The sequence below is a fragment of the Brevundimonas sp. ZS04 genome (assembly GCF_001956865.1).
Taxonomy (GTDB): Bacteria; Pseudomonadota; Alphaproteobacteria; order Caulobacterales; family Caulobacteraceae; genus Brevundimonas; species Brevundimonas diminuta.
Genome location: NZ_MTHE01000005.1, coordinates 56,080 through 112,475, shown reverse-complemented (window position 1 = coordinate 112,475; position 56,396 = coordinate 56,080). Strand labels below are relative to the sequence as shown.

Genomic DNA, 56,396 nt, shown 5'->3' with positions numbered 1-56,396 from the left:
GTAGACATGGCCCGGCTTCAGCGGCGCGCCGTCCTCGGCCTCGCTGACCGTGGCGGCCGAGACCTTGTTCAGGCGGGCGGCGAAGCTCCTGGTGAAGCTGGCGGGCATGTGCTGGGTGACGACCGTCGCCGGGCAGTCCGCCGGGAAGGCCGACAGAATGGTCAGCAAGGCCTCGACCCCGCCCGTGGACGAACCGATGGCCAGCACATGATTGGGGTCCGCGTGATAGACCCCCTCGTGCCCCCGGACCGCGCGATCCTCCAGCGGACGAACACGAGACCGCGCGGCGACCTTCACCTTCTCGGCCAGGTCGGCGAAGGCTTCGGCGGCGGGCACGCCCGGCGCGGGCTTGGCCACGGCGTCGACGGCGCCGACCTCCAGCGCAGCCAGGGTCACGTCGGTCCCCGCCTGGGTCAGGGTCGAGACCATGACCACCGGCATGGGCCGCAGCCGCATGATCTTCTCGAGGAACTCCAGCCCGTTCATATTGGGCATCTCGACGTCCAGGGTGATGACGTCGGGGTTCAGCTCCTTGATCTTCGTGCGCGCCTCCAGCGGATCGGCGGCCGTGCCGACCACGTTGATCTCCGGATCGCGGCGCAGGACGGCGCTGATCAGGCTGCGCATGGTGGCGCTGTCGTCCACCACCAGGACCGAGACCGCGCTCATGCCCCCGCGCCCTTGACGTAGGTGGTCAGGCCGGCCGGCTGCAGCTGTTGCGCCGCCGGGCCCGTCACCCGCTCGGAATGGCCGATATAGAGGACGCCGCCGGCGTTCAGGATCGGCGTAAACCGGCCCCAGACCCGCTCCTGGGTCGCGTCGTCGAAATAGATGACCACGTTGCGGCAGAAGATGACGTCGAAGCGGCCGCGCATCGGCCAGTCGCCGATCAGGTTCAGCTCCTTGAACGCCACCAGACGGCGCAGCGTCGCATCGGCGCTGAACCGGCCCGGCGCGCCCGCGACCGGCGTGAAATGCTTGCGCGACGCGGCCGGGACCGGGGCCAGCAGATCATCGGAATAGACCCCCGCCGCGCCCTCGGCGACCATGTTGGGGTCGATGTCGGTGGCCAGGATGCGCACGTCCAGTTCCGCCGCTTCCGGCAGGACGTCCAGCACCGTCATCGCCATCGAATAGGGCTCCTGCCCGTTCGAACAGGCGGCGGACCACAGGCGCACCCGCCCGCCCGCCCGCGCCTTGGCGGCCAGTTCCGGCATCACCTTGTCGCGCAGGTGATCGAAGTGGTGCGGCTCGCGGTAGAAGCGGGTGACGTTGGTGGTCAGGGCCGCCATCATCGCCTGGCGCTCGTCCACGCCCTCTACGCCGTCGATCAGGGCGCAATAGTCGCGGAAGCTGCGCAGCCCCAGCACGCGCAGCCGCTTGGCCAGGCGCGAATAGACTAGCGCTGCCTTGCCTTCGCTGAGGGCGATGCCTGCGTGAGCGTGCAGGGTCTGGGCGATGTGACGGAAATCCTCGGCCGTGAAGACGAACTCGCCTTCGACCAGGGCTTCGCGCCCGGCGACAGTCGTCATGCGGCTTCGGCCTCGCCTTCCGGCAGGACGTTGTTGAGGTCGATCAGGCTGATCATGCGGCCGCCCTCGACAGCGAAGATGCCCTTCACGAAGGACTTCACCTGTTCGCTGGCCACGTCCGGCGTCGGCTGGATGGCCGCGTCCGACAGCTGCACGATGTCCGACACCGCATCGACCAGCAGGCCGACCAGGCGCGAACCGACATGGGCCACCATGATGACGTGCCGCTCGGTCGGCTCGTTCGTGACCAGGCCGAAGCGCGCGCCCAGGTCGATGATCGGCAGCACCACGCCGCGCAGGTTGATGACGCCCTTCATATAGGCGGGCGAGCGCGGCAGGGGCGTGGCCGGGGTCCAGCCGCGGATCTCGCGCACGCTCATGATGTCGACGCAGAATTCCTGCTCGCCGATGCGGAAGGCGATCAGCTCGCGGTCGGTCCCGGCGACGTTCGGGGTCAGGGTCTGGTGTTCAGTCGGGGTCATGGTCTCAGCTCGCCATTTGCAGGTCGGAACGCGACGGGGTTCGGGAACGCTTGGCGGTCACAAGGGCGTCGATGTCGAGGATCAGGGCCACGCGGCCGTCGCCCAGAATGGTGGCGGCGGCTACGCCCTCGACGTGGCGGTAATGGGTTTCCAGGCTCTTGATGACGACCTGGCGCTGGCCGTGGATGGCGTCGACCAGCAGGGCCGCGCGCTGGCGGCTTTCGGTCTCGACGATCATCACCACCCCGCCCTTCAGCTCGGTCGGGGCGTCGCGGAAGCCCATGACCAGGCCGACGTCCACCAGCGGCACGAAGGCCTCGCGGAAGCGCAGCACGGGATCGACGCCGCCGACATAATGGATGTCGCCCTCGTTGGGGGTCAGGCTCTCGACGATGGCGGCCAGAGGCGCGACCAGGGTCTGATCGGCGGCGCCGACCACCATGCCGTCCAGCACCGCCAGCGTCAGCGGCAGGCTGAGGGTGAAGGTCGAGCCCTTGCCCGGATTGGAGGTGATGGAGATGCGCCCGCCCAGCGACTGGATCGAGCGGCGCACCACGTCCATGCCGACGCCCCGGCCCGACAGGTCCGACACCTCGGTCGCGGTCGAGAAGCCCGGCAGGAAGATCAGGTTGTCGATCTCGTCGTCCGACAGCACCGCATCCTCGGCGATCAGGCCGCGCTCGACGGCGATGCCCTTCACGCGCGGGCGATTGATGCCCTTGCCGTTGTCGGAGATCTCGATGACGATCCGGCCCGAGCGGTGCAGGGCCGCCAGACGCACCGTCCCCTCTTCCGGCTTGCCCGCCGCCAGACGGTCCGCCGGGCTTTCCAGCCCGTGGTCGATGGCGTTGCGCAGCATGTGGGTGATCGGCTCGGCCAGACGTTCGACCACGGTCTTGTCGACCTCGGTGTCCTCGCCGGACGTGACCAGCTTCACCTTCTTGCCCGTGGCCTCGGCCGCCTCGCGCACCAGGCGCGGCATCCGCTGGAACACCGACTTCACCGGCTGGGCGCGGATGGCCATGACGCTGTCCTGAATCTCGCGCGTCAGCAGTTCGAGGTCTTCCAGACCCAGACCGATGTCGGACGAGCGGGCCAGGCCGCTTTCGGTCACGCGCTGGGCCAGCATGGCCTGCTGGATGACCAGTTCTCCGACCGCATTGATCAGGCGATCCACCCGCTCCAGATCGACGCGGATGGTCACGGGCGCCGCAGCGGCGGGGGCCGTCGCTTGCACAGGCGCCGGAGCGGTCGGCGCGGGCGCAGGTTTGACCGGCGACGGCGCGACCGGCGCGGCGGGCGGAGGGGCCACGGGCGCGACGGCGACAGGCGCGGGCGCCTCCGTCGGCGCGGCGCCGACCGAGGCCAGCAGGGCGGCGATGTCCAGTTCCGGCGCAGCCGCGCGGGCCAGGGCCGAGGCGTCGCTGCCGTCCTCGTCGACCGCGGCGGCAGGCGCGGCATCGACCGGCGCCGCATCGCCCAGCGGCGTGACGCTCAGGTCGCAGTCCATCTCCACGAAGTCGAAGACCTCGCGCACCTCGGCCTCGCTGACGTCGGCGTTCAGTTCGATGGTCCAGATCAGATGGCTGTCGGTCGGCTCCAGCGCGTCCAGCAGCGGCAGGCCGCTGTCGTCCATCTGCACCCGCGTCGGGCCCAGACGGCCCAGTTCGCGCAGCAGCAGACCCGTCTCATTGGCGCTGGCGTAGAGGCGCGGGTGCGGACGGAAGACGACCCTCCACCCCTGCGATGCGCTCGGCGCCGACAGGTCGGGCGGCGGCGCCAGGGCGGCCAGGTCTGGCAAGGGCGGCAGGTCGGAAAGATCCGGCAGGCCCGCCGGAGCCTCGAACGCCCCAAGGTCCATGGCGACGGGCGTGAAGCCGAAATCGTCCTCTTCCGGCTCGGCCGCCGCGACCGGCGCGGCCCCGCCGTAGGTCAGGGCTTCCAGCTCGGCGACCAGACCGGCCGAGCGCACGGGATCGACGGGCGCGCCTGCGCCGCGCGCGGCGGCGACGTGGTCGGCCAGCACGTCCGCGGCGCGCAGCAGGGTCTTCACCGTCGGCTCGTCGCACGGTTTTCTGCCCGAGCGCAGCTCGTCCATCAGCGTCTCGAAGACGTGGGCGAAACGGACCAGGTCTTCCAGCCCGAAGGCCCCCGCCCCGCCCTTCACCGAATGGACGGCGCGGAAGACGGCGTTGATGACCTCGATATCCGTCGACCCGGACTCCAGCGTCAGCAGATTGCCTTCCAGATCGGCGAGCAGCTCCTCGCATTCCTGGAAAAAGGTCGCCTTGATCGCCTCGAACGGATCGTCGCTCATCGTCTTAGATCCTCAGGCCGCCACGCGGCGCACGGCGTCGACCAGACGCACGGGGTCGAACGGCTTGACGATCCAGCCGGTGGCCCCGGCCTCGCGGGCGCGCTGCTTCTTGGCGGCGTCGCTCTCGGTCGTCAGGACCAGCACGGGGACGGCGCTGAACGCCGGGTCGGCCCGCATCCCCTCGATGAAGCCGAAACCGTCCATACGCGGCATGTTGATGTCGGTGATGACGATGTCCGGGTTTTCGGCCTGAAGCACCTCCAGCCCGTGGACGCCGTCCTCGGCCTGGACCACGCGATAACCCGCGTCCTTGAGCGCCAGCATCAGCATGTCGCGCATAGTGCGTGAATCATCGACGGTCAGAACGGTCTTGGTCATTGGGGGGCGTCCTGTGCGGAGAGATCGGAGGGCGAAGCGCCGAAGGCGCTCCATTGGGTCGTCAGCGCCTCGGACGCATTGACGAAGGTCAAAGCCTGGCCGTCGGCGCGCCAGGTGCGGATCGCCGACAACAGCAGCTGAAGGCACAGCCCGCCCAGCCGCTCGACGGCCGAGCCGTCCAGCGTCAGGGCCTGACCGCGCGCCGCCAGCAGCTCGCCCTTCAGCGGCTCGGCTGCGCGCAGGTCCAGAACCGGGGGCAGAACGACCGTGGCCGTCATCAGAACTCCTCCCAGCCGTCTTCGATGGCTTCAGGCTTCAGGGCAGCGCCGCCGCGTCCCATGGTCTTCAGGGCGGCGACCGTCTCGGCCACCGGCTGCGGCTTGCGGGCAGGCGCGGGCTCGGCGGCGACCGAGGCGGGCTTGGCCTTCGGCGCCGAGACCGGAGCGCGAAGCTGAGCGACGGCCTGCGTCGTCTGCCTCACCTTGAAGTGCGCCACCGAGGCGGCCAGGACGTCGGCCTCCTGGGCCAGCGAGTGGCTGGCGGCGGTCGATTCCTCGACCATCGCAGCATTCTGCTGCGTCACCTGATCCATCTGGTTCACGGCGGTGTTGACCTGTTGCAGGCCCGTCGCCTGCTCCTGGGCCGAGGCCGAGATTTCAGAAACCAGACTATTGATCTCGGCCACTTCATCCACGATTCGGCTCAGCGCCTCGCCCGCCCGGCCCACCAGGTCGACGCCCTGTTCGACCTGACGGCTGGAGGCGGTGATCAGAGTCTTGATCTCCTTGGCGGCCCCGGCCGAACGCTGGGCCAGGGCGCGCACTTCGGAGGCCACCACGGCGAAGCCGCGGCCGGCGTCGCCCGCGCGCGCCGCCTCGACGCCCGCGTTCAGCGCCAGAAGGTTGGTCTGGAAGGCGATCTCGTCGATCACGCCGATGATGGCGCCGATCTGGTTCGACGACTGTTCGATGGCGGTCATGGCGGCGACCGCCTCGCCGACGACCAGGCCCGAAGCCTCGGCCTCGCCGCGCGTCTTCTGCACCACGTCGGCGGCCTGACGGGCGCCGTCGGCGGTGCGGTTCACCGTCGTCGTGATCTGGTCCAGGGCCGCAGCGGTTTCCTCGAGGCTGGCAGCCTGTTGTTCGGTGCGGCGCGACAGGTCGTCCGACGCCTGGCTGATCTCGCTCGAGCCCGAACGGATGGCCGCGACATTGGCCGCCACCGAGGCGACGGCCTTCTCCAGCTGCGCAATGGCGTCGTTGAAGTCGGCCCGCAACTGTTCGGCGTTCGGCGCGAACGTCACCTCGATGCGATGGGTCAGGTCGCCCGACGCCATGGCGTTCAGGCCCTGGCCCAGGGCGGTGATGGCGATGCGGTCCTCCTCGGCGGCCTTGGCCTTTTCGGCCTCGACGCGGGCGCGCTCCTCGGCCGCCGCCTGGCGCTGGGCCACGGCCTCGGCTTCCAGCCGCTCATTGGCGATGGCGGCGTCCTTGAACGCCAGGACGGCGGCGGCCATCTGGCCGACCTCATCCTTGCGGCCCATGGCGGGCACCTGGATCGACTTGTCGCCGCCGGCCAGGCGACGCATCGCGGCCGTCATGGCGGCGATCGGCTTGGCGATCGACTGGGCCAGAACCAGACCCGAAGCCACCGACAGGATCAGCGCGACCAGCACGCCGACGCCCAGGGCGATCTTGGTGGTCCGGAAGGCCGCATCCTGCGCCTTCAGGGCCGCCGCCTTGCGGGTCTCCTGCGCGTCGCTGATCTCCTTGAACGCAACATCGACCGGATCCATGAACTGGTTCGGCAGGGCGCTGGCCGCCAGGGCCAGGGCGTCGGAATGGGTCTCGGGACGGCCCGCCAGGGCGATCTCGGGATTGATGACCGAGGCCTCATAGGCGGCGACCGCCTTGTCCAACGCGTCCATGCGGCCCAGGGCGCCGGAGATGTGCGACACCATCTGGCGCATCTCGGCCGAACCCTGCTTGTAGCGGGCCTGATGCGACTTGACCCGTTCCAGATAGTCCGGCGACAGCGTCAGAAGATAGGCGCGGGCGTTGCTTTCCTGCTGGTCCACCGACCGCTTCAGCACATTGGTCTGGCCGATGACGGTCTCGGCCAGGGTGACCGTGGCCTTGGCCTTCTCCAACTGCCCCACTTCAAACAGCACCACCCCGCCCAGCGTCACGATGACGGCCAGGATCAGGGCGAAGGCGCCCGCAAGCTTGCGCGATATTCTGACGTTGTCCAACTGCACGAGAGTTTCCTGTTCGAAAACGCCGAGCCCCCCCGGCGGATAGCTAAGGTAGAGGAGAGAGGGTTCAGAAAGCGTAAGTGAGAGCGCCGACCAGACGCCCGTCATAGTTGTCGCCCAGCGCATGGCTGTCGGTGTCGTACCAGCGCACATCCACCGCAAACCGCTCGCTCAGGTTGTGCTTCACGCCCAGATTCCAGGCGTTGTAATCGGCCCCTCCGTCCGCCGAGCGCACGCCGTAGGCCGCCGACGCCTTGGTGCGCGGCCCCAGGGCCGTCGACGCCTGCGCCTCGATCCACCAGGCCTCCTTGGTCGCGGCGAAACCGTCGGGCGTGTAGTTGACCCGCAGCCGCCCCGAAACGCGCCCGAACTTGCGCGAGGCGTCAGCCTGATATTCCCAGAAGTTGGAGTCGATCCCGGCGCGCGTGCCCGGCAGGTCTCGGTTGGCGACCGAAAGATCAAAGGCGAAACCGGCCGCCTTGGGCCGCCAGCCCAGACTCGTGACGATCTCGGCGTCCGACCCCTGAGACAGTTTGGCGGTCGAGGCGAAAACGGCGCCGTAGAAATCGCCGTACGCGACTTCGAGCGAGCCGTTCAGGCTGGGATCGCCGGCGCTCTTGCCCAGACCCTTGCCGACGTATTCGCTGGCGACGCCAAACTGGCCTTCGACAGACTGGGCCCCCGCAGGGGCCGCTAGCGCCGCTGACAGAGCGATGATCAAGCCGCCCGCGAGCGGATTACGGAGCGCGCGAGCGCCTTTCTGGCGTCGAGCGATGATTTGGAAGGGCATTCAGACCTCTTTGAGACTGATCCCCTTCTGCGTGAGACAACGGTAGGCAATCGTAAATTCGGCCGTACGTAGAAATCCGCAATTCATGTTGTCGCTGCGCAGATTTCTCTCATCAGAACGCCGTTCTATTTATTAACACTCGAGTAACCATGACGACGAAGATCACACATACCCACGTTACGACAGAAATGGACATTTTTTCAGCTCACAAAGAACTGTGAGCGATAATTGCATGTTAGCCGAGACCTATTTAAGAGGCCCCTCTTACCTGCCTTATGACGACGACGACACGGAAGGGCTCGCCTCCTGATCTAGCGGGAAGCGAGGACAAGTTCGATTTACTCAGTATTGGACCGCCGCTCCCGTGACATCGCCCCATTCCCGCCTCCTTGGGCGGCGGCTGTCGCCTTGGCGTGCGCCCTGTTCGCCGTTGCGGCTCTGACCATGGGGCTGGCGGCGCCGTCCTTCCCGCGCGACCTCGCCCTGATCGCCTTGACGGCGGCGCTGGCGGCTTCGACCGCCTCAATCCTGGTCTGGCGGCAGGCCTCGCGTCTCGCAAAGGCCCTGGCGGCGCGCGACGCCATGCTCCAGGTCGCCTTCCTGTCGACGCCGACCCTGATGCTGACCCGCGAGGGCGTCATCTCGCGCCTCAACGACACGGCGCTCGCCATGTTCAGGATCACCAAGGAGCAGGCCCTGGGGCGCCCCTTCGCCGATATGGTTCCAGGCTTCACCATGGCCGCCGTCATCGCCTCTGGGATGCCATCCGGCCTGCTGAAAGCCGACGCCGACTATTGGGTCGGCCGACGAGCCGACGGCTCGACCTTTCCGGTCGGCGTGCAGTTCGGCCTGGCGCCGGGCGGGCCAGACCAGGATTTCGTGGCCCTGGGCCTGGCCGACCTGACGCTCCACTACGCCGCAGAGACGCAGGCGCGCGAACTGCACGCTCAGTTGAACACCGTCTGGCGGCTGAACTCCCTCGGCGAAATGGCCGCCACCCTGGCCCATGAACTGAACCAGCCGCTGAGCGCGGCCAGCGGCTACATGCACGCCAGCCGGGCCGACATGGAGAAGGCCGGATCCCTGGGCGACAGCGCCTGCCGCACCCTGGACCTGGCCCAGGCCCAGCTGTTGCGCGCGGGTCAGATCATTCGCCGCATCCGCGCCTTCCTGAGCCAGGAGACCGGCGGCATGGGCGACGAAAGCGTGGCGGCCATGATCGAGACCATGAAGCAGATTTTGACGCGAATGGGCCAGGACAAGGATGTCGCCGTCCGCATCGATCTGGACGCCGACGGCGACCGGGTGCGGGCCGACCGCATCCAGTTCCAGCAGGCGGTCGTCAACCTGGTCCGCAACGCCGTCGAGGCGGCTGCGGGCGGCGTCGGCGCCCAGGTGCGCATCCTGGGCCTCGCCGAGGCCGACGGCTATCGCATCAGCATCGAGGACAACGGCCCCGGCGTCGCCGACGATCAGCGCGACCGTCTGTTCCAGCCCATGACCAGCACCAAGCCCGGCGGCATGGGTCTGGGCCTGTCCGTCACGCGCACCATCGTCGAACGGCACGGCGGCGTCCTGAACGTCGGGCGCAGCCAGGCCCTGGGCGGCGCCGCCTTTTTCTTCACCCTGCCCAAGGAACAGGAGGCCAGGACCGCGTGAGCGATCATTCCGTCTTCGTCATCGACGACGATTCCGCCGTGCGCGACGCCCTCCTGCGGGTGTTGCGCGGGCGCGGCGTGCGCGCGCGCGGCTTCTCCAGCGGGACCGAGTTCTTCGCCGCCCTGCCAGAGGACGCCTCGGCCTGCGTCATCACCGACGTACAGATGCCGGGCATGGACGGAACCGAGATCGTACGCCGCCTGGCCGAACTGCGCGGCGAGACCTGGCCCGTCATCGTCATCACCGGCCACGCCGACGTCTCCATGGCGGTGCAGATGATGAAAAACGGCATCGTGGACTTCATCGAAAAACCCTTCGATCCCACCCGCCTGGTCGAGGTGGTGAAGGGTTGTCTGGCCAGGCTCGGAGAGCTGGACGCCCGCCAGCAAGCGCGCCAGCAGGCCCGCGTGCGCCTGGGCCGCCTGACCCCGCGCGAGCGGCAGGTCTTCGACGCCCTGGTCGCCGGCGCCTCCAACAAGGAGATGGCCCTGAACCTGAAGATCAGCCCGCGCACGGTCGAGGTCTTCCGCGCCAAGGTCATGACCAAGATGGAGGCCGACAGCCTGCCGGCCCTGGTCCGCATGGGGCTGATGCTCAGCTAGACGTTTCGTCTCCTTGCAGCCGCGCCCGCTCCGGCGCGTTATGTCGGCTCCCCGACCGCGACCAAGGAGCCGCCCCATGTCCGATCCCGCCCGCCTGCTCCGCCGTCAGGCCTATGTCGACGGCCGCTGGATCGACGCCGACGGCGGCGGGACCATTGAAGTGACCAACCCGGCCACCGGCGAGGTTCTGGCGACCGTCCCCGACATGGGCGCCCTTGAGACCCGCCGCGCCGTCGCCGCCGCCGAAGTCGCGATGAAGCCGTGGGCCGCCAAGACGGCGGGCGAACGCGCCCGCATCCTGCGCCGCTGGTTCGATCTGATGATGAGCGAGCAGGACGCCCTCGGCCGTCTGCTGACCCGCGAGCAAGGCAAGAGCCTGACCGAGGCCAAGGGCGAGATCGCCTACGCCGCCGGCTTCATCGAATGGTTCGCCGAAGAGGGGAAGCGCACCTACGGCGAGGTCATCCCGACCCACGACGCCTCAAAACGGCTGGTGACGCTGCGCCAGCCGGTCGGGGTGGTGGGGGCCATCACGCCGTGGAACTTCCCCGCCGCCATGATCACCCGCAAGGTCGGCCCGGCCCTGGCCGCCGGCTGCGCCGTGGTGCTGAAGCCCGCCAGCCAGACGCCGCTCTCGGCCCTGGCCCTGGCCGTTCTGGCGGAAGAGGCGGGCCTGCCGCCCGGCCTGTTCAACGTCGTCACCGGCTCAGCCTCGGCCATCGGCGGCGAGCTGACGTCCAATGAGACAGTCCGCAAGATCAGCTTCACCGGCTCGACCGAGATCGGCCGCCTGCTGATGAAACAGTCCGCCCAGACCATCAAGAAGATGAGCCTGGAGCTAGGCGGCAACGCCCCCTTCCTGGTCTTCGACGACGCCGACATCGACGCCGCCGTGGCGGGCGCCGTGGCCTCGAAATACCGCAACGCAGGCCAGACCTGCGTCTGCACCAACCGCTTCTATGTGCAGGCCGCCGTCCACGATGAATTCGTCGCCAAGCTGACCCAGGCCACGCAGGCCCTGAAGGTCGGAAACGGCCTCGACGACGGCGTGCAAATCGGCCCCCTGATCGACGAAAAGGCGGTGAAGAAGGTCGAGGAGCACATCGCCGACGCCCTGGCCAAGGGCGCAAGCCTGCTGACCGGCGGCGCCCGCCATGAGCTGGGCACGACCTTCTTCCAGCCGACCGTCCTGTCGGGCGTGACCCAGGACATGCAGATGTGCCGCGAAGAGACCTTCGGCCCCGTCTCCGGCGTCGTCCGCTTCGAGACGGAAGAAGAAGGGATCGCCCTGGCCAACGACACCATCTTCGGTCTGGCCGGCTACTTCTACGCCCGCGATCTGAGCCGCGTCTGGCGCGTGGCCGAAGCGCTGGAGACCGGCATGATCGGCGTCAACACCGGCCTGATCTCCACCGAAGTCGCCCCCTTCGGCGGGATCAAGCAATCCGGCCTCGGCCGCGAAGGCTCCAGCCACGGCATCGAGGACTACCTGGAGATCAAATACCTCTGCATGGGACTCTAGGCTCCGCTTCCCGCGAGCGATTATTCGACCAAGGTCGCTCTCCGCAAACCTGCGTTCCTGCTGTCACTCTCCCTTCCGACGCTCGGCGCAAAGCACGCCGGGCGCGAGGGAACGCGCCGCGCATCGCGGCCGCACAGGAAGGGAACTGCCCATGACCGACCGCACCATGGGTGCGGCGGACGGCGGCGAGCACACGGTCGACAAGAACGACCGGCTGGTGATTCTCGCCTCCTCCGTCGGCACCGTCATCGAATGGTACGACTTCTATCTTTACGGCTCGCTGGCCGCGATCATCTCCGCCCAGTTCTTCTCGGGCGTGAACGAGACCACCGGCTTCATCTTCGCCCTGATGGCCTTCGCCGCCGGTTTCGCCGTGCGTCCGTTCGGGGCCATCGTCTTCGGCCGCATGGGCGATCTGTGGGGGCGCAAGAACACCTTCCTGGTGACCATGCTGCTGATGGGCGTCTCGACCTTCGTGGTCGGCCTGTTGCCGCCCTATGCGGCCATCGGCATCGCCGCGCCGATCATCCTGGTGCTGATGCGTCTGATCCAGGGCCTGGCTCTGGGCGGCGAATACGGCGGCGCCGCCACCTATGTCGCCGAGCACGCCCCGCACGGCAAGCGCGGCTTCTACACCTCCTTCATCCAGATCACCGCCACCGTGGGCCTGCTGCTCAGCCTGATGGTGATCCTGGGCGTGCGCTTCGCCGTGGGCGAGGAAGCCTTCGTCGAGTGGGGCTGGCGCATTCCCTTCCTGGTCTCGATCCTGCTGCTGGGCGTGTCCCTGTGGATCCGTCTGAAGCTGTCGGAAAGCCCGGCGTTCAAGCGCATGAAGGCCGAAGGCAAGGGCTCGACCACGCCCCTGAAGGACAGCTTCATGAAGTGGCCGAACCTGAAGCTGGTGCTGATCGCCCTGTTCGGCCTGGCGGCCGGTCAAGCCGTGGTCTGGTACACGGGCCAGTTCTACGCCCTCTTCTTCCTCGAGAAAACGCTCAAGGTCGATCCGGCCCTGTCGAACATCCTGATCGCCGCCGCCCTGGCGCTGGCGACGCCCTTCTTCGTCTTCTTCGGCTGGCTGTCGGACAAGGTGGGGCGCAAACCGATCATCCTGATCGGCTGCCTGCTGGCCGCCCTGACCTACTTCCCGCTGTTCCACGCCCTGACCGGCGCCGCTAACCCGCGCCTGGCCGCCGCCGTGGCCGAGTCGCCGGTGACCGTCTACGCCGATCCGGCCGACTGCCACTTCCAGTTCGACCCGGTGGGCAAGACCGTCTTCAACAGCTCATGCGACATAGCCAAGACCCACCTGGCCAAGGCGGGCGTCACCTACGTCAACGAAGCCGCCCCGGCCGGAACCGTGGCCCAGGTCCGCATCGGCGATCAGGTGGTCGACAGCTTCAACGGCAAGGTCATGCCCAAGGCCGACTTCGAAGCCCAGAAGAAGACCTGGGACGCCGGCCTGACCGCCGCCCTGACCCAGGCCGGCTATCCGGCCAAGGCGGACAGCGCCCTGGTCAACAAGCCCATGGTGATCGGCATCCTGTTCCTGCTGGTGCTGTATGTGACCATGGTCTACGGGCCGATCGCCGCCGCCCTGGTCGAGATGTTCCCGACCAAGGTGCGCTACACCTCCATGTCGCTGCCCTATCACATCGGCAACGGCTGGTTCGGGGGCTTCCTGCCGACCACGGCCTTCGCCATGGTCGCCGCCACGGGCAATATCTACTACGGCCTGTGGTACCCCATCGCCATCGCCGTGCTGACCCTGATCGTCGGCGTCCTCTTCGTGAAGGAAGGCAAGGACGTGGATATCCACGACTGATCGAGCGGCTTCGCAACAACTGACTTTCGCCAACCTGCGGGCGGTCCGGCTTCGGCCTGGCCGCCCTCTTTTTTCGCTTGCCCGCGTGAGCGCGCCCGGCCCAGATGACGCCCATGTTCAGCCTCGCCACCCTGGCCCTGACGGCCTTCTACATGGCCGCCCTGTTCGGTATCGCCTGGTGGTACGAGCGGCCGCAGATCAAGGCGCGGCGCGGGATGCTGGGGCCGTCGCTCTACGCCCTGTCGCTGGCCATCTACTGCACGTCGTGGACCTATTACGGGGCGGTGGGCACGGCCGCGCGCGACGGGTGGGAGTATCTGCCCATCTACGTCGGGCCGATCCTGGGGCTGACCCTGCTGCTGCCGCTGTGGCGGCGCATCGCCTCGGCCGCCCGACGCGAGAACGTCGGCTCGATGGCCGATTTCATCTCGTCGCGCTACGGCAAGAGCCCGGCGCTGGGCGCGGCGGTGGCGGGCGTCGCCATCCTGGGCTCGGTCCCCTACATCGCCCTTCAGCTCAAGTCGCTGTCGATGGCGGGCGAGATGATCACGGCGGGCACCCCCGTCGCCGGGTCCGAGAGCCTGACCGTCCTGGTCATGGCGGCGGTGCTGGCCGGGTTCGCCATCCTGTTCGGCGCGCGACGGCCCGACCTGACCGAGCACAACCGCGGCCTGATCCAGGCCATCGGCATCGAGTCCATCGTCAAGCTGGCCGCCCTGCTGGCCGTCGCCGTCTTCGCCGTCGCCCTGCTGGCCGCCTCGCCCTCGCGTCAGGCCGCAGCCGACAGCCTGGGCCAGTTGGGAACGTGGCCGCACATCGACGCCCGCTTCATGGCCATCACCCTGGTGGCGACCCTGGCCATCTTCTGCCTGCCGCGTCAGTTCCACGTCGCCTTCGTCGAGGGCGGCGACCCGGCCCAGGTGCGCCGCGCGCGCTGGATCTTTCCGCTGTATCTGATCCTGACCACCCTGGCGGTCCTGCCGCTGGTGGCGGCGGGCGGCCTGTTCCGGCCCGAGACCAACCCCGACCTGCTGGTGTTGGCCCTGCCGTTCGGCGCGGGACAGAGCCTGCTGACCGCCGTGGTCTTCGTCGGCGGCTTCTCGGCCGCCACCGCCATGGTCATCGTCGAGGCCGTGGCCCTGTCGGCCATGGTGTCCAACAACCTGGTCCTGCCGCTGATGGGGGCGGGACGCCGGCGCGGCGCGGCCCAGCCGGACATGGCGCGAGCTCTGCTGAACATCCGCCGCCTGGCCATCGTCGCCCTGCTGCTGCTGGCCTGGCTCTATTATCTGGCGATGGACCGCTCCAGCGGCCTGGCGGCGATCGGCCTGGTGTCCTTCGCCGCCCTGGCCCAGTTGGCGCCGTCGCTGTTCGGGGCGGTGCTCTGGCGCGGCGGGCGGGCCAGCGGCGCCCTGGCGGGACTGGCGGCGGGGATGACGGTCTGGGCCGTCATGCTGGCCGCGCCGCAACTGGCGCCCGGCTTCGGCCTGAACGTCCCCGCCATGCTGGGGCTGGAAGACCCGTTCGCGGCGGGGGTCTTCCTCAGCCTCTCGCTGAACCTCGGCGTCTTCGTCCTGGTGTCGCGCGCGCGGCCGCCGCGCCTGATCGACCGGGTCCAGGCCCGCGCCTTCGTCGACCGGCTCGGCCCCGACTGGCTGGAGGGGCGCGGCGGCTCGGCCGGGGCCTCGGTCGGCGACCTGCGCGCCCTGGTCGCCCGCTTCATCGGCGACGAGCGGGCCGAGCGCGCCTTCGCCGCCTGGGCGCGCGAAACCGACGTCAGGCTGAAGGACGCCGACCCGGCCGACGCCGCCCTGGCCCGCGCGGCCGAGCGGATGCTGGCCGGGGCCGTCGGCGCCGCCGCCGCCCGCCGCGTTCTGGCTGCCGCCCTGGCTGCCGGAGGCCGCGCGCCCGAGGACGTGGTGCGGATGCTCGACGAGGCGTCTCAGGCCGTCCAGTTCAACCGCGACCTGCTGCAGACCACGCTGGACAACATCGATCAGGGCGTCAGCGTCGTCGACGAAGACCTGCGCCTGACCGCCTGGAACCGCCGCTATGTCGAGATGTTCGGCCTGCCCGCGGGCTTCGTCCACGTCGGCCTGCCGGTCGCCGCCGTCTATCGCCTGAACGCCGAGCGCGGCGAGGCGGGCGTGCCGGATCACGAGATCGACGCCTGGGTCGAGCGACGGCTGGAGGCCCTGGCCCGCCGCATCCCCCACGACCACGAGCGCGAACAGCCCGACGGCCGCATCCTGCGCTCCTCCGGCGCGCCCATTCCCGGCGGCGGCTACGCCACCAGCTACACCGACATCACCGCCTTGCGTCGCGCCGCGCGCGAGCTGGAAGAGGCCAACGAACGGCTGGAGGCCCGCGTCGCCGACCGCACCGAACGGCTGGAGGAGGCTCGCCGTCAGGCCGAGGACGCCACAGCCTCCAAGACCCGCTTCCTGGCCGCCGCCAGCCACGACCTGCTGCAGCCGCTGCACGCCGCGCGCCTGTTCATAGCGGCCCTGAGGGAAGACGCCGACCTGGCCGGATCGCCCGCGCGCGGCCTGGCGACCAATGCCGACCGCGCCATCGACAGCGCCCACCGCCTGCTGACCGCCCTGCTGAACCTGTCCAAGCTGGAGGCGGGCGGGGTCCAGCCCGCCGTGGCGCCGCTGGCCCTGGGCGGTCTGTTCGACGAACTGGCGCGCGAGTTCGCCCCCGTCGCCCGCGCCAAGGGGCTGACGCTGACGGTGGCGCCGTCCAGCCTGTGGATCGCCTCGGACCGCGACCTGCTGCGCTCCATGCTGCAGAACCTGATCGCCAACGCCATCCGCTACACCGACCGGGGGCGGGTGCTGATCGGCGCCCGGCGCGACGGCGAGCGGGTGCAGATCCTGGTCAGCGACACCGGGCGCGGCATCGCCGAGGCCGACCGGCAGGCGGTCTTCGGCGAATTCGTCCGCCTGCCCGGCGCCCCGGTGGACGAGCCGGGCGCGGGCCTGGGCCTGGCCATCGTGCAGAAGCTGTCGGACCTGCTGAGACACCCCCTGTCGCTGGCCTCGCGCGTCGGGCGCGGCACGACCTTCCGCGTCGCCGTCCCCCGCGCCGCCGCCCGGCCCGAGCCGGAGATCATGTCCGACGACCGCCGCCTGCCGCTGGCGGGCCTGCGGGTGCTGTGCGTGGACAACGAGCCCGCCATCCTCGACGCCCTGACGGCCCTGCTGGACCGCTGGGGCGCGCAGGCCGTAACGGCGCGCTCAGTCGCCGAAGCCCGCGCGGCCGACGGCCCGTTCGACGCGGCCCTGGTCGACCTGCATCTGGGCGACGACGAGCCGGACGGTCTGGCCGCCGTGGACGCCCTGCGCGCGCGGGGCGTCAGGCGCATCGCGCTGGTGACGGCCGACACCCGCGACGGCCTGAAGGAAAAGGCGGCGGCCGCGGGGGCGGTGCTGCTGCCCAAGCCGGTCAAACCGGCGGCGCTGAAGGCCTTCCTCCGCAGCTGACCCTTCTCCCCTTGCGGGAGAAGGGAGATGATGCGCTATCGTCTTCGGCTGCTGGAGCGCCCGCTAAATATCCAGCGACTGCGCCAGGATCACCGCCTGGGTCCGGTTCTGCACGCCAAGCTTGCGGAAGACGCTGGTCAGGTGCGCCTTGATGGTGGCCTCGGTGACGCCCAGGTCGAAGGCGATCTGCTTGTTCAGCCTCCCGACCTTCAGCCCCTCCAGAATCCGCAGCTGCGACGGCGTCAGGCTGGCGATGCGGGCCTGAAGGTCCGCTTCTTCCTCGCCCGCCGCCTCGACCTCGGGCGCCCAGCTGTCGCCTTCGAGGATGGCCCGGATGGCCTCGACCATGGTCGGCAGGGCCGCCGACTTGGGAATGAAGCCCGCCGCCCCCAGCGACAGGGCGCGGCGGATGGTCGGCGCCTCCTCGCTGGCCGAGACGACGGCGACCGGCACGGCCGGGTGATCGGCGCGGATCAGGGTCAAGCCCGTCATGCCGTCCACGTCCGACAGCTTCAGATCCAGCAGCAGCAGGTCCGTCGCCGCCGCGCCCAGGGCGGTCTGCGCCTCGGCCAGGCTGGCGCATTCGACGATCAGGGCGCCCTCGGACGCCTTTTCGACGGCCGACTTCAACGCCGCCCGAAACAGGGGATGGTCGTCGGCGACGACAATGCGGTCCATAGGCGTCCTTCCCACGCGCGGTTCTTGTTCGTTCGGCCGCGTCGCGACGACACCATGCCGCGCCTCGACTTTGGTCGAAACTAGACGAATGGCTAATGGCCGCAAACCCGGAGCGCGCGGAATGCTGCCGTCCTGAGGCCTGCGACAGACAGGTCCGGAACAACGGTCTGGGAGGACCACGCATGGGAAGCTGCCGTTTGTTCGGCGGCGTGGCTGCGGCCGCGCTGCTGCTCGCGCCCGGCGCCGCACTGGCTCAAGACGCCAGCGCGGCCCTGGAAGCCCGTATCGCCCAGCTCGAAGCCGAGCTTAACAGCCTGAAATCCGAAGTCGCCGCCGCCCGAACGCAGCAGGCCTCGCAGGCGCAGGACATCATCCGTCTGGAGACGCGGCCGGCGCCCGCGCCGACGCCGGTCTCCGCCCCGGCGGCGCCTTCGGACGGCTTCCGCATCGGCGACCACACGGTGAAGTTCGGCGGCTTCATCAAGACCGACTTCATGGCGTCGAAATATTCCGGCGGCGACCCGGCCAACGGCGATCCCTTGCGCGACTATCACCTGCCCGGCGCCATTCCGGTCGGCGGTACGGACGAAGACGTCGCCACCGACTTCAACGCCCGCCAGACCCGCTTCTGGCTGACCACCGACGGCGTGGTGGCCGGACACAAGATCGGCACGCGGCTGGAGATGGACTTCCAGACCCTGCCCGGCTCGGGCGATCAGCGCACGACCAGCGGCTCGAACCCCGCCCTGCGCCGCGCCTTCGTCACCATCGACAACTGGCTGATCGGCCAGGAGTGGACCAACTTCCAGAACACCGCCGTCCTGCCGGAATCGGCGGACTTCGTCGGCGCGGCCGAGGGCACGGTCTTCGCCCGTCAGGCCCAGGTCCGTTATACCCGCGGCCCCTTCTCCATCGCATTGGAGAACCCCGAGACCACCGTCACCCCCTTCGGCGGCGGCGCCCGCATCGTGGCCGACGACAACAGCCTGCCCGACCTGACCGCCCGCTACGCGCTGAGCCGCCCGTGGGGCGACGTTCAGCTGTCCGGCCTGGTGCGTCAGCTGAAGTATCAGAACCCGGCGACCAACATCGATTCCACCGCCACGGGCTGGGGCCTGTCGGCCTCGGCCAAGTTCAAGGTCGGGGCGCAGGACGACATCCGCCTGATGCTGACGGGCGGCGAAGGCATCGGCCGCTATGTCGGGCTGAACTTCTCCAACGACGCGGTGCTGGACGCCTCGGGCGATCTGGAGGCCATCGGCGTGGTCGCGGGCTTCGCCGCCTATCGCCACGTCTGGGCGCCGGGCTGGCGCTCCAGCCTGATCTGGTCGACGCAGAAGGTGGACAACGACACGGCCCTGACCGGGACCGGCGTCAACCGCTCGGCCCAGAGCCTTCACGCCAATCTGATCTGGTCGCCGGTCACGGCGTTTGATGTGGGCGCCGAGGTGATGTTCGCTGATCGCAAACTGGAGTCAGGGCTGGACGGCGACATGACCCGTCTGATCCTGTTCGCCAAATACGGCTTCTGAAGCCGCAAAAGAAAAAGACCCTGGAGGAAATCGCGTGTCTGATCCGGAAATCTATCCCGTCCCCGCCGAACTGGCCGCCCGCGCCCACATGGACCGCGCCGGCTATGAAGCGGCCCGGATGCAGGCGCGCGAGACCCCCGAGGCCTTCTGGGCCGAACAGGCCGAGCGCCTGGACTGGATGACCTTCCCGACCAAGATCAAGGACGTCTCCTTCAAGAAGGCCGACTTCCGCATCCGCTGGTTCGAGGACGGGGTGCTGAACGCCTCGGTCAACTGCATCGACCGCCACCTGCCCGCCCGCAAGGACGAGGTCGCCATCCTGTGGGAAGGCGACGAGCCGACCGACAGCGAAGCCGTCACCTTCGGCCAACTTCATGAGCGTGTGTGCCGCCTGGCCAATGTGCTGAAGGCCAACGGCGTCCAGAAGGGCGACCGCGTCACCATCTATCTGCCGATGATCCCCGAGGCGGCGTACGCCATGCTGGCCTGCGCCCGCATCGGCGCCGTGCATTCGGTCATCTTCGGCGGCTTCTCGCCCGACAGCATCGCCGGGCGCATCGAGGACTGCCAGTCGACCTTCGTCATCACCGCCGACGAAGGCTGCCGCGGCGGCAAGAAGGTTCCGCTGAAGGCCAATGTCGACAAGGCGCTGGAGAAGGTCGGGAGCGTGAAGACCGTCGTCGTCCTGCGCCATACCGGCGCCGACGTGCCCTTCGTCGAAGGCCGCGACCTGGACTGGGGCGTCGAGGCGGACAAGGCCTCGCCCGACTGCGCGCCCGAGCCGATGAACGCCGAAGACCCGCTGTTCATCCTCTACACCTCGGGCTCGACGGGCAAACCCAAGGGCGTGCTGCACACCACCGGCGGCTATCTGTTCTGGGCCAGCTATACGCATGAGCTGGTGTTCGACTATCGCCCCGGCGAGGTCTTCTGGTGCACCGCCGACGTGGGCTGGGTCACGGGCCACACCTATGTCGTCTACGGCGCCCTGGCCAATGCGGCGACGACCCTGATGTTCGAGGGCGTGCCCAACTATCCGACCGTCAGCCGCTTCTGGGAGGTGGTGGACAAGCATCAGGTCAACATCTTCTACACCGCCCCCACGGCCCTGCGCGCCCTGATGCGCGAGGGCGACGCCCCGGTGAAGACGTCCAGCCGCAAGTCGCTGCGCCTGCTAGGCACCGTCGGCGAACCGATCAACCCCGAGGCCTGGCGCTGGTATCATGAGGTCGTCGGCGAGAGCCGCCTGCCCATCGTCGACACCTGGTGGCAGACCGAGACGGGCGGCGCCCTGATCTCGCCCCTGCCCGGCGCGACGGACCTGAAGCCCGGCTCGGCGACCCTGCCCCTGCCCGGCGTCGAACTTGAAATCGTGGACGCGGAAGGGGGCGTGCTGAGCGGCGCGACCGAGGGCAATCTGTGCATCACCGACAGCTGGCCGGGCCAGATGCGGACGGTCTACGGCGACCACCAACGCTTCTTCGAGACCTATTTCTCGACCTATCCGGGCAAGTATTTCACCGGCGACGGCTGCCGCCGCGACGCGGACGGCTACTACTGGATCACCGGCCGGGTCGATGACGTCATCAACGTCTCGGGCCACCGCATGGGCACGGCCGAGGTCGAGAGCGCCCTGGTCCTGCACGACATCGTGGCCGAGGCCGCCGTGGTCGGCTTCCCCCACGACATCAAGGGCCAGGGCATCTACGCCTATGTCACCCTGGTGCGAGGCGTCGACGCCACCGAGGACCTGCGCAAGGAGCTGGTCGCTCACGTCCGCAAGGAGATCGGCCCCATCGCCGCCCCTGACGTGATCCAGTGGGCGCCGGCCCTGCCCAAGACCCGCTCGGGCAAGATCATGCGGCGGATTCTGAGAAAGATAGCCGAGAACGAACTGGGCGCCCTGGGCGACACCTCGACCCTGGCCGATCCGTCGGTGGTGGACGATCTGGTGAAGAACCGGGCGGCCTAGACCTTTCATCCGCTCATCCCGGCGTCCGCCGGGGTGGGCGGGTTCACTCTTCAGCTCCCCTCGAAGAGGCGGCCCCGGACGGCGCAAGCTGGACGGGGCCGCCCGCCTCGGCTTCAGTGGCGGGCATGAGCGGAACCCTCGACGGCCTGACCATCATCGAAATCGGCGGCATCGGCCCCGCCCCCTTCTGCGGCATGATGCTGGCCGATCACGGGGCGCAGGTGGTGCTGGTCCATCGTCCCGGCGCCGCGCCCGACCTGCGCGATCCCCTGAACCGCAGCCGCGCCCGTCTGGTCGAGGCCGACCTGAAGACGCCCGAGGGCGCCGCCCTGATCCGCGACCTCGCCGGCGCCGCCGACGGCCTGATCGAGGGCTTTCGTCCCGGCGTGATGGAGCGTCTCGGCCTCGGCCCCGACGCGCTGCTGGCCGACAATCCGCGCCTGGTCTACGGCCGCATGACCGGCTGGGGTCAGGACGGACCGCTGGCCCCGGCGCCGGGCCACGACATCGACTACATCGCCGTCTCGGGCGCGCTGCACGCCTTCGGCCGGGCGGACGAGAAGCCGACCCCGCCGATCAACATGGTTGGCGACTTCGGCGGCGGCGGGATGCTGCTGGCCTTCGGCATGGTCGCCGGTCTGCTGAAGGCCCAGCGCACCGGGCGCGGCGACGTCGTCGACTGCGCCATGACCGACGGCTCCGCCCTGCTGATGAGCATGATCTGGGGCTTCCGCCAGAACCTGCCCGCGCCCCTGCCGCCCAGCCTGGCCTGGCGCGACGAGCGCGGCGTCAACCTGCTCGACACCGGCGCGCCCTTCTACGAGGTCTATGAGACGAAGGACGGCAAATACGTCGCCGTCGGCGCCATCGAACCGGCCTTCTACATCGCCCTGATGCGGCTGACCGGGCTGGGCGGCGATCCCGACTTCGCCATGCCCTTCGACCCGGCCCAGTGGCCGAGGCTGAAGGACAAGCTGGCCGCCGTCTTCCGCACCCGCACCCGCGACGGCTGGTGCAGCGATCCCGACGCGCAAGGAGCCTGCGTCGCCCCCGTCCTGTCCATGACCGAGGCGCCCGACCACCCGCACAACCGCGCCCGCGAGGCCTTCGTCACCGCCCAGGGCGTGGTGCAGCCCGCGCCTGCGCCCCGGTTCCGGGACAGCCCGGCGCGGCGGCCGGAATAGAAGGCCGGTCACGAAATCACCGCTCGTCCCGGCGGACGCCGGGGCCCAGTGCTTTGGCCTCAAACGCGCGGCCTGAATAGGCAAGTCCTGTGCGCGCGCTCTCACTGGATCCCGGCCTCCGCCGGGACGAGCAGGGGTAAAGGTCAGCCCCCGTCCGTCCACACCGTCTTGTAGAGATCGAACCGGCGGTCGCGCAGGTTCCGCACCGTCCCCTGCGCCTTGGCCCAGGCCAGGTCGGACAGGTCCAGGTCCGCCACCGTCACCGTCTCGACGTTCTCGCTGGCCTCGGCCGCCACCCCGTCGCGCGCGAAGGGAAAGTCGCACGGCGTCAGGATGCAGGACTGCGCATACTGGATGTCCATGTTCTCGACGTTGGGCAGGTTGCCGACATTGCCCGACAGCACGACGTAGCACTGGTTCTCGATGGCCCGCGCCTGAGAGCAGTACCGCACGCGCAGATACCCCTGCCGGTTGTCGGTGCAGAAGGGGGTGAACAGGATGCGCGCCCCCTCGTCCGCCAGACGCCGCGCCAGTTCCGGGAACTCGGAATCGTAGCAGATCATCACCCCGATCGGCCCGCAGTCGGTGGGGATGGCGTGGACGCGGTCGCCGCCCTTGATGTTCCACCAGTGGCGTTCGTTCGGGGTCGGGTGGATCTTCTCCTGCTCATGCACCGAGCCGTCGCGCAGGAAGACGTAGGCGACATTCTGGATCTCGCCGTCCTCGGTCCGCGTCGGGTGCGAGCCGCCGATGATGTTGACGTTGTAGCCGACCGCCAGCTCGCGCATCGCCTCGACGAAGCGCGGCGTGTAGCGGGTCAGGGCCTCGATCGATTCCGCAGGCGTCAGCTTCTTCGTCTCCAGCGACAGCAGCTGAAGCGTGAACAGCTCGGGGAAGACCACGAAGTCGGCGCGATAGTCCGACACCACGTCGACGAAATATTCGACGTTGTCCATGAACTCGCGGAAGCTCTCGACCTTGCGCATCTGCAGCTGGACGGTGGCGACGCGCACCGTCTCCTTCACCGCAAAGGCCGCCCCCTTGCCCGTCGCCTCGACATAGTAGGGGTTGCGCCACACCCAGCGCGCCGCATGGCCCAGCGACGCCTTGTCCGACGGCAGATAGTTCAGCAGCACCCCCGCCGGCTCGAACCCCGAACGCTGGTGAAAGGCCATGATCGGATCCTTCACCTTGCGGTCGCGCACCGCCTCGACATAGGCGTTCGGATCGGGATAGGCGGCTCGGCGGCGCGAAAGACCCGGCATACGCCCGCCGAAGACGACGCCCTTCAGGTTCTGCGCCTCGCATAGGTCGCGGCGCGCGTCGTACAGGCGCTGGCCGATGCGCAGGCGGCGCCGGGCCGGGTCGACGCAGACCTCCATCCCGTACAGCCACGCGCCCGCCGGATCGTGTCGCGCCGCATAGCCGCCGCCGGTGATCTGGTCCCAGCTGTGCGGCCCCATGGCCGAGGCCTCGTCGATGCGGAAGCTGGCGGCGTAGCCGACGATCTCGCCCTCGAACTCGACCACGAACTGGCCGTCGGGATAGGTGGCGATCTGACCGCGCAGCATCCCCGGCGTATAGGGCGGCATGTCCTTGTAGACCCGCTCGACCAGGGCGTTGATCCCGGCGACGTCGCCCATGCGCGCGTTGCGGATGGTCAGGACGGCGGGCTTGGCCGGCTCGGCGGGCGGGACGGTTTGGGCGGTCTGAAGATCAGTCATCCCATCCTAACGCGCGAGCTTGGCCGTTGGATCATTTTCATCGTCTTGGACCCGCGCCGGGATGGGCGCACAATGGCGTCATGTCCGGCATGGCCCAGGAAATGGCGCAGGAAATCGAACTCAAGTTCCGGCTCGGCCCCGGCGCCGCCGCGCGCCTGGCCGCTCACCCGGCCCTGGCGGGCGAGGACAGCGTGCAGAGCCTGCGCTCCGTCTATTTCGACACGCCGGATCAGGCGCTGCGCCGCGCCGGCTGGGGCCTGCGCGTGCGCGCGACCGGCCGCGGCTTCGTCCAGACCCTGAAGGGCCAGACCGGCGGCGACGTCCTCAACCGCGCCGAATGGGAGACGCCCGTCCCCAGCGAGGCCCTGGACTGGCGGGCCGTCAAGACGACGCCCGCCGCCGCCCTGCTGAAGGGCCGCCGCCGCGACCTGTCGCCCCGCTTCGCAAGCACGGTGCGTCGCCGCGCCCGGCTGGTCGCCTTCGAGGGCGCCGTGATCGAGGCCGCCTATGACGAGGGCGAGCTGTCGGCGGGCGGCCGCGTCGAACCCTTGCGCGAACTCGAACTGGAGTTGAAGGACGGCCCGCCCCAGGCCCTGTTCGCCCTGGCCCGTCGCCTGTCGGCCGACATCGCCCTGGTCCCCCTGTTCGAGAGCAAGGCCGAGCGCGGCTGGCGCCTGGCCGAGGGGTCGGAGCGCGCGCCCCGTTTCGCCCGCGTCGATCCCCTGCCGCGCGCCCTGTCGGCCGAGGCCGCCCTGCGCCGCACGGCCCTGGCCGCCTTGGGCCAGGTCTCGGCCAACGCCGAACTGCTGCGCCGGGTGCGGCGGCCCGAGGCCCTGCATCAGCTGCGCGTGGGCCTGCGTCGCCTGCGCGCCGCCCTGTCCGTGTTCGCCCCCCTGCTGGGCGAGGACGCCGCTCCCGTCGTCGCCGAGCTGAAATGGCTGGCGCATGAGACCGACGCCGCGCGCGATCTGGACGTCTTCATCCGCGACGTCTTCCACCCCGCGGCGCTGGAGACGCCCGACCCCGACCTCGCTCCCCTGGGCCTGCGCCTGCTGGCGGCCCGCAGCGGGGCCTATCGCCGGGCGATGGCGGCGATCGATTCGCCGCGCTACGCCGCCCTGATGTTCGAGACCCTGGCCTGGATCGAGACCGGCGCCTGGCGGACCGATCCCGACCCCGTGCGCGCCTGGCGCCGACAGCGGCCCGTCGCCGCCTTCGCCGCCGAGGCTCTGGAGCGATTGAGCCGGCGCGTACAGCATGGCGGGCGACGCCTGGACCAGTTGGACGTCGCCGGTCGCCACCGTCTGCGCATCCGCGTCAAGCGTCTGCGCTATGCGGCCGAGTTCTTCGCCGGCCTGTTCGACCGCCCCGGCCGCGAGCGGCGTTTCCGCGCAGGTCTGGAGCAGGTCCAGGACGCGTTCGGCGCCCTCAACGACCTGGCCGTGGCGCGCGACCGCATCCCCGCCGAGGCCCGGCTGACCTCTCCCGAGATCGCCTTCACCGCCGGACGCCTGATCGGCCGCCGCGAACAGAGCGCCCCCGTCCTGCTGCTCGCCTCAAGCCGCGCCTTCGCCCGCCTGTCCCGCGCCCGGCGCTTCTGGCGGTAAGACTTACGACTAAATCGGTCGCATCGTGATAAATGTTCTCGTTCAGTTCACGAGAACATCTTGCGAACGGGAACAAACCGTGTCCATAGTCCGGCTCAACGAGGGAGCGGGTCCGTGGCGGGTCTCTCCCGAAGTCAGATGGGAATCATGGCAAGGGAGAGAAAACCAATGTCACAGGCGGCACTGAAGCTCGTGGGTAAAGAAGACGGCGACAAACAACGCGCTCTAGAGGCGGCGATCGCGCAGATCGATCGCGCCTTCGGCAAGGGCTCGGTCATGAAACTGGGCAAGGCCGGACAGGTGGCCGAGATCGAAAGCGTCTCGACCGGCTCTCTGGGTCTCGACATGGCGCTCGGCATCGGCGGCCTGCCGGTCGGCCGGGTGATCGAGGTGTTCGGCCCGGAATCCTCGGGCAAGACGACCCTGGCCCTGCACACCGTGGCCGAGGTCCAGAAGAAGGGCGGCGTGGCCGCCTTCGTCGACGCCGAACACGCGCTCGATCCCGTCTACGCTCAGAAATTGGGCGTGAACCTCGACGACCTGCTGGTGTCGCAGCCCGACGCGGGCGAGCAGGCGCTGGAGATCGTCGACACCCTGGTGCGCTCGGGTGCCGTGGACATCGTGGTGGTCGACTCCGTCGCCGCCCTGACGCCCCGCGCTGAGATCGAGGGCGAGATGGGCGACAGCCTGCCCGGCCTTCAGGCCCGCCTAATGTCGCAGGCCCTGCGTAAGCTGACGGCCTCCATCTCCAAGTCCAAGTGCATCGTCCTGTTCATCAACCAGATCCGTCACAAGATCGGCGTCATGTACGGTTCGCCGGAAACGACGACGGGCGGCAATGCGCTGAAGTTCTACGCCTCGGTGCGTCTGGACATCCGCCGCACCGGCGCGATCAAGAACCGCGACGAGGTGGTCGGCAACACCACCCGCGTCAAGGTGGTCAAGAACAAGGTCGCCCCGCCGTTCCGCGAGGTCATCTTCGACATCATGTACGGCGAAGGCATCTCCAAGATCGGCGAGATCATCGATCTGGGCGTCAAGGCCAACATCATCGAGAAGTCGGGTTCGTGGTTCTCCTACGACTCCACCCGCATCGGTCAGGGTCGCGAGAACGCCAAGGAGTTCCTGAAGAACAACCCCGACATGGCCCTCGCCATCGAGAAGGCGGTGCGCCAGTCGACGGCCAAGATCGCCGACGACATGCTGGGCGCGCCCGAGCCCGACGAAGGTCAGGATCTGGAGGGCTGACCCACCACCCCCAACGCCGTCATCCTCGGGCTTGACCCGAGGATCCAACCAGGCAGCGTGCTCTTCCTTTCCAGCCGTGATCGCGCTGACGATCCGATCCTCGGGTCAAGCCCGAGGATGACGGCCGGAGGCAAGGGCCCCCTGACGGCCAGAGCTTCTCCGTTCGCCGCCTCGCGACCCGCCTACCGACCCCGCGGGGCCGGTCGGACGGAGACCGGCCCGCCCGACCTGCGTCGGGCGGGCCTCTTTTTTGCCCGCTCAAGACGCCGCCCCGCCCTCTCTCCCGCTCATCCCGGCGGACGCCGGGATCCAGTGCTTTGGCTTCGGGGCGCGAGGGGCAATGGGTGGCGATGCGTGCGGCGCTCTCACTGGATCCCGGCGTCCGCCGGGATGAGCGGATGTTGAGATACGCCCATCAAACGCGTTTCTCAGTGCAACGGCCTTGTTTCCCTTCGGCGCCTACGGGCAGACTTCGCCTCGACCCAACGGAGCCTCCTCATGACCAGCCCCGCCACCGCCGACCTCTGCGACACCCACTCCGACGCGGTGAAGGTCTGCCAGACTCTCTTCAGCAGCTTCGGCCAGATCGCCGCCTTCCACGGCCCGATCCGCACCCTCAGCGTGCTGGATGACAACGCCCTGGTCCGCCAGACGCTGGAGCGCCCCGGCCAAGGCGCGGTCATGGTCGTCAACGGCGGCGGTTCGCTCAAACGCGCCCTGGTCGGCGACAATCTGGCCAAGCTGGCCATCGACAACGGCTGGGCCGGGATCGTCGTCCACGGCGCCGTGCGCGACGTGGCTGTCATCAACACCATGAACGTCGGCGTCAAAGCGCTTGGAACCGTTCCCCTGCGCGCGGACCGCGACGCCATCGGCGAGATCGACATCCCCACCGCCTTCGGCGGCGTCATCTTCACCCCCGGCGACTGGCTCTACGCTGACGAGGACGGCCTGATCGTCTCGCCGCATCGCCTGCACGACTAAGGCGCAAGGCTTTCTCCCGAACACGCCGTGCATAGACGGCCCAGCAACGCTTCGTCATGGTGAACGAATGAAGTCGCGCGCTCTCTCCATATCACTGGCGGTCATGCTGACGGCCCTGCCGCTTTCCGGATGCCTGACGCTCGCCGCCGTTCATCAGTTGCACGAGCAACATGAGTTCGAACGCCGCAACGCCTTCGACCCCAGCGCGCACGAGTGGGCCCTGGCTCCCGGCGCACCGATCGCGGGACGTCTGACCCTGACAGCCAGCTATCGCCAAGGTTACAGCGGAGTTGTCGAACCTATTCCGGACGAAACTCTGACTTGCGAACAACTGTTCATTCGACTGATCCCTGACACCCCGCACATGCGCTGGCTGCTAGAGCGACAGCACCGCCTTATCGTCACAGAGCGCGGCGATTGGCTTAACGGCTTCAGCGAACAACCTGAACGGTGGTCTTGGCCCGAAGCCGCATCGGCATCCTACATACGCGAAACGACTTGCGGGACGGGCGGCGCCTTCAGCTTCCCTTCCGTCCCTGCAGGGCCCTACCTGTTGCTTGCACAGCTGCATCCGACAGCCGAACGCGCGCCTCTCGTTCAGAACGACATCGTGTTGAAGTCCGTCATGGTAAAGGCAGGTGCTCCGCTCAACGTCCACATCCGCTCACGTAGCGCTCTGCACGGCCCGTTGACGCCGCGCTGAGACTGACCTCCGCCGGGTGATGCGTTCGGCGCAAAATCCCTATATGACGCCGGTTCCGATATTTCCTCCCGCGCGCCCGAGTTCCAGAGCGATACGCCCATGACCAGCCTGAAGCAGATCCGTTCCACCTTCCTCGACTACTTCGCCGCCGACGGCCACGAGAAGGTGCAGTCGGCTCCGCTCGTGCCGCAGAACGACCCGACCCTGTTGTTCGTCAACGCGGGCATGGTGCCGTTCAAGGACTACTTCACCGGCGCGGCCGTGCCGCCCTATAAGCGCGCCACCAGCTCGCAGAAATGCGTGCGCGCCGGCGGCAAGCACAACGACCTGGACAACGTCGGCTACACCGCGCGCCACCACACCTTCTTTGAAATGCTGGGCAATTTCTCGTTCGGCGACTACTTCAAGGACCACGCCATCGAGAGCGCCTGGGGCCTGCTGACCAAGGAGTTCGGCCTGGACCCCGCACGCCTGCTGGTCACCGTCTACCACACCGACGATCAGGCCTTCGACATCTGGAAGAAGGTGACGGGCTTCGCGGACCAGAAGATCATCCGCATCCCCACCAACGACAACTTCTGGGCCATGGGCGACAGCGGCCCCTGCGGCCCCTGCACCGAGATCTTCTACGACCACGGCGACCACATCTTCGGCGGCCCTCCCGGTTCGCCGGACGAGGACGGCGACCGCTTCGTCGAGATCTGGAACAACGTCTTCATGCAGTTCGAGAAGGAGAACGACGAGATCGTTCGCGAACTGCCCAAGAAGTCGGTCGACACCGGCATGGGCCTGGAGCGCATCGCCGCCGTCCTGCAGGGCGTCCACTCCAACTATGACGTCGACCTGTTCAAGAGCCTGATCAACGCCTCGGAAGAACTGACCTCGACCAAGGCCGAGGGCGAGCGCGCCCCGTCGCACCGGGTCATCGCCGACCACCTTCGTTCGACCGCCTTCCTGATCGCCGACGGCGTGACGCCCTCGAACGAGGGCCGGGGCTATGTCCTGCGCCGCATCATGCGCCGCGCCATGCGGCACGCCCACCTGCTGGGCGCCGCCGATCCGCTGATGCACCGCCTGGTGCCGACCCTGGTTCAGGAGATGGGCGAGGCCTATCCGGAACTGGGCCGCGCCCAGGCCTTCATCGAGGACACGTTGAAGCAGGAAGAAATCCGTTTCCGCACGACCCTGGGCCGCGGCATGAACCTGTTCGATCAGGCCACGACCGGCTTCAAGGCTGGCGACATGCTGGACGGCCAGACGGCCTTCACCCTGTACGACACCTACGGCTTCCCGCTGGACCTGACGCAGGACGAGGCCCGCCGTCGCGGCTTTAGCGTCAACGTCGACGGCTTCGAATCCGCCATGGCTGAGCAGCGCGATCGCTCGCGCGAGCACTGGAAGGGCTCGGGCCAGACGGCCTCGGCCGGGGCCTGGCTGGCCCTGCGCGACCAGCACGGCGGCACGGAATTCACCGGCTATGAGTCCGAGACCGGCGAAGGCAAGGTTCTGGCCATCGTCAAGGACGGCGCCGAAGCTGCGTCCGCCGCGACCGGCGAAACGGTCGAGGTGCTGCTGGACAAGACCCCCTTCTACGGCGAAGGCGGCGGTCAGGCGGGCGACAAGGGCGCCTTCGTCTGGAGCGGCGGCGAAGGCCGCGTTCTCGACACCAAGAAGCACGGCGGCGACCTGCACGTTCACACGCTGGAAGTGACCAAGGGCGCGCTGGCCGCCGGCGCCGTCGTGACCGCCACGGTCGAGGAAGGCTCGCGTCCGACCACCCGCGCCAACCACTCGGCGGCCCACCTGTTCCACGCCGCCGTCAAGAACGTGCTGGGCGCCCACGTCGCCCAGAAGGGCCAGATGGTCGACGCCGAGCGCATGCGCTTCGACTTCAGCCACAACGCCCCGATGACGGACGAGGAGATCGCCCGCGTCGAGGACGAGGTGAACGCCGTCATCCGCCAGAACGTCCCGGTCACGACCGAGCTGATGACGCCCGACGCCGCCATCGCGGCGGGCGCCGTGGCCCTGTTCGGCGAGAAATATGGCGACGAGGTCCGCGTCCTGACCATCGGCCGCGCCCTGTCGGGTCCAGGCGCCTATTCGGTTGAACTGTGCGGCGGCACCCACGTCTTCCGTACCGGCGACATCGCCTTGTTCAAGATCGTCTCGGAAGGCGGCGTGGCCGCCGGCGTGCGCCGCGTCGAGGCCCTGACCGGCGAGGCGGCCCGCCGCTTCCTGCTGGATCAGGCCAATGTCGCCCGTTCGCTGGCCCAGGGCTTCAAGATCCAGACCGCCGAGGTTCCGGCCCGCGTCGAGGGCCTGCAGGCCTCGGTCAAGACGCTGGAGAAACAGGTCGCCGACCTGAAGAAACAACTGGCGCTGGGCGGCGGCGCGGGCGCCAATGCGGCCCCCGAAGAGATCGGCGGGATCAAGCTGATGGCCCGCGTCCTGGACGGCGTGGACGGCAAGGGCCTGCGCGGCGTGGCCGAGGACTTCAAGAAACAGATCGGCTCGGGCGTCGTCGCCCTGGTCGGCGTCGTCGACGGCAAGGCGGCCATCACCGTCGCCGCGACCCCGGACATGGCAGGCAAGGTGAATGCGGCCGACCTGGCCCGCGACGCCGTCATCGCCATGGGCGGCAAGGGCGCAGGCGGCAAGCCCGACTTCGCCCAAGGCGGCGCCCCGGACGGATCGAAGGCCGAGGACGGCCTGAACGCCATCCGCGCCGCGCTGAAGGGCTGATCGCCCGCACAGACTGAAACGACAAAGGGCGGCGCATTCGATGCGCCGCCCTTTTTCTTTCCTCCCCATGCAATGGGGAGGGGGACCGCGAAGCGGTGGAGGGGCCAGGACAATGGAACCAAGCAGTCCCTCCGTCTCGTCGGCTGCGCCGCCGATCCACCTCCCCATTACATGGGGAGGAGAAGCTTACTCCGGCGCCCCCAGATCAATCGCCGCCAGCTTCCAGCCGAACAGGTTGCGGCGCTTCATCAGCAGCGACACCGCCTCGTCCGGCTGGTCGTCGCGGGTCAGGGTGACGGCGAAGGTGTCCAGGTCGCGATAGCCCCACGACTGCCGCACGCGGTCATGGCCGCTCTTCGCCTTCGGTTCCGTTTCGACCGAAAGCGCGGGTTTGGGCGTCCGTCCCTCCTGCACCATCATGGAGATCGCCTGCGGGGTGACGAAGGCGTCCACCGCCCCGCCGACGATGGCGGGCGCCAGCAGCATCCCCAGGCCCGACAGGCCGCTGTCGGCCATGCGCGGGTCATTGCGCATCTCGGCCATCATGCGGGCGTTCAGCTCGTCCTTCAGACTGGCGCGGAAGGCGGGAAAGTCCACCTGGCGCTCCAGCCCTTTTTCATCCCCCGCCTTCGCCGCCTGGATCAACGACCGCGCCGCCAGCAAGGGCGATGCGGCGTAGGCGACCACAAGGACTGCGGCCGCAGCCACCCCCAGACGAATGATCAGTTTGCGATTCATCGGCCCTCCCCTGCCTTACGAACGCGACCAGACGACGACGAAACGGCGTCAAAATCCCCAAGAGTATTAGGGACATGGTTCGTCGGCGGGTTCAATGCGTGTTTTCACGCGGCTCCGTCCCCCTGTCCCCACGCCGTCCTCCTCGAGGATGACGACGCGTTTGAGGGGAGCGAACGCGATACGCGCCCAACAAAAAAAGCCCGCCGGATCGCTCCGGCGGGCCTTGATGTCTTGGCGGCTCCGGGCCGCGGTCAGAAGGCGGAGCCTTCTGACCGCGGCCGACTAGAAAAGCCTCAGCCGATACCCGGCAGGGCCTTCTTCAGGTTCTCGGACACCTTGTCCAGGAAGCCTTCGGTCGTCAGCCAGGACTGCTGATCGCCGACCAGCAGGGCCAGATCCTTGGTCATGAAGCCCGACTCGACGGTCTCGACGACCACGCGCTCCAGCGTATCGGCGAACTCGGCCAGCTCGGCGTTGCCGTCCAGCTTGGCGCGGTGCTTGAAGCCGCGGGTCCAGGCGAAGATCGAGGCGATCGAGTTGGTCGAGGTGGCCTCGCCCTTCTGATGCTGGCGATAGTGACGGGTGACGGTGCCGTGGGCGGCCTCGGTCTCCATGACCTTGCCATCCGGCGTCATCAGCACCGAGGTCATCAGGCCCAGCGAGCCGAAGCCCTGCGCCACGATGTCCGACTGCACGTCGCCGTCGTAGTTCTTGCACGCCCAGACGAAGCCGCCCGACCACTTGATCGCGGCCGCGACCATGTCGTCGATCAGGCGGTGCTCATAGGTCAGGCCGCGCTTCTTGAATTCCTCGGCGTAGTCGGCGTCGAAGACTTCCTGGAAGATGTCCTTGAAGCGGCCGTCGTAGGCTTTCAGGATGGTGTTCTTGGTCGACAGATAGACCGGGTAGTTGCGCTGCAGGCCATAGGCGAACGAGGCGTGGGCGAACTCGCGGATCGAGGCGTCCAGGTTGTACATGCCCATGGCGACGCCGGCGCCCGGCGATTTGTAGACCTCGTGCTCGATGACCTGGCCGTCGTCGCCGACGAACTTGATGGTCAGAGTGCCCGGTCCCGGCATCAGGAAGTCGGTGGCCTTGTACTGGTCGCCGAAGGCGTGACGGCCGACGACGATCGGCTGGGTCCAGCCCGGCACCAGGCGCGGGACGTTCTTGCAGATGATCGGTTCGCGGAAGACCACGCCGCCCAGAATGTTGCGGATGGTGCCGTTCGGCGACTTCCACATCTTCTTCAGGCCGAATTCGGCGACGCGCGCCTCGTCCGGGGTGATGGTGGCGCACTTCACGCCGACGCCGTGCTTCTGGATGGCGTGGGCCGCGTCGATCGTGATCTGATCGTCGGTGGCGTCACGGCTTTCCATGCCGAGGTCGTAATAGTCGAGTTCGAGGTCCAGGTACGGGAAGACCAGCTTGTCCTTGATCATCTGCCAGATGATCCGGGTCATTTCGTCGCCGTCGATGTCCACGATGGGATTGGCGACCTTGATCTTGGCCATGCTTACGCCTCTGTCTCTCAGGGGAAGGAATTCGGTGCAGGGGATATAGCGACCCCGGCGCGCGGGCGCAAAGGGGACGAAAGCCGCACGGCCTGAACGGCGGGCCGGAACGAAACGACGGCTTGGCCGCTAGGCTTCTTCACGGCTACGCTTGGCGTCGCCGGTCGATCAAGAACCTATGGAACGCCTGATGACGCTTCGCCGCCTGCGGTTCGCCGCCTCCGTCGCTCTGCTTCCCCTAGCCCTGGCCGCCTGCAAGGGACGTGAGGCGGCCGCCACGCCCGAAACGCCTGCCGCGCCGCCCCCCGCAGACGCCGCCGCCGCGCCCGCCGTTCAGACCGCGGCCGCCAACCCGCCCAGCGTGACGCGCGAGTTCCGCGACTGGACCGCCACCTGCGACAACACCAACCACTGCGTCGCCTTCGGACCGGGCGAGAATGAGATGGGCTTCGTCCTCGTCTCGCTCGCCCCCGGCCCTGAGGCGCGGCCCGTCGTCCACATGGGCGGCTGGGGTCTGGAGGACGGCGAAGGCTCCGTCTACGCCGAGATCGACGGCCGCCGCCATGCGGGCCAGAACGCCAAGATGGACGAGGAAGGCGACGTCATCGCCTTCAACACGCCCTCGGCCCAACTGATGAACGGCCTGGGCAACGGCTCCTTCATGGCGCTGCGACGCGGGGACAAGCAGATCAAGGTCAGCCTGGGCGGGGCCGCCGCCGCCTTCCTGTGGATCGACGAGCGTCAAGGACGGCTGGGCACGACCACCGCCCTGATCCGTCGCGGCGACCGCCCGGCCTCCAGCGTCCCCGCCGCCCCGGCCGCGCCGCGCGTGACCGTGGCCGCCGCCGTGTCCCAGAACGGCCTGGCGCAGGACGACCTGTCGCCGGCGCTGCTGGCCCACCCCAAGGTCAAGGAATGCCTGGCCACGAGCCGCAAGGGCGAACGCTTCGAGCCGGACGTCGAGGTCGCACGCCTGGCCTCCGACAAGCTGCTGTGGAGCGTGCCGTGCGGCGAGGGCGCCTACAACTTCACCCAGGTCTATTTCATCACCCCGGCGGACGGGACCGCGCCCCAACTGGTCGTCTTCCCCACAGCCACGAGCAGCCACGACGAACTGGTCAACAGCCGCTATGATCCCAAGACTCGCCGCCTGTTGGCCTTCGGACGCGGGCGCGGCATCGGCGACTGCGGCCGCATGGGCACCTGGGCCTGGACCGGCGAAGGCTTCGCCCTGCTGAACGAGAAAAACATGCCCAGCTGCACCGCCATACCTCAAGATCTGTGGCCGACCACCTGGCGCGCGGCGACCTGACGAGAGCTCGACGCCAAACACGAAAACGGCCCGGACGCGCGAACGTCCGGGCCGTCATTCGTTTCAGGCTTCAGTCACGCCTCAGGCGCGCATCCGCCCTTCCAGCACCGCCAGCGGCAGGGAGCCGCTGCCCAGCACCTTGTCGTGGAAGGCGCGCAGGTCGAAGCCCGGCTTGGCTTGCGCCTCTTCGCGCAGACGCGCGATCACCGTGTGGCCGACCTTGTAGGCGCAGGCCTGACCCGGCCAGACCGAATAGCGGTTGATCTCGCTGTTCGAGGCGTCCAGCGGCTTGGCGCCCGAGGCCGCCATATAGTCGACCGCCTGCTCGCGGCTCCAGCGTTCGGAGTGGATGCCGGTGTCGACCACCAGGCGCACGGCCCGGAACAGATAGGACATCAGGAAACCGACCCGGCCCAGCGGATCGGTGGCGTAGGCGTCCAGGTCGTTGGCCGCCACGGCCTCGGCGTACAGCGCCCAGCCCTCGTTGAAGGCCGAGAAGCCGCCCGCGCGGCGCCATTGCGGCAGTTCGCCCGACTCGCGTTGCAGCGCCACCTGCAGGTGGTGGCCCGGCGAGGCCTCGTGATAGGTCAGGGTCGGCAGGGCGAACTTGGGCCAGTTCCCGCTGTCGCGCAGGTTGATGTAGTAGGCGCCCGGCCGCGAGCCATCCAGCGGCGGCCCCTGATAATATCCGCCCGGCGCGCCCGACTGGATCGACACCGGCACGCGGCGCACCTCGACATGGGTCTTGGGCAGGCGGCCGAAGACGGCGGGCAGTTTCGGCTCCAGCGCGGCGACCTGTTCGTTCAGCCACTTCAGCAGCTCTTCCTTGCCCGCATCGGTGTTGGGGAACAGCTGGGCCGGATCCTTGTTCAGCGCCTGCACGCGTTCGCCGACCGTGCCTTGGGTATAGCCCTGCGACTTCAGGATGGCGTCGATCTCGGCGCTGATCTCGGCCACCTGCTCGCGGCCCATGGCGTGGATTTCCTTGGCCGAGAGCGTGGTCGTCGTGTTCGACTTCAGCCCGGCGGCGTAGAAGGCCTCGCCGTCCGGCAGGCGCCACACGCCCGCGTCGTGCACGGCGTCGGGGCGGATCTTCTCCAGCGCGTCGATCTGACGGGCCAGGGCGGGCTTGATCTTCTGATCGACCAGGGCGACGGCGCGCGCGTCATAGCCCGACAGGTTCAGCGCCCCGGCCTTGCGGGCCAGCGACTTGATCATGGACATGTCGGCGGCCGACGTATCGCGCAGGGTGCGGATCTGCGGCAGCATCCGGTCGATGATGAAGTCCGGCGGAATGACGCCCAGCCCGGCGTCCTCACGGATCTTGGCCGTCTCGCCGTCCAGCACGCCCGCGAAGGCGTCCAGGCGCGACAGGAAGGCGTCGGCGCCCGCAGCGTCCTCGATGCGGTGCTGGTTGTCCATGAAGTCCGGCGTCGAGAAATAGGCGCCCGACAGCTGGGTCACGACATAGGGGGACGGACGGCCCGGCCCGGCGCCGTAGGCGAAGCGCGCCGTCTCGGCCGAGGTCTGACGCCCGAAAGAGGCGATGGCGTAGTTCAGCGCCCCGGCCTCGGACAGGCCGGTCTGGTCGAAGGCGCGCAGCTCGGCCCAGCGGCTGATCGCCTTGTCGCGGTCCTTGCGGATGGCGTCAGGCCCGGCTTCGCTCAAGCGAGACGACAGGCCCGCGCGGGCGCCCTTGTCGAGGCCCAGGTTGGTGGCGCGCTCGGGCGACTCGTCGATGTCGGCCTCGAACCAGCCGTCCAGCAGGGCGTTCAGGCGCGTATCGGCGTCCGACACGGCCGCGGCGGCTTGCGCCAGCGAAGGCGCGGCGACGGCGGTCGCGGCGGCGGTCAGAAGAAGGCGGCGGCGGTCGATCATTCGGATATTCCCCCAACGGAGCCGCGCCGCGCCGGACGCCGCTCCCAAAGCTTACTGAAATGACGGACCGGCGCGCCCGTAAGAGGTCCAGCCGTCAGGCCGGGGTCCAGGCGTTCATGGTCCGCTCCAGAACCGTCAGCGGCACGCCGCCCAGGCTCAGGCCGGTGTCATGGAAGCCCTTGATGTCGAAACGCGATCCCAGGCGCTTCTTGGCGTCTTCACGCAGGCGCACCCAGGTGGTGTGGCCGACCTTGTAGCTGGACGCCTGACCCGGCCAGACGCAGTAGCGCTCGACCTCGGTGGCGATGCTGGATTCCTGATCGCCCAGGGTATCGACCATGTAGCGGATGCCCTGTTCGCGGCTCCAGCGCTTGTGGTGCAGACCCGAGTCCACGACCAGACGCGCGGCGCGGAACATCAAGGACTGCAGATAGCCGATCTGGCCGAAGGGATCGTTCTCATAGGCGCCGATCTCGTCCGCCAACTGCTCCGAATACAGGCCCCAGCCCTCGGAATAGGCCGAGAAGCCCATGACCTTCATCAGCAGCGGGGTGTCCGGCTGCTCCATCTGCAGGGCGATCTGGAAGTGATGGCCCGGCACGGCCTCGTGATAGGTCAGGGTCGGCAGTGTCCACTTGGGCCACTCCGCCGTGTCGCGCAGGTTGATGTAGTAGGCGCCCGGACGCGAGCCATCCAGGGCCGGCGCCATGTAGTAGCCGCCCGGCGCCCCGGCCTCGATGGCCTTGGGCACGCGACGGATGTCGCAGGGCGACTTGGGCAGGCGGCCGAAATAGTCCGGCATGCGGGCCTGCATGGCCGCCATCTGGACATTCAGCTCCTTCAGCAGCTCTTCCTTGGCCTCGTCCGTGTTCGGATAGACGAAGCGCGGATCCTTGCCGAGGGCGGCGATGCGCTGGCCGACCGTGCCTTGCGTCAACCCTTGCGCCTTCAGCAGGCCGTCGGCGCGGGCCGAGATTTCGGCCACCTGATCCAGCCCCATCTGATGCACTTCGTCCGGCGTCATCGAGGAGGTGGTGTAGTTCTTCAGCCCATAGCGATAGTAGGCCTCGCCGTCGGGCAGACGCCACACGCCGCCGTCGTGCGTCGCGCCCGCGCGCACCGCCTTCAGGGCGTCGGCCTGGCGCTGGATGGCCGGATAGACCTCTCGCGTCAGGATCGTCTGCGCCCGTGCGGCCCAGTCGCCGGGGATGTTCTTCTCGGCCGTGCGACGCGCGATCGACTGGCTCATGACCGAGTCGGCCACGGCCGTGCCGGTGATGGCGCCCATCTGCGTCAGGGTGCGGTCGATGACGAAGTCCGGCGGCACGGCCCCGGCGGCGTAGTCGATCCGCATCCGCTCGCGTTCGTCGTCCAGGCTGCGGGCGAAGTCCGACAGACGCGACAGATAGGCCTCGGCGTCATCCGCCGCCTCGATGCGGTGCTGGCTGTCGAGGAAGTCGGGGATCTGCTGGTACGAGCCGCCCAGCTGGCTGACCGTATAGGGCGAGGGGTACATCCCGCCGCCGTAGTGGAAGACGTAGCCTTCCATCACCGTCTCGCCGAAGAAAGTCAGGGAGTCGTGATAGATCTGCTCCTTGGCCGGCAGGGCGTTGCGGTCGATGGCCGCCATGTCCTTCATGGCGGCGACGAACTTGATCTTGTCGGCCTCGACCTTGGCCTGGCTGCGGTCGCTCAACTTGAAGCGGGCGTCGGCGTGTTCGCCCCGGTCCATGCCCAGCATGGTCAGGGATTCCGGATCCGTCAGGAGCATCTCCTGCGCGATCCGGTTCATCAGGGCGTTGAAGTCGGCCGAGGCGGTCTGCGCCACAGCGGCGTGGGCGAGGGCGCGAACCGGGCCGACAGCGGCCAGCGCTCCCCCCGCGGCGACCGACATCAGCAGGCGGCGGCGATCCATCATGAGCTTCCTCCCAAAAGCGATGGGACGGGATGCTAGCGAAGCGATGGCCGCCCGCAAGGCTTGATCGTCGCCTTGCGGATTAAGTCTGCGTCATGCGCCCGATCTGGGCGCGCTCACATGAGCCTTGATGCAGTCGCGCACCGCGCGCTTCAGGTCGCCGGGCGCGTTCGGCTCGTCCACGCCCTCGGCGGCGAAGACGGCGCGCATGGCGGCGTCCAAGCCCTTGGGCAGAGCCTCGATCACCTTCTTCTGCCCCTTTTCATGCAGGCAGAAGCCGACCTGATTGCACAGGTCTGCGAACATCTGATCAAAGTCGGGGGCGGCGTTAGTCATCACACTCAGGCTTTCAGCCGCTTGGCGTGGAAGGCCACATGGTCGTCCACGAAGCTGGCCATGAAGAAGTAGGAGTGGTCATAGCCCGGCTGCATGCGCAGGGTCAGCCCCTGTCCGGCCTTTTGCGCCGCCGCCTTCAGCAGTTCCGGCTTCAGCTGATCAGCCAGGAAGGAATCGGCGTCTCCCTGATCCACCAGGATGTCGTCGAACACGCCCTGGGCCGCCCCGCCTTCGATCAATAGGGCCGCATCATGCTTGGCCCATTCCGCCCGGTCCTCACCCAGATAGGCGCTGAAGGCCTTCTCGCCCCACGCACAGCGCGTCGGCGAAGAGATGGGCGCGAAGGCCGACACCGACCGGAACAGTTCGGGATGACGCAACGCCAGCGTCAACGCCCCATGCCCGCCCATCGAATGGCCGAAGATCGAGCGCGTCTTCGTCGTCGGAAACGCGCCGTCGATCAAGTCGATCAGTTCGCCCGTGACATAGCTTTCCATGCGGAAATGCGGCGCCCACGGCGCTTCCGTCGCATCGACATAGAAGCCCGCGCCCTGGCCCAGATCATAGGCGGCGCCATCGGCCACGCCTTCCCCGCGCGGCGAGGTGTCCGGCGCGACGATGATGACGCCGTGTTCGGCGGCGGCCTTATAGGCCCCGGCCTTGGTGGTGAAGTTGTCCTCGGTGCAGGTCAGACCCGACAGCCAGATCAGGACTGGGAACGGGCCTTCCCCCGCCGGAACAAAAACCGACAGCGTCATGGGCGTGCCCGTCGTCGCGCTGTCGTGCTTCAGATAGCGCAGCGTCCCGCCGTGAACGACGTGGCTCTTGACCGTTTCCATCAGACTCAAACTCCAGATCAGTCCGGCCAGACCTTGGCCATGAGGTCGTCATCGAGGACGCCCCCGTCTTCAGAGAAGTGCGCGTACCAGTCGCGCGGGATCGGGGCGACCGCCCCCTCGGGCTGCGCGCCGCCGCCCCAGGCGTCGAACTGCAGGCCGACCAGGATCGGTCCCTGCCGCACCGACGGCGCCGGAACCGCCCCGGCGGCGGCGGTCAGAGCCGCGACGACGTCCGGCTTCATCCCCGGCTCGCCGGTGACGACCCAGGCTCTGGACCGCTCGCCCGGCTTGACCATCAGCAGCATCATGCCCGAAGCGCCCGGCTGTATCGGCTGAGCCTCGGCGGCGGCGGCGACCGCCTCGTCGACAGCGGCCAGATAGGGGGACAGGTCGGCGACCGCGACCCGCTCCTTCATCACCCGATCCGGCAGATACAGCACCACCTCCTTGCGGACCCAGGCCTGCGCCGACGCCTCCGCGGGGGCGGGCGCCTCGCCCTGACTGCAGGCGGCGAGCGCCCCGACGGCCGCAACCGCCATGATCGACGCAACCGCCGCCTTCGCCTTCATCGCCTCAACCCTCAGCTCGGCCGGTGAACGGCGCAGATCTTATTGCCCGACGGATCGCGCAGATAGGCCAGGTGCACCACGCCGAAAGGCGTATTGCGCGGCCCAGCCGGATCTTCGATCGCCACGCCGCCCGCCGCGACCCCGGCCTCGGCGAAGGCCACGACCGCCTCCGGCGTAGACGCCGCGAAGCCGATGGTGCCGCCGTTGGCGTGGCAAGCCGCCTGGCCGTCGCGCGGACGGACCACGCCCAGCATTCCGCGCGGCGTCATGTACCAGACCCCCGGCATCGGCACGTCGCTGGGCGCGCCCGCCTGATGGCCCAGGGCGCCCAGAACGGCGTCATAGAATTTGTGCGAGGCTTCGAGGTCGTTGGCCCCGACAGTGACGTGTGTAAACATGGTGATCCTCCCAGATCCGCCCGGACGGTTCGCCGGGCGCGGCAAGCTAAGCCGACAAGGTTTCGTTTGGCAACGAACTTTGCTGCACCTGCTCAGTCGGGCCGCGCGCCCTCGCGAGCGTAGGCGCCCATCAACTCGGCGTAATGCTCAGGCGGCGGGAATTCCGGATAGCCGACCTTGGCTCCCGACTGAGCGCCGGGCAGACGCTCCGTCGTCCAGGTGTCGGCATAGGGAACGACCCACGCCCCGTCGTCCAGCAAGCTGGGCCTCAGGTTGACGAACTGCCCCCCGGCGATGCCGCGCGTGAACAGCCAGGTCTTGCATGACGGACAGAAGTGATGCTCCGGCACGGGATTGTGCAGGCCGCCGATCTCCGTCTCGCCCTCGACCGTCAGCCCCTCGCTGGGCAGCATCAAGCTCAGGGAATAGGCGCCGCCCGTCAGCTTCTGACAGGCGCGGCAATGACAGGCCGCCGCGAAGACCGGGGCCTGGGCGACCTGAACTTTCACCTGCCCGCAGAGGCAGGCCCCCGTCCACGGCAGTTTCCAGTCGCCCATGGCTGTATCCCTCTCGTTAGAAGACGATGACCGAACGAATGCTCTTGCCTTCATGCATCAAATCGAAGGCCTCGTTAATCCGCTCCAGCGGCAGGGTGTGGGTGATCATCGGGTCGATCTCGATCTTGCCGTCCATGTACCAGTCGACGATCTTCGGCGTGTCGGTGCGGCCGCGCGCCCCGCCAAAGGCCGAGCCCTTCCAGACGCGGCCGGTGACCAGCTGGAACGGACGGGTGGCGATCTCCTTGCCCGCCTCGGCCACGCCGATGATGACGCTCTCGCCCCAGCCGCGGTGACAGGCTTCCAGCGCCTGACGCATGACCACGGTGTTGCCGGTGCAGTCGAAGGTGTAGTCGGCGCCGCCCCCGGTCAGCTCGACCAGATGGGCCACCACGTCCGACACATCCTTCGGATTGACGAAGTGGGTCATGCCGAAGCGACGGCCCCACTCCTCCTTGTCGCCGTTGATGTCGACGCCGATGATCATGTCGGCCCCGACCATCTTCAGCCCCTGAATGACGTTCAGGCCGATGCCGCCCAGGCCGAAGACCACGGCGTTGGCGCCCGGCTCGACCTTGGCCGTGTTGACCACCGCGCCCACGCCCGTCGTCACGCCGCAGCCCACGTAGCAGGCCTTGTCGAAGGGCGCGTCCTTGCGGATTTTCGCCACCGCGATCTCGGGCAGGACCGTATAGTTCGAGAAGGTCGAGCAGCCCATGTAGTGGTGAAGGGTCTGACCCTTGTAGGAAAAGCGCGAGGTGCCGTCCGGCATCAGCCCCTTGCCCTGCGTGCCCCGGATCGAGGTGCACAGGTTGGTCTTGCGGCTCAGGCACGACTTACACTGGCGGCATTCCGGCGTGTACAGCGGGATGACGTGGTCGCCGACGGCCAGCGAAGTCACGCCCGGCCCCACCTCGACCACTACGCCCGCGCCCTCATGGCCCAGGATCGAGGGGAAGAGACCCTCGCTGTCCAGACCGTCCAGCGTATAGGCGTCCGTGTGGCACACGCCCGTCGCCTTGATCTCGATCAGCACCTCGCCCGCGCGCGGACCCTCCAGATCGACCTCGACGATCTCGAGCGGGCGTTTGGCTTCGAACGCGACGGCGGCGCGGGTTTTCATGGGTCTTAGTCCTTCGGACGCCCCTAACGCTCGCGACGCGGTCGCTCGCTGCTTCAGGGGCATGAGGTGGGCGGGTGATTTGGCGACCTTACTACGCCCGTTCCAGCTGGGTCGAAACGGCGACAACCGCAAAACATTATTGCTGTTAAGCAATAATCCTGATCCAACGTCCCCATGAGCCGCTGGGACGGGATCGACGAATTCACCGCTGTCGCCGAACAGGCCAGCTTCTCCGCCGCCGCCCGGCGTCTTGGCCTATCCACATCTGCCGTCAGTCGCGAGATCGCGCGACTGGAGGACCGCCTTCAAACGCGCCTGCTCCACCGCACCACCCGCCGGGTCGAGCTGACCGACGCAGGCCGCGACTTCCTTTCGCGCTGCCGCCGCCTGATCGACGAACGCGACGAGGCCCTGGCCGCCGTCCAGCCCGACGATCAGGCCCCGCGCGGCCTGCTGCGGATGACCTGTTCCGTCTCCTATGGCGAGCGCTTCATCGCCCCCGCCGTCAACGCCTTCGCGCGCCAGAACCCAGAGCTGAGGATCGAGCTGGATCTCGACAATCGCCTGCGCGATCTGGTCGGCGACGGCTATGATCTGGCGGTGCGCTTCGGCCACCTGACCGACTCGCGCCTGATGGCGCGGCGGCTGGCGTCACGGCGGCTGATCCTGTGCGCCAGTCCCGACTATCTCGCACGGCGCGGCGCCCCGCGCGACCTGTCCGAAATCGCCAGCCACGACGGCCTGATCGGCTCGGCCGAGCACTGGCGCTTCACCGAGGCGGGGCGCGAGGTCAGCCTTCGCCCCGCCGGCCGCTGGCGCTGCAACTCCGGCGCGGCGGTGCTGGACGCGGCGTTGCAGGGGCTGGGCCTGTGCCAGCTGCCCGACTTCTACGTCGCCGAGGCCCTGTCAGCGGGCGCCCTCGTCTCCCTGCTGGACGAGGCCCGCCCGCCCGACGAAGGCGTCTGGGCCGTCCACCCGCACCCCCGCCACGTCCCGCCCAAGGTCCGCGCCATGATCGACTGGCTGCACGACCGCCTGTCCGCGCCAAGGAGCCCCGCATGAACCTCGTCATCCTGACCGGCGCCGGCGTCTCCGCCGAGAGCGGGGTGCCGACCTTCCGCGCCTCGGACGGCCTGTGGGAAGGGCATCGCGTCGAGGCCGTCGCCACGCCCGAGGGCTTCGCCGCTGACCCGGCCCTGGTGCAGGACTTCTACAACCAGCGACGACGCCAACTGGCCGGCGTCCAACCCAACGCCGCGCACCGGGCGCTGGCCGATCTGGCGGCGCGATGGACGAGCGATTTTCTGCTTGTGACGCAGAACGTCGACGACCTGCACGACCGCGCGCACATGGACACGCCGCCCGCGCCGGGCTTCGAGCTGATCCACATGCACGGCGAGCTGAAGAAGGCGCGCTGCACCGCCTCGGGCGTCGTCTGCGACTGGCATGAAGACCTGGAGGCTAGCCACGCCTCGCCCCATCACCCGCGCGGGCGTCTGCGCCCGCACATCGTCTGGTTCGGCGAAATCCCGCTGGAGATGGAACGGATCGAGGCGGCGCTGGCGCGATGCGACCTGTTCGTCTCCATCGGCACCTCGGGCGCGGTCTATCCGGCGGCGGGCTTCGTCCAGCTGGCGCGCATGGCCGGGGCGCGGACGGTCGAGATCAATCTGGAGCCGACGCAGGGCGCGGGCCTGTTCGACGAAGGCGTCTACGGCCCCGCCAGCGAGACCGTGCCCGCCTTCTTCGGCGCGCTTTAGGCCCTCGGCCCGAACAGGATGATCGCGGCGCCGATCAGGCAGACCGCGCCGCCGATGACGTCCCAGCGGTCCGGCGTCGTCTTCTCGACCAGCGCCATCCACGCCAGCGACGCCACGATATAGACTCCGCCATAGGCCGCGAACGCCCGCCCCGCTGTCTCGGCCGGAACCATGGTCAGCAGCCACGCGAAGGCGATCAGACTGAGCACGCCCGGCGCCAGCCACCACGGCGAGCGATCCAGCTTCAACCAGGCCCAGAAGGCGAAACAGCCGCCGATCTCGGCGAGGGCGGCCAGGGGGTAGACGAGGGCGAGTTTCACTTATCCTTCGCCGCCGCCTCAGCCCGCTCGGCCGCCAGCTTGGCCAGCACCCGGCCTCGGCCCTTGGCCAGGGCGTGGATGGCGCCGCGCATGGTGGCGACCTCCTGCTCGGTGAAGGCCGCGCGGCCCAGCATGACGCGCAGATTCTGGCTCATCGAACGCTTCTTCTCGGGCGGATAGAAGAAGCCGCCGTTGTCCAGCTCCGCCTCCAGATGCTCGTACATGCCCAGCAAGAGGTCGTTCGACGCGGGCGGCTCGCCCTCGCGGAAGCGCGGCGGCGGGGCGTCCAGGATCAGGGTGCGCCACTCATAGGCGTTGATCGCCACGGCCTGCGCCAGGTTCAGCGAATGGTGCTTGGGGTCGATCGGAATGGTGGTGATCCCGGCGCACAGGGCGATGTCGCCCGTCTCCAGCCCCGCCCGCTCGCCGCCGAACAGCAGGCCGGTCTTCAGCCCCGAGGCCGTGTCGTCATACAGGATGCGCGCGCTCTCGCGCGGGGTGCGCACCGGCTGGCGCGTCTCGCGCGGGCGGGCGGTGGTGGCGAAGACGGTGTTCAGGTCGGCGATGGCCTCGGCCACGCTGTCGAACACCTTGACCCCGTCCAGCACCCAGTCGGCGCCGGACGCCGTGGCCCAGGCGCGGTCCTGAGGCCAGCCGTCGCGCGGGCTGACCAGCCGCAGCTCCGACAGGCCAAAATTGGCCATGACGCGGGCGACCGCGCCGATGTTGTCGGCCATCTGCGACTTGTCGAGGACGACGACGGGAGGGGTGAGTTCAGTCATGAGCGCTCAATAGTCCTTCTCCCCTTGCGGGAGAAGGCGGCAGTCCTCGGGCTTGTCCCGAGGGCTGACGGATGAGGGGTCTCGCCTCCCCATCCGTCAAAGCCTCGCGAAACCCCTCATCCGAGCCCTTTGGGCCCACCTTCTCCCGCAAGGGGAGAAGGAACAGGTCAGTCCTCGCCGACCATCGAGGTCCACGGGTCGACACGGCCCGCCTCGACCTCGGCGACCTTCACCGCCGGCCAGCCGATGCTGCTGTTCGCCGACACGCGCCAGGCGGCCGACACGAAGTCGCGCAGCTCCGAGGCCCCAGCCGCCAGCCGCTCGTTGACGAAGACCGCGCCGCGCGGGTCCGTGTCCTTGAACGCGCCCGCCTTTTCCATCCGATAGAAGGGGATGACGGTCGTCAGGGTGGCGTTCAAATGCGAGGCCGTGCGGGCGCGCAGGTCGAAGCCTTCGACGTTCATGGGCGCCATGGCCGCCTCGACCGCGTCCAGACGCAGAGTCCGGCTGGTGAAGGCGCCTTCGAAATCGCCGTGGGTGCGGCGCGACTTGGTGAAGCCCTCGGGGTTGGTCTCGCCCGCCCAGCCGTTGAAGTGGATGGTCGTGTGGTGCGGCTGGGACGCATCGCCGACGAAGTGGCTCAGCACGCCGATGTCGCGCAGGATCAGCTGCTCGCGGCGTTCGCGGTCGGCGCGATACCAGGCCTGCTTGGCCAGGTCCGGCTCGCGCGCCTCGGCGGCGGTCAGCACCCGCCAATAGGCGAAGTCGCGCTCCAGGTTCTGCCAGGCGTCCATGATGGCGTAGGGCAGGTAGCCCGCCTTATCCACGTCCAGACCGGCGCGGATCAGGGCGGCGTCGTATTCCGATTTCAGACGCGGCAGATCGGCCATGGTCATGCCGCGCGCATCCATCACCCGGCCCTGATCGTCCATGTCGACGAAGTGGGCGGTGTCGCGTTCGCGGTCGTGCGGCTGGCCCGCGCCCTTCCAGCGGTCGGGCTCGCGCGAATATTCGCCGACGTCAGACGCGGCCCCGGCCGTGCGCAGGAAGGCGGGCAGATCGCCCGGCAGGGCCCGCATGGCCGCCACGCCGATCACCCGGTGGCCCGAACTGCCCCAGGCCTCGACCTGAACGGCGGGCGCCGCGACCAGCACCAGGGCCGCGGCGGAAATCATCAGGCGTTTGACTTGTCGGTTCATGAGACGGCGCCGTTGGAAATTTCAGAAAGGGAAACGACGGCTTATCCCATTCCCGCGCACCGCTCCACCCGCCGCTCACGACCGCAGCAGCGCCGATCACGCCGCCGTTATCTTGGCGTCGGCGCCAGCTTTTCTTGCCAATAAAGTGTTAGCGCCCGCGATCAAGTCGTTAACGGCGGAGACGGCTACGACAGTATAGAACTTAAAATCGCTCAATACTTATACTCTATAGTCACAACAGCCTGACGCCGGAAGGCGATAGACTGGCCCTATTTGCGCCTTATCCACTACCGATACAGCGACTGATCTCATTCGCCGCAATTGCGCCGCAATTCGTCGTCAGAAACCGCCCTGCCGGAGCGTGTCGGGACCGGTGCTGCATGAAGTTTGAACGATGTTGAGCACGGCCGCCGCGCTTGCCATGTTGTGGACCATGGCCTTCTCCGGGTCCGGAGAGCCTGTCCCTTACGAAACGGCCGTCGCCCGCGACGCCGCTGTCGTAGAAGCCGCCGCGACGGCCCCCGGTTCCATCGACTCCGCCGAAACGGCGGACCTATCGGCCGAACAGCTCGAGCTGATGGCCGGCGATCCCGACTGGCGCGCCTCGGCCCGCCTCTATCACGCCGGCGGCGGCGGAGCGACCGGCAACGATTCCCTGGGCTGCCGCCCGATTCCGATGCGCACGGTCGCGGTCGACCCGCGCGTCATCCCGCGCCGCACCAAGCTGTTCATCCGCGAGACGGTCGGCCTGCAGATGGCCGACGGCACGGTGCACGACGGCTACTGGTACGCCTCCGACACCGGCGGCGCGATCAAGGGCGCCAAGATCGACCTCTACACCGGCCACGGCCGCGCCTCGATGCGCCCGGCCATGAGCCTGAACATGAAGACCCTGACCATCGCTGACGCAGGCGATTTCGACGGCTGCCCCCCGGCGTGGGAGACCGCCTCGAACTGAGGCCTTTCAGCCTGACGACAAAAAGGGCGGCTGGTTCGATCCGGCCGCCCTTTTTCGTTCTCCTCCCTACGCAGTGGGGAGGTGGCGCGGCGCCGAAGGCGACGCGACGGAGGGTCTGCTTGGTTCCGCGACCTAAAACCTGACTGCCTGCACAGGGCTCGCCGTCCCGGCCCCTCCACCGCTTGGCTGCTCCGCGCCGCCCTTCGGGTCGCGGTCCCCCTCCCCATTGCATGGGGAGGAAAGCGTCAGTCAGAACTTCCGCTTGCCGCTGACCGTCTCGAAGAACAGGCGGAAGTCGCCCATCAGGCTCCACAGCGGATATTTGAACGTCGCGGGCCGGTTCTTCTCGAAGAAGAAATGCCCCGCCCAGGCGAAGCCGTAGCCGACCAGCGGCATGGCCAGCAGCCACCAGGGATTCAGGGTGAAGCAGAAGGCCACGAAGGCCGCGATCACCAGCCCCGTCCCGACCACATGGATGCGGCGGCACGTCCGGTTGGAGTGCTCATGGATGTAATAGGGGTAGAAGGCCTCAAACGAGGCGTACCGCCCTTGGGGTTGCTCGATGCTCATGGCCCCAGCCTGCCCCCGGATCGCGCCGGGGGCAAGCCAAAGACCATCGATCAGGGATCAGCGATCAGTCGAAACGCTTGCCCGCCTTCTTCGGCCCCTTGGCGAAGGGCTTGCCGCCGCCCTTGAAGTCCGGCTTGCCCTTGAAGCCCGCCTTGGGCGTGAAGGGCTTCTTGTCGCCCTAGCCCTTGAAGCCCGGCTTCTTGCTGAAGCCGCCCTCGCCCGGCGCCGCATCGGTGCGCGGCGCATAGGGCTTCTTTTTGAAGGAACGCTCGCCATCCGCGCTGCGGCCTGCGTCGCCCTCAGGGCTCCACGGCTTCTTCTTGAACGGCGGGCGGGCCTGACCGTCCTCGTCGCGACGGAAGGGCTTCTTGGCGAAGGGGCGGGCTTCGCCGTCCTTCTCGAACTTGCGGTTGCGGGCGCCCTTCATCGAACCGGGCGTCGGCGCCTCGGACGGGGTGATGCGGGCCTCTTCCTTGCTCTGGGCAGCGGCGGCGCGGAAGGCGTCGGCGTGGGTCAGGGCGACCTCGAAGCGCGTCTCTTCGGGGAAGGTGCGGATCGAGCCGATCTGCTGCTTGGTGATGCCGCCGATGCGGCAGATCAGCGGGATCAGCCACTTGGGATCGGCGTTGCGGTTGCGGCCGATGTCCAGGCGGAACCAGCTGACTTCGTCCGGCTGCAGCCGATCGCCCGGCCACGGCGCGGGGGCGTATGCGTCGCCGCCCGCCGCATCGCGATCCTTGCGCGGCTTGCGCTGCGGGCCCTCGCCCGGATCGGTCAGGTCTTCCGGCGCGGGCAGGTTCTTGCGCAGCAGCACCAGCAGGGCGCGGGCCAGATCGTCCGGCGTGCGCTCCTTGACCAGCTTTTCGACCAGACCCGCATCCTCGTCCGCGCCTTCCTCGGCGAAGACGGGGGCGGCCAGCAGGCGCTGCTCGTCCTGAGCGCGGATTTCATCGGCGGTCGGTGCGCCCGACCAGACGGCTTCGACCCCGGCCGAGCCCAGCAGCATCTCGGCCTTGCGGCGACGGCTGTGCGGGACCAGCAGGACCGAGATCCCCTTCTTGCCCGCCCGTCCGGTGCGGCCCGAGCGGTGCAGCATGGTCGCCTTGTTGATCGGCAGTTCCGCGTGGATCACCAGCCCCAGATCGGGCAGGTCCAGCCCACGCGCGGCCACGTCGGTGGCGACGCAGACGCGGGCGCGGCGATCGCGCAGCGCCTGCAGCGCCTCATTGCGCTCGCGCTGGCCCATCTCGCCCGACAAAGCCACCGAGGCGAAGCCGCGCTCGACCAGCGAGGCCTGAAGATGGCGCACCGAATCCCGCGTCGCGCAGAAGACCAGCACCCCCGGCGCCTCGAAATAGCGCAGGACGTTGACCACGGCGCGCTCGATCTCGTTCGGGGCGATGCGCAGGGCGCGGTATTCGATGTCGTTGTGCGGCTGGCTGCGGTCGACGGTGTCGATGCGCACCGCGTCCTTCTGATAGCGCTTGGCCATGATCGCGATGTCGCGGGCGATGGTGGCCGAGAACAGCAGGGTGCGGCGCTCTTCCGGCGCCTGGTCGAGGATGTATTCGAGATCCTCGCGGAAGCCCATGTCCAGCATCTCGTCGGCTTCATCCAGCACGACGACGCGGGCGGCCGACAGGTCCAGCGCCCCGCGATCGATATGGTCCTTCAGGCGGCCCGGCGTGCCGACGACGACGTGGGCGCCGTAGTTCAGGGCGCGGGCTTCCTTGCGGGCGTCCATGCCGCCGACGCAGGTGACGATCTTGGCGCCCGCCTCGGCGTACAGCCATTCCAGCTCCGCCGCGACCTGCAGCGCCAGCTCGCGCGTCGGTGCGATGGCCAGCATCAGCGGCGTGTCCGGTTGACCGAACCGTTCGTCCTCGCCCAGGAGGGTCGGCGCCGCCGCCAGACCGAAGGCCACCGTCTTGCCCGATCCGGTCTGGGCCGAAACCAGCAGGTCCGCCTCACCATGGCCTTCCAGCACGGCCGCCTGGACCGGCGTGGGCTCGGCATAGCCCTTGTTCAGCAGGGCGCGGTCAAGCGCGGGATGGATCGCGGGAAAGGGCATGAAAGGCCTGGAGTTCAGATGCGAGGCGACCGTCAAACGGCCGCGCCCGGCGAGGCGTCGCAGCCTGCCGGGCGTCGGGGAAGGCGCTCCCTATACACGAATAAGGGCCGGGGTGGGGCCGAATCGATCTACCCGTTTCAAAAATCAACAATCCGCCAAAATGCTTAGATGACCTCGCCGCTTTCGGATGCGCCCCCTTTTGAAGCCTTCATGCAGCCGATTGTTGATCGGCTTAAGGCCCATGGCCGTTCGCTGACCAACGCCGAAATGCTTGAAGATATTTCCGAGCACATGGGCCTTTCCGACGAGGTTTTGAATCTCAGGCACGGCAAGTGGAACCAGTTGGTCGTCGATCAGCGCCTTGGCTTCGCACGAAGCTGGCTCAAGCTTGGCGGGGCTGTAACCAATAGCCAAAGAGGCGTCTGGAGCCTGACTCCGGCAGGCGCCGCCATGACGGCGTCCGAGATCGCAGCCATCCCCAAACAAGTGCAGAAGGCCTATGCTGCGCAGCGTGCGAACGCGGTCACGGAAAAGCTCGACCCGCCCCAGGTGCTGCAGGAAGCCGCACAGGAGGACTGGAAGGATCAGCTTCTTTCCGTCTTGCTCCAGCTGGAGCCTTCCGCGTTCGAGCGGCTTTGCCAGCGCCTCTTGCGTGAATCCGGCTTCACCCGCGTCGAGGTGACCGGCAAAACCGGCGATGGCGGCATAGACGGAACCGGCGTCCTGCGCATGAACCTGCTGTCGTTTCAGGTCATCTTTCAGTGCAAACGCTGGCAAGGGTCCGTCGGCGCATCGACGGTCCGCGACTTCAGGGGCGCTATGGTTGGCCGCGCTGACAAGGGCCTGATCATCACGACCGGCACATTCACAAGCGAAGCTCGAAGAGAGGCGACACGCGACGGCGCTCCCGCAATCGACTTGGTAGATGGCGACACGCTCTGCGACCTTCTGAAGGAGCGCAGCCTTGGCGTATCCGTCCGCATGGTTGAGGAAGTCACAGTCGACAGCTCCGCCTTCAGCGCCATTTAGAAAAACGACCGCCGTTCACCACGTCCGTTGATCGGGCGTTGACCACGCAGGGGCGATGCTGGCCGGGTTCAGACCTCCGTCCGCCGAAGGATCATCCATGATCTCGCCGCTCAGCACCGCCGCCGCCGGGATGCAGGCCGCCTCGGCCCGGCTGGAGGACAGCGCCCGCCGCGTCGCCACAGGCCGGATGGACGACTACGCCGTCGAGGCGGTCGAGCAGATTCGCGCCAAGAGCGAGTTCTCGGCCAACGCCGCCGTCGCCCGCACGGCGGATGAGATGACGGGAACCCTGCTGGATATCCTGGTCTAGGCCCTAGCCGTTACCCCGCCTTGTCCGGCAGGTGGAAGAAGTCGACGAACCGCGCGAACATCGCCCGGTCGCCCTCGATCATCATCGCCCCCTCGCCTTCCAGCGCCTCTAGCGGAACCTTGCCGTAGACGGCGGCGGCCACGACCTGGGCCGGCGCGCGCACCACGACGTCGCAGCCCTCGACCTCGCCGCGCATGGCGTCGATGACGCCGCTCGCCACGCTTACGACCATCCGGTCCTCGCCCAGCGCAAAGCCCAGCCGCATCTCGGCGCCCTGCGCGCGGGCGGGATCGAACATGGTCTTGAACGACTGCATGATGGAGACGGCGCTGATCGGCAGGGTCGGGTCGTGCTGGGGCGAGCGCGCGGCCCAGCGGCCCAGCACCATGAAGACCGGCTCGATCTCATAGCCCCAGTCGGTCAGCTCATAGACCTGGACCGAGGCGGGCGGCGGCAGCTTGCGGCGCCGGACCACGCCCGAGGCCTCCAGCCCCTCCAGCCGCTGGGTCAGCACATTGGCCGACAGGCCGCACAGGTCTTTTCGCAGGTCGCTGAAACGCCGCGGCCCCATCATGAGTTCTCTGATGACCAGCAAGGCCCACCGCTCGCCCACCAGGTCCAGCCCGTGCGCCGCCCCGCAGGCGTCGTGATAGCGCCGGGATCGGGATTCGGACTTATTAGTTACTTTTTCTAACTTCATGGTTGACTAACATAACATCAAGGCGCAGAACGACCAACATCATAGGGCAGGCCGTCCGGGGAGGGAGGGCCGCGCAAGGGAGGACCACCGCCGATGCCCAAGCTGATCTTCATCAACCTGCCGGTCGCCGACCTGCCGCGCTCCGTCGCCTTCTATGAGGCGGTCGGCGCGACCCTGAACCCGCTGTTCTCGGACGAGACGGCGGCCTGCATGGTCTTTTCCGACACCATCCACGCCATGCTGCTGACGCATGAGAAGTGGGCGACCTTCACCGACCGCGCCATTCCGGACGCGCACAAGACGGCCCAGGTGCTGATCTGCGTGTCGGAGGACAGCCGCGAGGGCGTCGACGCCGTGGTCGACCGAGCCGCCGCCGCCGGCGGCCAGGCCGACCCCAACGCCAGGCAGGACTACGGCTTCATGTACGGCCGCAGCTACGCTGATCCCGACGGCCACATCTGGGAGGTCATGTGGATGGACCCGGAAGCCGCCGTCCAGGGGCCGGAAGCCTTCGCCTCCCAGGTCGGCGGGGGTTGAGCCATGAACGACCTCTACGAACTCAGCGTCAGCCGCTTCATCAAGGCCTCGCCCGAGACGGTGTGGCGGGCCTGGACCCGGCACGCGACCGAATGGTTCACCCCGCGCCCGTGGAGCACGGTGTCGGTCGACCATGACCTGCGCCCCGGCGGCCGCGCCGACGTCGTCATGCAGTCGCCCGAGGGCGAGCGGCATGAGTATCGCGGCGTGGTGCTGGAGGTGGAGCCGGGCCGCCGTCTGGTGACGACCGGCGCCTTCACCGAAGGCTGGATCCCGCAGCCGGGCGAGATGAACTTCGTCCGCATCGACACCTTCGAGCCCGAAGGCGACGGCACGCGCTACACCGCCCGCGCCCGCCACTGGGACGAAAAGGCCATGCAGGCCCACCGCGACATGGGTTTCGAGCCCGGCTGGGGCGCCGCCGCCGACCAGCTGGCCCAGGTCGCTGAAACCCTGAGCCCTCAGGAGAGCGCGTCATGAGCGACAAGATCATTCCCTGTATCTGGTACGACCTCGGCCAGGCGAAGAAGGCGGCCGAGTTCTACGTCTCGCTGGGCCTGCCCGACAGCCGCATCGAGCGCGTCGTCGCCAGCCCCGCCGACAATCCGTCCAGCCCCGAAGGGTCCGAACTGGTGGTCGAGTTCACCCTGGCCGGGCGCCGCTACGTCGGCCTGAACGGCGGTCCGAACTTTCCCCAAACCGAGGCCGTGTCGTTCATGATCATGACCGACGACCAGGCCGAGACCGACCGCCTGTGGGACGCCATCGTCGGAAACGGCGGGGCCGAAAGCGCCTGCGGCTGGTGCAAGGACCGCTGGGGCGTGAACTGGCAGATCACCCCGCGCCGCCTGATGGCCTTCTACGACGACCCCGACCCGGCCCGCGCCAAGGCCGCCTTCGAGGCGATGATGACGATGCACAAGATCGACATCGCCGCCATCGAGGCCGCTGCTGACAGGATCGGGTAGGCCAAGAAGCTAAGCCGTTCGATCTGTCGCATTCGACCAAGACGACGACCCCGCCCGCCCCGACGATCCGCCTGCCCTCAAACAGCGAGCCGCCGCGCGGCGAGCGATTGGGGCCAACCTCCGAAGGAGAACCAAGATGAGCTACATCACCGGCTTCCTGACCCCCGTGAAGACCGAAAACAAGGACCGCTACATCGAGTCCGCCCGCGTCGCCTGGCCGCTGTTCAAGGGCTACGGCGCCTTGGCCCATGTCGAGAACTGGGGCGTGGACGTGCCCGACGGCAAGGTCACCAGCTTTCCCATGTCGGTGAAGCTGGAGGACGGCGAGGTCGTCGTCTTCTCCTGGCTGATCTGGCCCGACAAGAAGACCGCTGACGACGCCTGGGCCAAGATGCAGGACGACCCCGCCATGGCGAACATGGACATGCCCTTCGACGGCAAGCGCATGATGTGGGGCGGCTTCGAAACCGTCTTCGACGAGAAGCAGTAAAACCTCGCCCAAGGCCCTCCCCCTCGATGCGGGAGGGAGACCGCGTCAATAAAAAAGGGCGGCCCCGTCGGAGCCGCCCTTTTCCAATCATTTTCCCGGATCAGCTGTCCAGGAAGCTCCGCAGCTTCCGCGACCGCGAGGGGTGCTTCAGCTTGCGCAGGGCCTTGGCCTCGATCTGACGGATGCGTTCGCGCGTGACCGAGAACTGCTGGCCGACCTCTTCCAGGGTGTGGTCGGTGTTCATGCCGATGCCGAAGCGCATCCGCAGGACGCGCTCTTCGCGCGGGGTCAGCGAAGCCAGCACGCGGGTCGTCGTCTCGCGCAGGTTCGACTGGATGGCGGCGTCGATCGGCAGGACGGCGTTCTTGTCTTCGATGAAGTCGCCCAGGTGGCTGTCTTCCTCGTCGCCGATCGGGGTTTCCAGCGAGATCGGCTCCTTGGCGATCTTCAGCACCTTACGGACCTTCTCCAGCGGCATGGCCAGGCGTTCGGCCAGCTCTTCCGGGGTCGCCTCGCGGCCGATCTCGTGCAGCATCTGGCGCTGGGTGCGGACGATCTTGTTGATCGTCTCGATCATGTGCACCGGAATACGGATGGTGCGCGCCTGGTCGGCGATCGAGCGGGTGATCGCCTGACGGATCCACCAGGTGGCGTAGGTCGAGAACTTGTAGCCGCGGCGGTACTCGAACTTGTCGACCGCCTTCATCAGGCCGATGTTGCCTTCCTGGATCAGGTCCAGGAACTGCAGGCCGCGGTTGGTGTATTTCTTGGCGATGGAGATCACGAGGCGCAGGTTGGCCTCAACCATCTCCTTCTTGGCCTGACGGGCCTCGCGCTCGCCCTTCTGCACCATCTGGACGATGCGGCGATAGTCGTCGATCGGCACGCCCGCCTCGGTGGCGACAGCGGCGATCTGGGTGCGGATCGTGTCGATCTGGGCGGCTTCATTCTCGCTGAACTTGGTCCAGCGGACGCCCATCTCCTTGATGCGCTCGGCCCAGGTCGGGTCCATCTCCGAGCCGAAATAGGCCTTGAGGAACTCAGGCCGCGAAATGCCGTAGCCGTCGGCCAGACGCAGCAGGCGGCCTTCCTGGCCGATCAGGCGCTTGTTGATGGCGTACAACTGCTCGACCAGCGCCTCGATGCGGGCGTTGTTCAGCTTCATCGTCTTCAGGCGGTCCGAGATGGACGCCGTCAGGGCCTCATAGGTCTTCTGGTCCTTGGCGGTCAGGACTTCGCCCTTCAGGCGCGCCTCGACCAGCTTGTCCTGCAGCTTGCGGAACTCGCCGAAGTCGACGGCGATGGCGTCCAGCACCTCCATGACGCCGTCGCGCAGCTCGGCCTCCAGGGCCGAGATCGACATGGCGCCGCCGTCGTCGAAGTCCTCGTCGTCGTCCTCTTCGCCGTCGCCGTCCGGCTCGCCGGTCGGCTGGGCCGGGGCGGGCTGGTTGTGCGGCAGGGACGAGGGATTCAGGATGCCGTAGGTGGCGTCCAGGTCGATCACTTCGCGCAGCAGGATGCGGTTGTTGGCCAGCTCCTCGCGCCAGACCATGATGGCCTCAAAGGTCAGGGCGCTTTCGCACAGGCCCGAGATCATGGCGTCGCGGCCGGCCTCGATGCGCTTGGCGATGGCGATTTCGCCCTCGCGGCTCAGCAGCTCGACCGTGCCCATTTCGCGCAGATACATCCGCACCGGGTCGTCGGTGCGGTCATAGGCGGCCTTGGCCGGGGCTTCGGCGACCGAGGTCTCGGCGGCGGCGGCCACGTCGGTGCCGGTCGCCTCGGCGGCGTCCTCTTCGGCTTCGACGACGTTGACGCCCATCTCCGACAGCATGGCCAGGATGTCTTCGATCTGGTCCGGCGTGACTTCTTCGGACGGCAGAACCTTGTTCAGCTCCTCCATCGTCACATAGCCGCGCGTCTTCGCCTGGCGGATGAATTTCTTCACCCCGGCGTCGGTGAGATCGAGCAGGGGCCCGTCGGCGTTGGTTTCGGCGTCCTGCGTCTCGGTCTGCGCGCTCATTCAGTCTGTCTCCACGGCCACGGAGGGTGATCAGGCCCCTGCGGCGAAAATACAACGCCCGACGACTTCGTTGGTTACGAAGAAGCCGCGTCTTCCCAAATCGTTCCGGTCTTGATGGCTCGCCGCAAAGCATCGCGCTCAGCCTTCACCAGGGCGAAAGCTGAGTTATCGAAGGCCCGATGAGCCTCCGACTTCGCTGAAGCCAGCGCCTCGTCCAACGCCGCTGCGCGGGTCAGAGCGTCGAACGCTTGCGACCACCGGATCCTCGCCTCGCCGA

The 56,396-nt window shown here is 68.3% G+C and carries 51 protein-coding genes (2 of these 51 only partly in view); 23 read left to right on the top strand and 28 right to left on the bottom strand.

Going from position 1 to position 56,396, the window contains the following annotated elements:
- From BJP32_RS08455 to BJP32_RS08420, 8 genes are all read right to left on the bottom strand, one after another.
- A protein-coding gene (locus BJP32_RS08455) for a chemotaxis response regulator protein-glutamate methylesterase (protein ID WP_046652163.1) crosses the window boundary here: on the bottom strand, positions 1–669 show its 5' portion. 369 nt of this gene lie to the left of the window's left edge; the window shows 669 of its 1,038 coding nt (coding positions 1–669); its start codon is at positions 667–669; its stop codon lies off the left edge, out of view.
- Positions 666–1,532, bottom strand: a complete 867-nt coding sequence (locus BJP32_RS08450) for a protein-glutamate O-methyltransferase CheR (protein WP_046652164.1) — start codon at positions 1,530–1,532, stop codon at positions 666–668. The genes BJP32_RS08455 and BJP32_RS08450 overlap by 4 nt, the downstream gene beginning before the upstream one ends.
- Positions 1,529–1,990, bottom strand: a complete 462-nt coding sequence (locus BJP32_RS08445) for a chemotaxis protein CheW (RefSeq protein WP_369822400.1) — start codon at positions 1,988–1,990, stop codon at positions 1,529–1,531. The genes BJP32_RS08450 and BJP32_RS08445 overlap by 4 nt, the downstream gene beginning before the upstream one ends.
- 28 nt (positions 1,991–2,018) lie before the next feature.
- Positions 2,019–4,331, bottom strand: coding sequence for a chemotaxis protein CheA (locus BJP32_RS08440; RefSeq protein ID WP_076223655.1), 2,313 nt, complete (start codon positions 4,329–4,331; stop codon positions 2,019–2,021).
- A 12-nt stretch (positions 4,332–4,343) separates the two neighbouring features.
- Positions 4,344–4,709 (bottom strand): response regulator, encoded by a 366-nt coding sequence (locus BJP32_RS08435; protein ID WP_040346123.1) that lies wholly within the window; start codon positions 4,707–4,709, stop codon positions 4,344–4,346.
- A complete protein-coding gene (locus tag BJP32_RS08430; protein WP_003166016.1) occupies positions 4,706–4,987 on the bottom strand; it encodes an STAS domain-containing protein in 282 nt (93 codons plus the stop codon). The genes BJP32_RS08435 and BJP32_RS08430 overlap by 4 nt, the downstream gene beginning before the upstream one ends.
- Complete coding sequence (locus BJP32_RS08425; RefSeq protein WP_046652167.1) at positions 4,987–6,966, bottom strand: methyl-accepting chemotaxis protein; 1,980 nt, start codon at positions 6,964–6,966, stop codon at positions 4,987–4,989. The genes BJP32_RS08430 and BJP32_RS08425 overlap by 1 nt, the downstream gene beginning before the upstream one ends.
- Positions 6,967–7,030: 64 nt before the next feature.
- Positions 7,031–7,684 carry a TorF family putative porin gene (locus BJP32_RS08420; RefSeq protein ID WP_003166017.1) on the bottom strand — a complete coding sequence of 218 codons (654 nt, stop codon included), beginning with the start codon at positions 7,682–7,684 and terminating at the stop codon, positions 7,031–7,033.
- A 477-nt stretch (positions 7,685–8,161) separates the two neighbouring features.
- Between BJP32_RS08420 and BJP32_RS08415 the strand changes: the two genes are divergently transcribed.
- The 5 genes from BJP32_RS08415 (at position 8,162) to BJP32_RS08395 (ending at position 16,846) form a co-directional block, all read left to right on the top strand.
- Positions 8,162–9,412, top strand: coding sequence for a nitrogen regulation protein NR(II) (locus tag BJP32_RS08415; RefSeq protein ID WP_046652169.1), 1,251 nt, complete (start codon positions 8,162–8,164; stop codon positions 9,410–9,412).
- Positions 9,409–10,014, top strand: coding sequence for a response regulator transcription factor (locus tag BJP32_RS08410; protein ID WP_003166019.1), 606 nt, complete (start codon positions 9,409–9,411; stop codon positions 10,012–10,014). Before BJP32_RS08415 ends, BJP32_RS08410 begins: the two co-directional genes overlap by 4 nt.
- A gap of 76 nt (positions 10,015–10,090) precedes the next feature.
- Positions 10,091–11,536, top strand: a complete 1,446-nt coding sequence (locus BJP32_RS08405) for an NAD-dependent succinate-semialdehyde dehydrogenase (protein WP_046652170.1) — start codon at positions 10,091–10,093, stop codon at positions 11,534–11,536.
- A gap of 166 nt (positions 11,537–11,702) precedes the next feature.
- Positions 11,703–13,358 (top strand): MFS transporter, encoded by a 1,656-nt coding sequence (locus BJP32_RS08400; protein ID WP_369822399.1) that lies wholly within the window; start codon positions 11,703–11,705, stop codon positions 13,356–13,358.
- Positions 13,359–13,471: 113 nt separating this feature from the next.
- A complete protein-coding gene (locus BJP32_RS08395) occupies positions 13,472–16,846 on the top strand; it encodes a PAS-domain containing protein (protein ID WP_076223766.1) in 3,375 nt (1,124 codons plus the stop codon).
- A 63-nt stretch (positions 16,847–16,909) separates the two neighbouring features.
- Here BJP32_RS08395 and BJP32_RS08390 read toward each other — a convergent pair whose 3' ends face one another.
- The gene (locus BJP32_RS08390) at positions 16,910–17,524 is read right to left on the bottom strand and encodes a response regulator transcription factor (protein ID WP_076223651.1); all 615 of its coding nucleotides are present in this window, start codon (positions 17,522–17,524) and stop codon (positions 16,910–16,912) included.
- 182 nt (positions 17,525–17,706) lie between these two features.
- Between BJP32_RS08390 and BJP32_RS08385 the strand changes: the two genes are divergently transcribed.
- The 3 genes from BJP32_RS08385 (at position 17,707) to BJP32_RS08375 (ending at position 22,212) form a co-directional block, all read left to right on the top strand.
- Positions 17,707–19,056, top strand: a complete 1,350-nt coding sequence (locus BJP32_RS08385) for a DcaP family trimeric outer membrane transporter (RefSeq protein WP_083673939.1) — start codon at positions 17,707–17,709, stop codon at positions 19,054–19,056.
- Positions 19,057–19,090: 34 nt separating this feature from the next.
- Entirely contained in the window at positions 19,091–21,028 is a 1,938-nt protein-coding gene (gene acs / locus BJP32_RS08380) for an acetate--CoA ligase (protein WP_076223649.1), read from the top strand.
- A 125-nt stretch (positions 21,029–21,153) separates the two neighbouring features.
- Entirely contained in the window at positions 21,154–22,212 is a 1,059-nt protein-coding gene (locus tag BJP32_RS08375; RefSeq protein WP_076223647.1) for a CaiB/BaiF CoA-transferase family protein, read from the top strand.
- A 143-nt stretch (positions 22,213–22,355) separates the two neighbouring features.
- Here BJP32_RS08375 and BJP32_RS08370 read toward each other — a convergent pair whose 3' ends face one another.
- A complete protein-coding gene (locus BJP32_RS08370; protein WP_076223646.1) occupies positions 22,356–23,936 on the bottom strand; it encodes a bifunctional GNAT family N-acetyltransferase/carbon-nitrogen hydrolase family protein in 1,581 nt (526 codons plus the stop codon).
- An 80-nt stretch (positions 23,937–24,016) separates the two neighbouring features.
- On the opposite strand from BJP32_RS08370, the gene BJP32_RS08365 reads away from it, so the two are divergent.
- The 5 genes from BJP32_RS08365 to alaS all read left to right on the top strand — a co-directional run bounded on the left by BJP32_RS08365 (position 24,017) and on the right by alaS (position 31,223).
- Positions 24,017–25,543: a CHAD domain-containing protein gene (locus BJP32_RS08365; RefSeq protein WP_083673938.1), complete on the top strand. Its 1,527-nt coding sequence runs from the start codon at positions 24,017–24,019 to the stop codon at positions 25,541–25,543.
- 168 nt (positions 25,544–25,711) lie between these two features.
- Positions 25,712–26,791, top strand: a complete 1,080-nt coding sequence (gene recA, locus BJP32_RS08360; RefSeq protein ID WP_040346130.1) for a recombinase RecA — start codon at positions 25,712–25,714, stop codon at positions 26,789–26,791.
- Between the two features lie 498 nt (positions 26,792–27,289).
- Entirely contained in the window at positions 27,290–27,775 is a 486-nt protein-coding gene (rraA, locus tag BJP32_RS08355) for a ribonuclease E activity regulator RraA (protein WP_046652175.1), read from the top strand.
- A gap of 67 nt (positions 27,776–27,842) precedes the next feature.
- On the top strand, positions 27,843–28,478 hold the full coding sequence (locus BJP32_RS08350) for a carboxypeptidase regulatory-like domain-containing protein (protein ID WP_003166031.1): 636 nt from the start codon (positions 27,843–27,845) through the stop codon (positions 28,476–28,478).
- 99 nt (positions 28,479–28,577) lie between these two features.
- Positions 28,578–31,223: an alanine--tRNA ligase gene (gene alaS / locus BJP32_RS08345; protein ID WP_046652176.1), complete on the top strand. Its 2,646-nt coding sequence runs from the start codon at positions 28,578–28,580 to the stop codon at positions 31,221–31,223.
- A 186-nt stretch (positions 31,224–31,409) separates the two neighbouring features.
- Here the strand turns inward: alaS and BJP32_RS08340 are convergent, their stop codons facing one another.
- Together BJP32_RS08340 and BJP32_RS08335 are read right to left on the bottom strand one after the other, a co-directional pair.
- Entirely contained in the window at positions 31,410–31,961 is a 552-nt protein-coding gene (locus BJP32_RS08340) for a DUF2939 domain-containing protein (RefSeq protein WP_003166033.1), read from the bottom strand.
- A gap of 293 nt (positions 31,962–32,254) precedes the next feature.
- Positions 32,255–33,475, bottom strand: a complete 1,221-nt coding sequence (locus BJP32_RS08335; protein ID WP_003166034.1) for an NADP-dependent isocitrate dehydrogenase — start codon at positions 33,473–33,475, stop codon at positions 32,255–32,257.
- A 190-nt stretch (positions 33,476–33,665) separates the two neighbouring features.
- On the opposite strand from BJP32_RS08335, the gene BJP32_RS08330 reads away from it, so the two are divergent.
- Entirely contained in the window at positions 33,666–34,787 is a 1,122-nt protein-coding gene (locus BJP32_RS08330) for a DUF1176 domain-containing protein (protein WP_143255448.1), read from the top strand.
- 81 nt (positions 34,788–34,868) lie between these two features.
- Here BJP32_RS08330 and BJP32_RS08325 read toward each other — a convergent pair whose 3' ends face one another.
- The 8 genes from BJP32_RS08325 to BJP32_RS08290 all read right to left on the bottom strand — a co-directional run bounded on the left by BJP32_RS08325 (position 34,869) and on the right by BJP32_RS08290 (position 42,402).
- Positions 34,869–36,665 (bottom strand): DUF885 family protein, encoded by a 1,797-nt coding sequence (locus BJP32_RS08325; protein WP_046652177.1) that lies wholly within the window; start codon positions 36,663–36,665, stop codon positions 34,869–34,871.
- Between the two features lie 94 nt (positions 36,666–36,759).
- Entirely contained in the window at positions 36,760–38,583 is a 1,824-nt protein-coding gene (locus BJP32_RS08320; RefSeq protein ID WP_076223644.1) for a DUF885 family protein, read from the bottom strand.
- 90 nt (positions 38,584–38,673) lie between these two features.
- A complete protein-coding gene (locus tag BJP32_RS08315; protein ID WP_040347012.1) occupies positions 38,674–38,916 on the bottom strand; it encodes a hypothetical protein in 243 nt (80 codons plus the stop codon).
- Positions 38,917–38,921: 5 nt separating this feature from the next.
- Positions 38,922–39,755 carry an S-formylglutathione hydrolase gene (fghA, locus tag BJP32_RS08310; RefSeq protein WP_076223642.1) on the bottom strand — a complete coding sequence of 278 codons (834 nt, stop codon included), beginning with the start codon at positions 39,753–39,755 and terminating at the stop codon, positions 38,922–38,924.
- A 17-nt stretch (positions 39,756–39,772) separates the two neighbouring features.
- Positions 39,773–40,294, bottom strand: a complete 522-nt coding sequence (locus BJP32_RS08305) for a hypothetical protein (protein ID WP_143255447.1) — start codon at positions 40,292–40,294, stop codon at positions 39,773–39,775.
- Positions 40,295–40,335: 41 nt separating this feature from the next.
- Complete coding sequence (locus BJP32_RS08300) at positions 40,336–40,722, bottom strand: VOC family protein (RefSeq protein WP_046652181.1); 387 nt, start codon at positions 40,720–40,722, stop codon at positions 40,336–40,338.
- A 92-nt stretch (positions 40,723–40,814) separates the two neighbouring features.
- Positions 40,815–41,279, bottom strand: coding sequence for a GFA family protein (locus BJP32_RS08295; protein WP_076223639.1), 465 nt, complete (start codon positions 41,277–41,279; stop codon positions 40,815–40,817).
- 16 nt (positions 41,280–41,295) lie between these two features.
- Positions 41,296–42,402, bottom strand: coding sequence for an S-(hydroxymethyl)glutathione dehydrogenase/class III alcohol dehydrogenase (locus BJP32_RS08290; protein ID WP_076223638.1), 1,107 nt, complete (start codon positions 42,400–42,402; stop codon positions 41,296–41,298).
- A 174-nt stretch (positions 42,403–42,576) separates the two neighbouring features.
- Here BJP32_RS08290 and BJP32_RS08285 point away from each other — a divergent pair, with 174 nt between their 5' ends.
- Together BJP32_RS08285 and BJP32_RS08280 are read left to right on the top strand one after the other, a co-directional pair.
- Entirely contained in the window at positions 42,577–43,464 is an 888-nt protein-coding gene (locus tag BJP32_RS08285) for a LysR family transcriptional regulator (protein ID WP_076223636.1), read from the top strand.
- Positions 43,461–44,162: an NAD-dependent deacylase gene (locus BJP32_RS08280; protein ID WP_076223635.1), complete on the top strand. Its 702-nt coding sequence runs from the start codon at positions 43,461–43,463 to the stop codon at positions 44,160–44,162. Before BJP32_RS08285 ends, BJP32_RS08280 begins: the two co-directional genes overlap by 4 nt.
- On the opposite strand, the gene BJP32_RS08275 is transcribed toward BJP32_RS08280, so the two are convergent.
- The 3 genes from BJP32_RS08275 to BJP32_RS08265 form a co-directional block, all read right to left on the bottom strand.
- Entirely contained in the window at positions 44,159–44,482 is a 324-nt protein-coding gene (locus BJP32_RS08275) for a YnfA family protein (protein WP_076223633.1), read from the bottom strand. The genes BJP32_RS08280 and BJP32_RS08275 overlap by 4 nt on opposite strands.
- Entirely contained in the window at positions 44,479–45,264 is a 786-nt protein-coding gene (locus tag BJP32_RS08270) for an RNA methyltransferase (protein WP_046652188.1), read from the bottom strand. Before BJP32_RS08270 ends, BJP32_RS08275 begins: the two co-directional genes overlap by 4 nt.
- Before the next feature lie 167 nt (positions 45,265–45,431).
- Entirely contained in the window at positions 45,432–46,463 is a 1,032-nt protein-coding gene (locus tag BJP32_RS08265; RefSeq protein WP_003166049.1) for a hypothetical protein, read from the bottom strand.
- Positions 46,464–46,857: 394 nt separating this feature from the next.
- Between BJP32_RS08265 and BJP32_RS08260 the strand changes: the two genes are divergently transcribed.
- A complete protein-coding gene (locus BJP32_RS08260) occupies positions 46,858–47,421 on the top strand; it encodes a 3D domain-containing protein (RefSeq protein WP_040346148.1) in 564 nt (187 codons plus the stop codon).
- 249 nt (positions 47,422–47,670) lie between these two features.
- Here the strand turns inward: BJP32_RS08260 and BJP32_RS08255 are convergent, their stop codons facing one another.
- Positions 47,671–47,991, bottom strand: coding sequence for an Mpo1-like protein (locus BJP32_RS08255; RefSeq protein WP_046652189.1), 321 nt, complete (start codon positions 47,989–47,991; stop codon positions 47,671–47,673).
- A 178-nt stretch (positions 47,992–48,169) separates the two neighbouring features.
- Positions 48,170–50,062: a DEAD/DEAH box helicase gene (locus BJP32_RS08250; protein ID WP_233126777.1), complete on the bottom strand. Its 1,893-nt coding sequence runs from the start codon at positions 50,060–50,062 to the stop codon at positions 48,170–48,172.
- A 168-nt stretch (positions 50,063–50,230) separates the two neighbouring features.
- On the opposite strand from BJP32_RS08250, the gene BJP32_RS08245 reads away from it, so the two are divergent.
- Both BJP32_RS08245 and BJP32_RS08240 read left to right on the top strand, forming a co-directional pair.
- Positions 50,231–51,091 carry a restriction endonuclease gene (locus tag BJP32_RS08245; protein WP_052747966.1) on the top strand — a complete coding sequence of 287 codons (861 nt, stop codon included), beginning with the start codon at positions 50,231–50,233 and terminating at the stop codon, positions 51,089–51,091.
- A gap of 97 nt (positions 51,092–51,188) precedes the next feature.
- On the top strand, positions 51,189–51,401 hold the full coding sequence (locus tag BJP32_RS08240; protein WP_003166055.1) for a hypothetical protein: 213 nt from the start codon (positions 51,189–51,191) through the stop codon (positions 51,399–51,401).
- Between the two features lie 10 nt (positions 51,402–51,411).
- Here the strand turns inward: BJP32_RS08240 and BJP32_RS08235 are convergent, their stop codons facing one another.
- Positions 51,412–52,101, bottom strand: a complete 690-nt coding sequence (locus BJP32_RS08235) for a helix-turn-helix domain-containing protein (RefSeq protein WP_046652191.1) — start codon at positions 52,099–52,101, stop codon at positions 51,412–51,414.
- A gap of 93 nt (positions 52,102–52,194) precedes the next feature.
- Here BJP32_RS08235 and BJP32_RS08230 point away from each other — a divergent pair, with 93 nt between their 5' ends.
- The 4 genes from BJP32_RS08230 (at position 52,195) to BJP32_RS08215 (ending at position 54,096) form a co-directional block, all read left to right on the top strand.
- Entirely contained in the window at positions 52,195–52,638 is a 444-nt protein-coding gene (locus BJP32_RS08230) for a VOC family protein (protein ID WP_046652192.1), read from the top strand.
- 3 nt (positions 52,639–52,641) lie between these two features.
- Positions 52,642–53,118: an SRPBCC family protein gene (locus BJP32_RS08225; protein ID WP_046652193.1), complete on the top strand. Its 477-nt coding sequence runs from the start codon at positions 52,642–52,644 to the stop codon at positions 53,116–53,118.
- Positions 53,115–53,606 (top strand): VOC family protein, encoded by a 492-nt coding sequence (locus tag BJP32_RS08220; RefSeq protein WP_003166059.1) that lies wholly within the window; start codon positions 53,115–53,117, stop codon positions 53,604–53,606. Before BJP32_RS08225 ends, BJP32_RS08220 begins: the two co-directional genes overlap by 4 nt.
- Positions 53,607–53,742: 136 nt before the next feature.
- Positions 53,743–54,096: a DUF1428 domain-containing protein gene (locus BJP32_RS08215; RefSeq protein WP_003166060.1), complete on the top strand. Its 354-nt coding sequence runs from the start codon at positions 53,743–53,745 to the stop codon at positions 54,094–54,096.
- 100 nt (positions 54,097–54,196) lie between these two features.
- Here BJP32_RS08215 and rpoD read toward each other — a convergent pair whose 3' ends face one another.
- Together rpoD and dnaG are read right to left on the bottom strand one after the other, a co-directional pair.
- Positions 54,197–56,119 carry an RNA polymerase sigma factor RpoD gene (rpoD, locus tag BJP32_RS08210; RefSeq protein ID WP_003166061.1) on the bottom strand — a complete coding sequence of 641 codons (1,923 nt, stop codon included), beginning with the start codon at positions 56,117–56,119 and terminating at the stop codon, positions 54,197–54,199.
- 74 nt (positions 56,120–56,193) lie between these two features.
- Positions 56,194–56,396, bottom strand: partial view of a DNA primase gene (gene dnaG, locus BJP32_RS08205; RefSeq protein ID WP_076223631.1) — the 3' end only. 1,678 nt of this gene lie beyond the right edge of the window; 203 of the gene's 1,881 nt are visible here — the last part of the coding sequence; its start codon lies beyond the right edge, outside the window — the gene reads right to left on this strand; the stop codon is at positions 56,194–56,196.

Excerpts from the sequence above, each read along its gene's own strand:
- BJP32_RS08450 (WP_046652164.1), bottom strand. The coding sequence starts at position 1,532 with ATGACGACTGTCGCCGGGCGCGAAGCCCTGGTCGAAGGCGAGTTCGTC.
- BJP32_RS08440 (WP_076223655.1), bottom strand. The coding sequence starts at position 4,331 with ATGAGCGACGATCCGTTCGAGGCGATCAAGGCGACCTTTTTCCAGGAA.
- BJP32_RS08435 (WP_040346123.1), bottom strand. The coding sequence starts at position 4,709 with ATGACCAAGACCGTTCTGACCGTCGATGATTCACGCACTATGCGCGAC.
- BJP32_RS08430 (WP_003166016.1), bottom strand. The coding sequence starts at position 4,987 with ATGACGGCCACGGTCGTTCTGCCCCCGGTTCTGGACCTGCGCGCAGCC.
- BJP32_RS08405 (WP_046652170.1), top strand. The coding sequence starts at position 10,091 with ATGTCCGATCCCGCCCGCCTGCTCCGCCGTCAGGCCTATGTCGACGGC.
- BJP32_RS08400 (WP_369822399.1), top strand. The coding sequence starts at position 11,703 with ATGGGTGCGGCGGACGGCGGCGAGCACACGGTCGACAAGAACGACCGG.
- BJP32_RS08395 (WP_076223766.1), top strand. The coding sequence starts at position 13,472 with ATGTTCAGCCTCGCCACCCTGGCCCTGACGGCCTTCTACATGGCCGCC.
- BJP32_RS08390 (WP_076223651.1), bottom strand. The coding sequence starts at position 17,524 with ATGGACCGCATTGTCGTCGCCGACGACCATCCCCTGTTTCGGGCGGCG.
- BJP32_RS08385 (WP_083673939.1), top strand. The coding sequence starts at position 17,707 with ATGGGAAGCTGCCGTTTGTTCGGCGGCGTGGCTGCGGCCGCGCTGCTG.
- BJP32_RS08375 (WP_076223647.1), top strand. The coding sequence starts at position 21,154 with ATGAGCGGAACCCTCGACGGCCTGACCATCATCGAAATCGGCGGCATC.
- BJP32_RS08370 (WP_076223646.1), bottom strand. The coding sequence starts at position 23,936 with ATGACTGATCTTCAGACCGCCCAAACCGTCCCGCCCGCCGAGCCGGCC.
- BJP32_RS08365 (WP_083673938.1), top strand. The coding sequence starts at position 24,017 with ATGTCCGGCATGGCCCAGGAAATGGCGCAGGAAATCGAACTCAAGTTC.
- recA (WP_040346130.1), top strand. The coding sequence starts at position 25,712 with ATGTCACAGGCGGCACTGAAGCTCGTGGGTAAAGAAGACGGCGACAAA.
- rraA (WP_046652175.1), top strand. The coding sequence starts at position 27,290 with ATGACCAGCCCCGCCACCGCCGACCTCTGCGACACCCACTCCGACGCG.
- BJP32_RS08350 (WP_003166031.1), top strand. The coding sequence starts at position 27,843 with ATGAAGTCGCGCGCTCTCTCCATATCACTGGCGGTCATGCTGACGGCC.
- alaS (WP_046652176.1), top strand. The coding sequence starts at position 28,578 with ATGACCAGCCTGAAGCAGATCCGTTCCACCTTCCTCGACTACTTCGCC.
- BJP32_RS08340 (WP_003166033.1), bottom strand. The coding sequence starts at position 31,961 with ATGAATCGCAAACTGATCATTCGTCTGGGGGTGGCTGCGGCCGCAGTC.
- BJP32_RS08335 (WP_003166034.1), bottom strand. The coding sequence starts at position 33,475 with ATGGCCAAGATCAAGGTCGCCAATCCCATCGTGGACATCGACGGCGAC.
- BJP32_RS08330 (WP_143255448.1), top strand. The coding sequence starts at position 33,666 with ATGACGCTTCGCCGCCTGCGGTTCGCCGCCTCCGTCGCTCTGCTTCCC.
- BJP32_RS08325 (WP_046652177.1), bottom strand. The coding sequence starts at position 36,665 with ATGATCGACCGCCGCCGCCTTCTTCTGACCGCCGCCGCGACCGCCGTC.
- BJP32_RS08320 (WP_076223644.1), bottom strand. The coding sequence starts at position 38,583 with ATGATGGATCGCCGCCGCCTGCTGATGTCGGTCGCCGCGGGGGGAGCG.
- BJP32_RS08315 (WP_040347012.1), bottom strand. The coding sequence starts at position 38,916 with ATGACTAACGCCGCCCCCGACTTTGATCAGATGTTCGCAGACCTGTGC.
- fghA (WP_076223642.1), bottom strand. The coding sequence starts at position 39,755 with ATGGAAACGGTCAAGAGCCACGTCGTTCACGGCGGGACGCTGCGCTAT.
- BJP32_RS08305 (WP_143255447.1), bottom strand. The coding sequence starts at position 40,294 with ATGGCGGTTGCGGCCGTCGGGGCGCTCGCCGCCTGCAGTCAGGGCGAG.
- BJP32_RS08300 (WP_046652181.1), bottom strand. The coding sequence starts at position 40,722 with ATGTTTACACACGTCACTGTCGGGGCCAACGACCTCGAAGCCTCGCAC.
- BJP32_RS08295 (WP_076223639.1), bottom strand. The coding sequence starts at position 41,279 with ATGGGCGACTGGAAACTGCCGTGGACGGGGGCCTGCCTCTGCGGGCAG.
- BJP32_RS08290 (WP_076223638.1), bottom strand. The coding sequence starts at position 42,402 with ATGAAAACCCGCGCCGCCGTCGCGTTCGAAGCCAAACGCCCGCTCGAG.
- BJP32_RS08285 (WP_076223636.1), top strand. The coding sequence starts at position 42,577 with ATGAGCCGCTGGGACGGGATCGACGAATTCACCGCTGTCGCCGAACAG.
- BJP32_RS08280 (WP_076223635.1), top strand. The coding sequence starts at position 43,461 with ATGAACCTCGTCATCCTGACCGGCGCCGGCGTCTCCGCCGAGAGCGGG.
- BJP32_RS08270 (WP_046652188.1), bottom strand. The coding sequence starts at position 45,264 with ATGACTGAACTCACCCCTCCCGTCGTCGTCCTCGACAAGTCGCAGATG.
- BJP32_RS08265 (WP_003166049.1), bottom strand. The coding sequence starts at position 46,463 with ATGAACCGACAAGTCAAACGCCTGATGATTTCCGCCGCGGCCCTGGTG.
- BJP32_RS08260 (WP_040346148.1), top strand. The coding sequence starts at position 46,858 with ATGTTGAGCACGGCCGCCGCGCTTGCCATGTTGTGGACCATGGCCTTC.
- BJP32_RS08255 (WP_046652189.1), bottom strand. The coding sequence starts at position 47,991 with ATGAGCATCGAGCAACCCCAAGGGCGGTACGCCTCGTTTGAGGCCTTC.
- BJP32_RS08250 (WP_233126777.1), bottom strand. The coding sequence starts at position 50,062 with ATGCCCTTTCCCGCGATCCATCCCGCGCTTGACCGCGCCCTGCTGAAC.
- BJP32_RS08245 (WP_052747966.1), top strand. The coding sequence starts at position 50,231 with ATGACCTCGCCGCTTTCGGATGCGCCCCCTTTTGAAGCCTTCATGCAG.
- BJP32_RS08240 (WP_003166055.1), top strand. The coding sequence starts at position 51,189 with ATGATCTCGCCGCTCAGCACCGCCGCCGCCGGGATGCAGGCCGCCTCG.
- BJP32_RS08235 (WP_046652191.1), bottom strand. The coding sequence starts at position 52,101 with ATGAAGTTAGAAAAAGTAACTAATAAGTCCGAATCCCGATCCCGGCGC.
- BJP32_RS08230 (WP_046652192.1), top strand. The coding sequence starts at position 52,195 with ATGCCCAAGCTGATCTTCATCAACCTGCCGGTCGCCGACCTGCCGCGC.
- BJP32_RS08225 (WP_046652193.1), top strand. The coding sequence starts at position 52,642 with ATGAACGACCTCTACGAACTCAGCGTCAGCCGCTTCATCAAGGCCTCG.
- BJP32_RS08220 (WP_003166059.1), top strand. The coding sequence starts at position 53,115 with ATGAGCGACAAGATCATTCCCTGTATCTGGTACGACCTCGGCCAGGCG.
- BJP32_RS08215 (WP_003166060.1), top strand. The coding sequence starts at position 53,743 with ATGAGCTACATCACCGGCTTCCTGACCCCCGTGAAGACCGAAAACAAG.
- rpoD (WP_003166061.1), bottom strand. The coding sequence starts at position 56,119 with ATGAGCGCGCAGACCGAGACGCAGGACGCCGAAACCAACGCCGACGGG.